The sequence below is a fragment of the Sphingomonas sp. 8AM genome (genome assembly GCF_902506455.1).
Lineage (GTDB): Bacteria > Pseudomonadota > Alphaproteobacteria > Sphingomonadales > Sphingomonadaceae > Sphingomonas.
Genome location: NZ_LR733844.1, coordinates 2059863 through 2115426 on the forward strand (window position 1 = coordinate 2059863; position 55564 = coordinate 2115426).

Annotated in this window: 55 protein-coding genes, 1 tRNA gene and 1 riboswitch; of the genes, 24 read left to right on the top strand and 32 right to left on the bottom strand. The window is 68.1% G+C overall.

The genetic code is table 11. The features are described from left to right. Positions 1–112 precede the first annotated feature (112 nt). From BACI71_RS09650 to BACI71_RS09665, 4 genes are read left to right on the top strand one after another with little or no spacing between them, the layout of a single operon-like run. Positions 113–250 carry a hypothetical protein gene (locus tag BACI71_RS09650; protein WP_184033684.1) on the top strand — a complete coding sequence of 46 codons (138 nt, stop codon included), beginning with the start codon at positions 113–115 and terminating at the stop codon, positions 248–250. Beyond that, positions 231–2000, top strand: coding sequence for a hypothetical protein (locus BACI71_RS09655; protein ID WP_159758115.1), 1770 nt, complete (start codon positions 231–233; stop codon positions 1998–2000). The genes BACI71_RS09650 and BACI71_RS09655 overlap by 20 nt, the downstream gene beginning before the upstream one ends. Continuing rightward, complete coding sequence (locus BACI71_RS09660; protein WP_159758117.1) at positions 1997–2893, top strand: tyrosine-type recombinase/integrase; 897 nt, start codon at positions 1997–1999, stop codon at positions 2891–2893. The genes BACI71_RS09655 and BACI71_RS09660 overlap by 4 nt, the downstream gene beginning before the upstream one ends. Before the next feature lie 9 nt (positions 2894–2902). Next, positions 2903–3853: an acetyl-CoA carboxylase carboxyltransferase subunit alpha gene (locus tag BACI71_RS09665; RefSeq protein ID WP_159758119.1), complete on the top strand. Its 951-nt coding sequence runs from the start codon at positions 2903–2905 to the stop codon at positions 3851–3853. An 80-nt stretch (positions 3854–3933) separates the two neighbouring features. On the opposite strand, the gene BACI71_RS09670 is transcribed toward BACI71_RS09665, so the two are convergent. Together BACI71_RS09670 and BACI71_RS09675 are read right to left on the bottom strand one after the other, a co-directional pair. Continuing rightward, entirely contained in the window at positions 3934–4098 is a 165-nt protein-coding gene (locus tag BACI71_RS09670) for a Flp family type IVb pilin (protein WP_159758121.1), read from the bottom strand. Between the two features lie 289 nt (positions 4099–4387). Then, positions 4388–4588 (bottom strand): Flp family type IVb pilin, encoded by a 201-nt coding sequence (locus tag BACI71_RS09675; RefSeq protein WP_159758123.1) that lies wholly within the window; start codon positions 4586–4588, stop codon positions 4388–4390. Positions 4589–4633: 45 nt separating this feature from the next. On the opposite strand from BACI71_RS09675, the gene BACI71_RS09680 reads away from it, so the two are divergent. From BACI71_RS09680 to BACI71_RS09695, 4 genes are all read left to right on the top strand, one after another. After that, positions 4634–5020: a (deoxy)nucleoside triphosphate pyrophosphohydrolase gene (locus BACI71_RS09680; protein ID WP_159758126.1), complete on the top strand. Its 387-nt coding sequence runs from the start codon at positions 4634–4636 to the stop codon at positions 5018–5020. Next, positions 5013–5196: riboswitch (cobalamin riboswitch) on the top strand. Its footprint overlaps the gene before it by 8 nt. 80 nt (positions 5197–5276) lie before the next feature. Continuing rightward, complete coding sequence (locus tag BACI71_RS09685; RefSeq protein WP_236552928.1) at positions 5277–6107, top strand: ABC transporter substrate-binding protein; 831 nt, start codon at positions 5277–5279, stop codon at positions 6105–6107. Next, positions 6104–7069, top strand: a complete 966-nt coding sequence (locus tag BACI71_RS09690) for a FecCD family ABC transporter permease (RefSeq protein ID WP_159758128.1) — start codon at positions 6104–6106, stop codon at positions 7067–7069. The genes BACI71_RS09685 and BACI71_RS09690 overlap by 4 nt, the downstream gene beginning before the upstream one ends. Then, positions 7066–7842: an ABC transporter ATP-binding protein gene (locus BACI71_RS09695; protein WP_159758130.1), complete on the top strand. Its 777-nt coding sequence runs from the start codon at positions 7066–7068 to the stop codon at positions 7840–7842. The genes BACI71_RS09690 and BACI71_RS09695 overlap by 4 nt, the downstream gene beginning before the upstream one ends. A 10-nt stretch (positions 7843–7852) precedes the next feature. Here the strand turns inward: BACI71_RS09695 and BACI71_RS09700 are convergent. Beyond that, positions 7853–7926, bottom strand: a tRNA-Cys gene (locus tag BACI71_RS09700). A 142-nt stretch (positions 7927–8068) separates the two neighbouring features. On the opposite strand from BACI71_RS09700, the gene BACI71_RS09705 reads away from it, so the two are divergent. From BACI71_RS09705 to BACI71_RS09720, 4 genes are all read left to right on the top strand, one after another. Then, positions 8069–8743, top strand: a complete 675-nt coding sequence (locus tag BACI71_RS09705) for a protein-L-isoaspartate O-methyltransferase family protein (RefSeq protein ID WP_159758132.1) — start codon at positions 8069–8071, stop codon at positions 8741–8743. An 11-nt stretch (positions 8744–8754) separates the two neighbouring features. Beyond that, positions 8755–10290 carry a TolC family outer membrane protein gene (locus BACI71_RS09710; protein ID WP_159758134.1) on the top strand — a complete coding sequence of 512 codons (1536 nt, stop codon included), beginning with the start codon at positions 8755–8757 and terminating at the stop codon, positions 10288–10290. Positions 10291–10320: 30 nt separating this feature from the next. After that, positions 10321–10923, top strand: a complete 603-nt coding sequence (locus BACI71_RS09715) for a DUF2497 domain-containing protein (RefSeq protein ID WP_236552929.1) — start codon at positions 10321–10323, stop codon at positions 10921–10923. Positions 10924–11192: 269 nt separating this feature from the next. Beyond that, positions 11193–13223, top strand: a complete 2031-nt coding sequence (locus BACI71_RS09720) for a S9 family peptidase (RefSeq protein ID WP_159758138.1) — start codon at positions 11193–11195, stop codon at positions 13221–13223. A gap of 118 nt (positions 13224–13341) precedes the next feature. Here the strand turns inward: BACI71_RS09720 and BACI71_RS09725 are convergent, their stop codons facing one another. Further along, entirely contained in the window at positions 13342–13683 is a 342-nt protein-coding gene (locus BACI71_RS09725) for a hypothetical protein (RefSeq protein ID WP_159758140.1), read from the bottom strand. A 144-nt stretch (positions 13684–13827) separates the two neighbouring features. Between BACI71_RS09725 and BACI71_RS09730 the strand changes: the two genes are divergently transcribed. Next, a complete protein-coding gene (locus BACI71_RS09730; RefSeq protein ID WP_159758142.1) occupies positions 13828–16491 on the top strand; it encodes a valine--tRNA ligase in 2664 nt (887 codons plus the stop codon). Between the two features lie 211 nt (positions 16492–16702). Here BACI71_RS09730 and BACI71_RS09735 read toward each other — a convergent pair whose 3' ends face one another. Both BACI71_RS09735 and BACI71_RS09740 read right to left on the bottom strand, forming a co-directional pair. Continuing rightward, entirely contained in the window at positions 16703–18457 is a 1755-nt protein-coding gene (locus BACI71_RS09735; RefSeq protein WP_201297344.1) for a histidine kinase famiy protein, read from the bottom strand. Between the two features lie 79 nt (positions 18458–18536). After that, positions 18537–19406, bottom strand: coding sequence for a 3-hydroxybutyryl-CoA dehydrogenase (locus BACI71_RS09740; protein WP_159758144.1), 870 nt, complete (start codon positions 19404–19406; stop codon positions 18537–18539). Between the two features lie 75 nt (positions 19407–19481). Here BACI71_RS09740 and BACI71_RS09745 point away from each other — a divergent pair, with 75 nt between their 5' ends. The 3 genes from BACI71_RS09745 (at position 19482) to BACI71_RS09755 (ending at position 23189) form a co-directional block, all read left to right on the top strand. Further along, positions 19482–20582: a DUF1176 domain-containing protein gene (locus BACI71_RS09745; protein ID WP_159758146.1), complete on the top strand. Its 1101-nt coding sequence runs from the start codon at positions 19482–19484 to the stop codon at positions 20580–20582. Continuing rightward, a complete protein-coding gene (locus BACI71_RS09750) occupies positions 20579–21460 on the top strand; it encodes a DUF1176 domain-containing protein (protein ID WP_159758148.1) in 882 nt (293 codons plus the stop codon). Before BACI71_RS09745 ends, BACI71_RS09750 begins: the two co-directional genes overlap by 4 nt. Before the next feature lie 232 nt (positions 21461–21692). Next, positions 21693–23189 carry a S10 family peptidase gene (locus BACI71_RS09755; RefSeq protein WP_159758150.1) on the top strand — a complete coding sequence of 499 codons (1497 nt, stop codon included), beginning with the start codon at positions 21693–21695 and terminating at the stop codon, positions 23187–23189. Between the two features lie 370 nt (positions 23190–23559). Here the strand turns inward: BACI71_RS09755 and BACI71_RS09760 are convergent, their stop codons facing one another. From BACI71_RS09760 to BACI71_RS09825, 14 genes are all read right to left on the bottom strand, one after another. Next, positions 23560–24525, bottom strand: coding sequence for an agmatine deiminase family protein (locus tag BACI71_RS09760; protein ID WP_159758152.1), 966 nt, complete (start codon positions 24523–24525; stop codon positions 23560–23562). An 11-nt stretch (positions 24526–24536) separates the two neighbouring features. After that, positions 24537–26195, bottom strand: a complete 1659-nt coding sequence (locus BACI71_RS09765; RefSeq protein ID WP_159758154.1) for a M28 family peptidase — start codon at positions 26193–26195, stop codon at positions 24537–24539. Positions 26196–26261: 66 nt separating this feature from the next. Further along, positions 26262–26471: a hypothetical protein gene (locus tag BACI71_RS09770; RefSeq protein WP_159758156.1), complete on the bottom strand. Its 210-nt coding sequence runs from the start codon at positions 26469–26471 to the stop codon at positions 26262–26264. 303 nt (positions 26472–26774) lie between these two features. Continuing rightward, positions 26775–27533 (bottom strand): FadR/GntR family transcriptional regulator, encoded by a 759-nt coding sequence (locus tag BACI71_RS09775; RefSeq protein ID WP_159758158.1) that lies wholly within the window; start codon positions 27531–27533, stop codon positions 26775–26777. Then, on the bottom strand, positions 27530–28843 hold the full coding sequence (locus BACI71_RS09780) for a glycoside hydrolase family 27 protein (RefSeq protein WP_159761074.1): 1314 nt from the start codon (positions 28841–28843) through the stop codon (positions 27530–27532). Before BACI71_RS09780 ends, BACI71_RS09775 begins: the two co-directional genes overlap by 4 nt. Positions 28844–29129: 286 nt before the next feature. Continuing rightward, positions 29130–29498, bottom strand: coding sequence for a response regulator (locus tag BACI71_RS09785; protein ID WP_159758160.1), 369 nt, complete (start codon positions 29496–29498; stop codon positions 29130–29132). An 18-nt stretch (positions 29499–29516) separates the two neighbouring features. After that, on the bottom strand, positions 29517–29768 hold the full coding sequence (locus BACI71_RS09790) for a hypothetical protein (protein WP_159758162.1): 252 nt from the start codon (positions 29766–29768) through the stop codon (positions 29517–29519). Next, positions 29768–32101 (bottom strand): chemotaxis protein CheA, encoded by a 2334-nt coding sequence (locus BACI71_RS09795; RefSeq protein WP_159758164.1) that lies wholly within the window; start codon positions 32099–32101, stop codon positions 29768–29770. Before BACI71_RS09795 ends, BACI71_RS09790 begins: the two co-directional genes overlap by 1 nt. After that, positions 32098–32496 (bottom strand): response regulator, encoded by a 399-nt coding sequence (locus BACI71_RS09800; RefSeq protein ID WP_159758166.1) that lies wholly within the window; start codon positions 32494–32496, stop codon positions 32098–32100. Before BACI71_RS09800 ends, BACI71_RS09795 begins: the two co-directional genes overlap by 4 nt. After that, positions 32489–33361, bottom strand: coding sequence for a CheR family methyltransferase (locus tag BACI71_RS09805; protein ID WP_159758168.1), 873 nt, complete (start codon positions 33359–33361; stop codon positions 32489–32491). Before BACI71_RS09805 ends, BACI71_RS09800 begins: the two co-directional genes overlap by 8 nt. Next, positions 33355–33975, bottom strand: a complete 621-nt coding sequence (locus BACI71_RS09810; protein WP_159758170.1) for a HEAT repeat domain-containing protein — start codon at positions 33973–33975, stop codon at positions 33355–33357. Before BACI71_RS09810 ends, BACI71_RS09805 begins: the two co-directional genes overlap by 7 nt. Before the next feature lie 16 nt (positions 33976–33991). Next, entirely contained in the window at positions 33992–35110 is a 1119-nt protein-coding gene (gene cheB / locus BACI71_RS09815; protein ID WP_159758172.1) for a chemotaxis-specific protein-glutamate methyltransferase CheB, read from the bottom strand. Between the two features lie 13 nt (positions 35111–35123). Beyond that, on the bottom strand, positions 35124–36716 hold the full coding sequence (locus BACI71_RS09820; RefSeq protein WP_159758174.1) for a chemotaxis protein CheW: 1593 nt from the start codon (positions 36714–36716) through the stop codon (positions 35124–35126). A 30-nt stretch (positions 36717–36746) separates the two neighbouring features. Continuing rightward, positions 36747–38393 (bottom strand): methyl-accepting chemotaxis protein, encoded by a 1647-nt coding sequence (locus tag BACI71_RS09825; RefSeq protein WP_236552931.1) that lies wholly within the window; start codon positions 38391–38393, stop codon positions 36747–36749. On the opposite strand from BACI71_RS09825, the gene BACI71_RS17910 reads away from it, so the two are divergent. Next, positions 38380–38808, top strand: coding sequence for a hypothetical protein (locus BACI71_RS17910; protein WP_236552932.1), 429 nt, complete (start codon positions 38380–38382; stop codon positions 38806–38808). The genes BACI71_RS09825 and BACI71_RS17910 overlap by 14 nt on opposite strands. 282 nt (positions 38809–39090) lie before the next feature. On the opposite strand, the gene BACI71_RS09830 is transcribed toward BACI71_RS17910, so the two are convergent. The 8 genes from BACI71_RS09830 to flgC are packed head-to-tail and all read right to left on the bottom strand — an operon-like array spanning position 39091 to position 44135. Beyond that, entirely contained in the window at positions 39091–39753 is a 663-nt protein-coding gene (locus BACI71_RS09830; protein WP_159758178.1) for a PilZ domain-containing protein, read from the bottom strand. Further along, positions 39750–40175 (bottom strand): hypothetical protein, encoded by a 426-nt coding sequence (locus BACI71_RS09835; RefSeq protein ID WP_159758180.1) that lies wholly within the window; start codon positions 40173–40175, stop codon positions 39750–39752. The genes BACI71_RS09830 and BACI71_RS09835 overlap by 4 nt, the downstream gene beginning before the upstream one ends. A gap of 20 nt (positions 40176–40195) precedes the next feature. Further along, positions 40196–41056: a flagellar motor protein MotB gene (locus BACI71_RS09840; RefSeq protein ID WP_159758182.1), complete on the bottom strand. Its 861-nt coding sequence runs from the start codon at positions 41054–41056 to the stop codon at positions 40196–40198. Between the two features lie 60 nt (positions 41057–41116). Continuing rightward, complete coding sequence (locus tag BACI71_RS09845) at positions 41117–41506, bottom strand: response regulator (protein WP_201297346.1); 390 nt, start codon at positions 41504–41506, stop codon at positions 41117–41119. Positions 41507–41541: 35 nt separating this feature from the next. Then, complete coding sequence (gene motA, locus BACI71_RS18070) at positions 41542–43074, bottom strand: flagellar motor stator protein MotA (protein ID WP_159758186.1); 1533 nt, start codon at positions 43072–43074, stop codon at positions 41542–41544. A 7-nt stretch (positions 43075–43081) separates the two neighbouring features. Further along, positions 43082–43348, bottom strand: a complete 267-nt coding sequence (locus tag BACI71_RS09855) for a flagellar biosynthetic protein FliQ (RefSeq protein WP_159758188.1) — start codon at positions 43346–43348, stop codon at positions 43082–43084. Between the two features lie 5 nt (positions 43349–43353). After that, positions 43354–43710, bottom strand: coding sequence for a flagellar hook-basal body complex protein FliE (locus BACI71_RS09860; RefSeq protein ID WP_159758190.1), 357 nt, complete (start codon positions 43708–43710; stop codon positions 43354–43356). Between the two features lie 17 nt (positions 43711–43727). Next, the gene (gene flgC, locus BACI71_RS09865) at positions 43728–44135 is read right to left on the bottom strand and encodes a flagellar basal body rod protein FlgC (protein ID WP_159758192.1); all 408 of its coding nucleotides are present in this window, start codon (positions 44133–44135) and stop codon (positions 43728–43730) included. Positions 44136–44262: 127 nt separating this feature from the next. On the opposite strand from flgC, the gene BACI71_RS09870 reads away from it, so the two are divergent. The 3 genes from BACI71_RS09870 to fliP are packed head-to-tail and all read left to right on the top strand — an operon-like array spanning position 44263 to position 45556. Continuing rightward, positions 44263–44496 (top strand): FliM/FliN family flagellar motor switch protein, encoded by a 234-nt coding sequence (locus BACI71_RS09870; RefSeq protein WP_159758194.1) that lies wholly within the window; start codon positions 44263–44265, stop codon positions 44494–44496. A 3-nt stretch (positions 44497–44499) separates the two neighbouring features. After that, on the top strand, positions 44500–44802 hold the full coding sequence (locus BACI71_RS09875) for a flagellar biosynthetic protein FliO (RefSeq protein ID WP_159758196.1): 303 nt from the start codon (positions 44500–44502) through the stop codon (positions 44800–44802). Then, positions 44795–45556, top strand: coding sequence for a flagellar type III secretion system pore protein FliP (gene fliP / locus BACI71_RS09880; RefSeq protein ID WP_159758198.1), 762 nt, complete (start codon positions 44795–44797; stop codon positions 45554–45556). Before BACI71_RS09875 ends, fliP begins: the two co-directional genes overlap by 8 nt. A 110-nt stretch (positions 45557–45666) precedes the next feature. Here the strand turns inward: fliP and BACI71_RS09885 are convergent, their stop codons facing one another. From BACI71_RS09885 to BACI71_RS18145, 4 genes are all read right to left on the bottom strand, one after another. Continuing rightward, positions 45667–48156 (bottom strand): TonB-dependent receptor domain-containing protein, encoded by a 2490-nt coding sequence (locus BACI71_RS09885; protein ID WP_159758200.1) that lies wholly within the window; start codon positions 48154–48156, stop codon positions 45667–45669. Positions 48157–48522: 366 nt separating this feature from the next. Next, complete coding sequence (locus BACI71_RS09890) at positions 48523–49359, bottom strand: TrmH family RNA methyltransferase (protein ID WP_159758202.1); 837 nt, start codon at positions 49357–49359, stop codon at positions 48523–48525. A gap of 32 nt (positions 49360–49391) precedes the next feature. Further along, positions 49392–49985: an FKBP-type peptidyl-prolyl cis-trans isomerase gene (locus BACI71_RS09895; protein WP_159758204.1), complete on the bottom strand. Its 594-nt coding sequence runs from the start codon at positions 49983–49985 to the stop codon at positions 49392–49394. A gap of 69 nt (positions 49986–50054) precedes the next feature. Beyond that, the gene (locus BACI71_RS18145; protein WP_159757575.1) at positions 50055–50261 is read right to left on the bottom strand and encodes a transposase; all 207 of its coding nucleotides are present in this window, start codon (positions 50259–50261) and stop codon (positions 50055–50057) included. 37 nt (positions 50262–50298) lie between these two features. On the opposite strand from BACI71_RS18145, the gene BACI71_RS09905 reads away from it, so the two are divergent. The 4 genes from BACI71_RS09905 (at position 50299) to BACI71_RS09920 (ending at position 55554) form a co-directional block, all read left to right on the top strand. Continuing rightward, positions 50299–51474 (top strand): PQQ-dependent sugar dehydrogenase, encoded by a 1176-nt coding sequence (locus BACI71_RS09905; RefSeq protein WP_159758208.1) that lies wholly within the window; start codon positions 50299–50301, stop codon positions 51472–51474. A gap of 121 nt (positions 51475–51595) precedes the next feature. Further along, a complete protein-coding gene (locus BACI71_RS09910; RefSeq protein WP_159758209.1) occupies positions 51596–51865 on the top strand; it encodes a hypothetical protein in 270 nt (89 codons plus the stop codon). A gap of 221 nt (positions 51866–52086) precedes the next feature. Beyond that, a complete protein-coding gene (locus BACI71_RS09915) occupies positions 52087–54522 on the top strand; it encodes a TonB-dependent receptor domain-containing protein (RefSeq protein ID WP_159758210.1) in 2436 nt (811 codons plus the stop codon). Between the two features lie 195 nt (positions 54523–54717). After that, positions 54718–55554: a hypothetical protein gene (locus tag BACI71_RS09920; RefSeq protein ID WP_159758211.1), complete on the top strand. Its 837-nt coding sequence runs from the start codon at positions 54718–54720 to the stop codon at positions 55552–55554. Positions 55555–55564: the final 10 nt, after the last annotated feature.

The following is a 55564-nucleotide window of genomic DNA, read 5'->3' on the forward strand; positions in this document are numbered from 1 at the left end:
GGCTTTGCAACATCGTCCCTGCGGCTATACAGCGCGTTCCGTCCCCGGCAACAGCAGGCACGCAGCCCGCCGGGGCGCAAGTGACAGGTCGCGTGTGCAGGTTGGGAATTACATGACCCGGTTGATTGTCTCCGTCGTCGTGCTGCTGGTGATCGTGGTGGGCGCATTGTTCTTCTTTGCGGGCCGCGCGACCGAGCAGCCGGTCACGCGTGTCGAGAAGGCGGTCGAGCTTGGCAATCTCGCCGGCTAAACGCGCCGCGCTGGCCGGCGTCGCGGCGCTCGGCCTCGCGGCGGCGGCGATCGCGCAGGACCGCCCCGAATCGCTGTTGCCGCCCGGCTTCGGCGATGCGGCCCCGGCGCAGGCGCCGGCTGCACCGCCGGGCCCGGCGGCGACCGCGCCTGCGACTGCGCCGCGCGTGCAGGCGACGACCCCTGCCGGGCCGTTGCCGCCGCTTACATCACTGCCGTTCCCGTCACCGACCGCCAGCCCGACGCCGGTGGCGACGCCGCGCTACGTGCTGCCGTCGTTCGCGCGGCGCTCGCTGGCGGCGGTCGGGGCGGATCAGGGGTTTGTGGGCGAGGCGTTCGGGAGCGCCGACGGGCGCTATGTCGAGCGGCTGATGCGCTATCTGTCGGCCCCCTTGCCGTCGCGGTGGCTGTCGATCGGCCTGCGGCGACTGCTGGTGGCGCAGATCGACACGCCGGCGCACGTCAATGGTGCCGATTTTGCCGCCGAACGGGCGTGGTTGTTGCTGCGGATGGGCGAATCGGTGTCGGCGCGGGCCGTGGCGCAGGCGGTCGACAGCGACCGCGTGACGCCGAAGCTGCGCGAGGTATGGATGCAGGCCGCGCTCGCGACCGGCGACCCGGCCGGGCTGTGCCCGCTGGCGGCGACCGCGGGGGACAGCGAGCGGGCATGGATCGTGGCGCGCGCGATCTGCGCCGGGCTGACCGGGGCAGGGCGGACGCAACCGCTGATTGCCGACATCCGCCGCCGTCGCGTGGCGAGCGGGATCGATCTGGCGCTGGCCCAGAAGGTGATGGGCGCGGGGCTCAACAGCCGGCAGGCGGTGACGATCGAATGGGCGCCGGTGGTGCAGCTGACCGCATGGCGGTTCGGGCTGGCGACCGCGACCGGGGTCGCGGTGCCCGATGAGCTTTACGCCACGGCCGGTCCGCAGGTGCGCGGCTGGCAGGCGCTGGCACCCGCCGTCCCGCTCACCGACCGCGCCGCCGTGGCGGATCGTGCCGCAGCGCTGGGCGTGTTGTCGAGCGCGGCAATGGTCGACCTCTATGCCGCGGTCGCCGAGGGCAATGACGCGCCCGCGGCTTTGTCGAATACGGCCGCGACGTTGCGCGACGCTTACGTCGGCAATGACCGCGCGACGCGGATCGCCGCGATGGTCAAACTGTGGGAAGCGGCGGAGACGCCCGCGACCCGCTATGCCCGGCTGGTGCTGACCGCACGCGCCGCGGCGCGGCTGCCGGCAAGGGCCAACGAGGCGCAGGCCGATCGGCTGATCGCATCCATGCTGTCGGCGGGGCTGGATCGCACCGCGCAGCGCTGGCAGGGCGCGGTGCCGGTGGGCAGCGATGGCTGGGCGATGCTGCTGCTCGCCGATCCGGACGCGATCACGCAACTGTCCGCATCGACGATCACCGATTACGCGCCGCAGGGCGGGCTGGCCGAGCGAAAGCGGCAATTGTTCTTCGCCGGCATGGCCGGGCTGGGGCGGCTGCCCGCGGCGGCGGTCGACGATCTCGCCGAGAAACTGGCGGTACCGATCGCCCGGCGCAACGTTTGGACCAGCGCGCTGGAGCGTGCGGCGGGCGAGGGACAGGCGGGCACGGTGCTGCTGCTGGCGGCGGTCGGGATGCAGGCCGATGGCTGGGCGCATGTGCCGCCGGCGGCGCTGTTCCATATCGTCCGGGCGTTGCGCGCGGTCGGGCTGCACGGCGAGGCGCGGATGATCGCGGCGGAGGCGATCGCGCGGCTGTGAGCGACGCCGCTGCGATCGACCGCTTCCTGGAAATGATGGCCGCGCAGGCCGGGGCGGCGCAGAACACGCTGGCCGCCTACCGTCGCGACCTGATGCTGGCGTCGGCCGCGCTCGACGGCGGGCTGGCGGTGGCCGACGGCGCGGCGCTGGAGCGGCTGGCGGATGGCTGGACGGCGCTGTCGAAGGCGACGGTAGCGCGCAAGGCGGCGGCGCTGCGGCGCTTTTTCGGGTTCCTGATCGACGAGGGCGACCGCGCCGACGATCCCTCACCGGCCTTGCCGCGACCGGGAACGCAGCGCCGGCTGCCGCGGACGCTGGATCACGGCGATGTCGACCGGCTGTTCGCGGCGATCGACGCGCGGCTGGCGCGCGATCCGGTGATCCCGACCGACCTGCGGCTCTCGGCGCTCTTCGAGTTGCTGTACGGATCGGGGCTGCGCGCGACCGAACTGGTCTCGCTGCCGCGCGGCGCGATCCATCCCGACCGGCCGTTCCTGATCCTGAAGGGCAAGGGCGGGCGCGAGCGGCTGGTGCCGATCTCGGACCGCGCGCGCGCGGCGGTGGCGGCGTGGCGCGCGCATGTCGCCACCGATCGCCCGTTCCTGTTTCCGTCGGGCGCGACGCATATCTCACGCGTGCGGCTGTTCCAGCTCGTGCGCGCGCTCGCCGCCGAGGCGGGGATCGCGCCGGAGCGGATCAGCCCGCACGTCCTGCGTCACGCCTTCGCGACGCACCTGCTGGAAGGCGGCGCGGACCTGCGCGCGCTGCAGACGATGCTGGGCCATGCCGATATCGCGACCACCGAAATCTACACGCATGTCGACAGCAGCCGGCTGGTCGAGCTGGTCAACGAGCGTCACCCGCTCGTTGACGCGTTGCGAAAGCGCGCCTAGCTGCGCCCGATGCGAATTTTCCTCGACTTCGAGAAGCCCATTGCCGAGCTGCAGGCGCGCATCGACGAACTGCGCGAGACCGGCGCCGAGGGCACCGTCGACATTTCCGCCGAGATCGCCAAGCTGCAGGCGAAGTCGGACAAGCTGCTGAAGGACACGTTCGGCAAGCTGTCGCCATGGCAGAAGACGCAGGTCGCGCGTCATCCCGAGCGGCCGCACTTCAAGCATTATGTCGCCGGGTTGTTCGACGAGTTCGTGCCGCTGGCCGGTGACCGCGCGTTCGGCGACGATCAGGCGATCCTCGGCGGCTTCGCCACGTTCCGCGGGCAGCGTGTGATGGTGCTGGGCCACGAAAAGGGCGACGATACCGCCAGCCGGCTGCGCCACAATTTCGGGATGGGCAAGCCGGAGGGCTATCGCAAGGCGATCCGGTTGCTGGAGCTGGCGGATCGTTTCGGGCTGCCGGTGGTGACGCTGGTCGATACGTCCGGCGCGTTTCCGGGCATCCAGGCCGAGGAACGCGGGCAGGCGGAGGCCATCGCGCGTTCGACCGAAGCGTGCCTCGCGCTCGGCGTGCCGATGGTGGCGGCAGTGGTCGGCGAGGGCGGCTCGGGCGGTGCGATCGCGCTGGCGAGCGGCAATCGCGTGCTGATGTTCGAACATGCGGTCTATTCGGTGATCTCCCCCGAGGGCTGCGCCTCGATCCTGTGGCGGACCGGCGACAAGGCGCCCGATGCGGCCGAGGCGATGAAGGTGACCGCGCAGGACCTGAAGGCGCTGGGCGTGATCGACGCGATCGTGCCCGAGCCGCTGGGCGGCGCGCACCGCGACCGCGACGGCGCAATCCGTGCGCTGGGCGATTGCATCGAGCGGATGCTGCGCGATCTCGCGCCACTGACCCCCGACGCGCTGCGGCAGGATCGGCGCGGGAAGTTCCTGAAGATGGGCCGGGTCGGCTAGCCGGCGGTCTGGGTGCGACAAAGCAACGGGCGGCGGGACCATCGTCCCGCCGCCCGTCTTCCATCCGTCAGCAGCGAAGATTAGTTGGCCATCTTCGTCTGGACGTTGGTGAAGGTGGTGTTCAGCTGCGTGCCGATGCCACGGATCGCGGCGATCGCGGCAACCGCGATCAGAGCGGCGATCAGGCCGTATTCGATCGCGGTCGCGCCCTTGCTGTTCTTCAGGAACGTGCGAATCTTCTGCATGTCGATCTCCAGTAACAAGCTAAATTTCTGTACCCGCCGACGTCCCGTTCAGGTCCATCAAGGGCGGTTCTAGGAGGGCAGGGTTGATAAACGCTTAAGTGAGAACATATGTTTTTGTTCAGTAACTTGGGGCAAAGCTGCACCACGCGTTTTCGGCGCGGTTGCCGGCCGCGATGCTGGCGCCGGGTGCCTTGCTCCCGCGTCCACGCACACGGAAGCAAAGGTGGCGAGGGCGGGGTTGCGCGATCAACCTGCAAGGACGGAGCGACGTCGCCCCCTGCGGTCGAGGTTAGCGCACCGCTGTCAGCGAAGTATTGATCGAGGCGAAGATGTCGGAGACCGGATGCCCGATCGCTGACATCCCGCCGACGGCGCTGAGCGCGATCAGGGCGACGATCAGCCCATATTCGACCGCGGTCGCGCCGCGCGTCTGCCCGGCGATCGCACGAAGCAGAACAGCGAGCGGACGAGAGGCGGCTGGACGTGGCATGGTCCGCAGGATAGCCAAGAGGGGTTAAGGAAGGATCGAAATCCGATGCTGGTGGTCGCCGCGGCCTTGATCGACCGGGAGGGGCGCTGCCTGATGCAGCAGCGACCGCGCGACCGACGCCATGGCGGGCTGTGGGAGTTTCCCGGCGGCAAGGTCGAGCCCGGCGAACATCCCGCCGCCGCGCTGGTCCGCGAACTGGATGAGGAACTCGCGATTCATGTCGCTGCCGACGCGCTCGATCCGCTGGGGTTTGCCACCGACATGCCGGTGACGATGCTGCTCTATCGCTGCACCGCCTGGCACGGAACGCCACGGGCGCTGGCGGCGGAGGCGCTGTGCTGGGAGCGGCCGGCAGCGCTCGCGCGGTTGCCGATGCCGCCGGTCGACGTGCCGCTGCTGGCGACGCTTGCCCGCGCCCTGTCGGACGGCTAGGCCGCTCAGGCGATCAGGAAAGGGAATCCGGTAGGCAACGATCCGGAGCTGCCCCCGCAACTGTGACCGGCGAGCCGCTCGCCCCCTGCGTGCCACTGGACCGTTCGCGATCCGGGAAGGCCGGGCGATGGTGACGACCCGGGAGCCAGGAAACCTGCCGGATCGCGGTTGTCCTTCGCGCGGACGGGGTGTGCCGGGCGATCGGGAACTTTCCCGCGCGACGACGAACAGGTCGGGTCGGCGTGAGGACAATGGAGTGAGCGACATTTATTCCCGCATCGCGCGCGGGGCAGCGATCGCGCTGGCCATGCCGGTGCTGATCGGGGCCGCGCCCGCGCGCGAACCGCGCGTGGTGTCGATCAACCCCTGCCTCGACGCGATCCTGATGACGGTCGCGGACCCGGCGCAGATCGCCGCGGTCAGCCATTATTCGCACGATCCGCGCGCCACCTCGGTTCCGCTGGCCTGGGCGCGGCGCTTCCCGGCGACCTCGGGCACTGCCGAGGAGGTGGTGGCGCTGCGCCCGGATCTGGTGGTGGCGAGCGGGCATGTCGCGCCGGCGACCGTCGCGGCGCTGACGCGGATGCACATCCGGTTGCAGCAATTCGACTTGCCCGCGTCGATCGCGGAGAGCGCGCAGCAGGTGCGCGACCTGGCCGCGGCCGTCGGGCATCCCGCACGCGGTGCGGCGCTCGCAAGGCGGATCACCGCTGCGGCGCAAGCGGCAACGGTGCCGCCGCTGTCCGCGCTGATCTTCGGGCCGGGCGGCCTCGTCCCGGGCGCGGGGACGCTGCCCGACGAGATGCTGCGCCGCGCCGGCTTCCGAAACGCCAGCGCCGGCTATGGGCTGAAGCGGTGGGACGTCCTGCCGCTGGAATACCTGCTCGCCGATCCGCCCCGCGTCGTGCTGTCGGTTGCCGCCGCGCAAGGGGCGGCAGAGCGGATGGAGCGGCACCGCGCGTTGCGGCGGCTCGGGACGCGGGTGACGATCGCCCCGTTCGCGGGACGGCTGATGAATTGCGGCGGGCCGACAATCGTCGATGCGATGGCGCGGCTGCGCGCCGTGCGCGCGCAGGTCGCGGCATGATGCCGCGCGCGACGATGCTGCTGGCAGCGGGCGTGCTGCTCGCCGCCATGCTGTCGGTGGCGGCGGGCAAGGTGTGGGTGCCGCTAGACGCCTGGACCGCCGCCGACCCGCGTTCGATCATCATCGTCGAGTTGCGGCTGCCGCGGACGATCCTTGCGCTTGCGGTGGGCGCGGCGCTTGGCATGTCCGGGGCCGCGATGCAGGGCTATTTGCGCAACCCGCTCGCCGATCCGGGGCTGTTCGGCGTGTCATCGGGGGCGGCGTTTGGCGCGGTGTGCTCGCTGTATTTCGGGTATGCGGCGCAGACGTGGCTGCTGCCCGGTTTCGCGCTGGCCGGCGCGGCCGCGACGATGGCGGCGCTGGCGCTGATTGCCGGGCGCTCGGGCAGCCTGATCCTCTTCACGCTCGCCGGGATGATCCTGACCAGCATCACCGGCTCGCTGACCGCGCTGGCGCTCAGCCTCGCGCCGACGCCGTTCGCAGCGTCGGAGATCATGACATGGCTGATGGGCGCGCTGACCGACCGGAGCTGGAACGAGGTGGCGGTGTCGGTGCCGCTGATCGTGCTGGGGATGATGGTGCTGGCGCGGACCGCGCGCTCGCTGGATGCGCTGACGCTCGGCGAGCAGGCGGCGCGCTCGATGGGCGTCGATCCGCGACGGTTGCAGCTGGCGGTGACCGTCGGGGTCGCGCTGACGGTCGGTGCCTCGGTGGCCGCGGCGGGGGTGATCGGGTTCGTCGGGCTGATCGTGCCGCACCTCGTCCGGCCGTTCGCCGGCCACCGGCCGTCGGCGACGCTGTTGCCCGCGGCGTTGGGCGGGGCGTTGCTGCTGACGGTCGCCGACAGCCTCGTGCGGCTGGCGCCGACGGTCAGCGAACTGCGACTCGGGATCGCGATGTCGATGCTCGGGGGGCCGTTCTTTCTTTACCTGTTGATTTCGATGCGGAGGCGGCTGGCATGAGCGTGCTGGCGGCCGAGGGCGTCTCGCTGGCGCTGGGCGGGAAGACGGTCCTTCATTCGGTCGACGCGGCGTTTGCGGGCGGGCGCGTCACCGCGCTGCTCGGCCCGAACGGTGCGGGGAAGAGCAGCCTGCTGGCGTGTCTCGCCGGGCTGCACGCGCCGGTGGCCGGGCGGGCGTCGCTGGACTCGGTCGACGTGCGCGCCTTGTCGGCGCAGGCGCGCGCGCGGCGGATCGGCTTCCTGCCGCAGGCGGCCGACGTGCACTGGAACATCGACGTCGCAACACTGGTGGGGCTGGGGCGGCTGCCGTGGCGCGGACGCTGGGGCGAGACGGCAGCGGACCGCGCCGCGGTCGAGGCCGCGCTGGCGGCGACCGGCATGACCGGGTTCGCGCGGCGCGGGGTCGAGCATCTGTCGGGCGGCGAGCGCGCACGCGCGTTGCTGGCGCGGGTGCTGGCCGGGCAACCCGAATGGCTGCTCGCCGATGAGCCGCTCGCCAGCCTCGACCCCGCGCATCAGCTGGAGGTCGGCGCGCAGCTGCGCGCGGTGGCGCGGGGCGGCAGCGGGGTGGTGCTGGTGGTGCACGACCTCAATCTGGCGGCGCGGCTGGCCGACGATGTCGTGCTGTTGCGCGACGGGCGGGTGGTCGCGGCGGGAGCGGCGGAGGACGTGCTGACCGCCGCGCTGGTCGGCGAGACCTATGGGCTGACGGTGGAGGCCGGCGTTACTGCGACGGGGCAGCGCTACATCGTTCCGGTGGGGCGGCCCGGTTGACGCGGGCCGCTGGAGGCGCGACCGGGAATCGAACCCGGGTGCAAGGATTTGCAGTCCTCTGCGTCACCACTCCGCCATCGCGCCTCGAGGCCGGTGAGGGCGCGCAGATGCGGGCAGGGCGGCATGATGTCAAGCCGCCGATTGCAATGTGTGTTCCGCGCGCGATACAAGCCCGTTGGCGCAACGTGTGTTGCATCGATAAAACAGCTATGCCACAGGACGGCTCATGACCCTCTCCGCCCCCGCTCTCCGGAATGACGATTTCACCGCGATGCGCCAGGCGATGGTCGCCAGCCAGTTGCGCACCACGCAGGTCAACGATCCGCGCATCGTCGCGGCAATGGCACAGGTGCCCCGCGAACGCTTCGTGCCCGCGCACGCTGCCGCGCTCGCCTATGTCGATCGCGCGGTCGATCTGGGGCAGGGCCGCGCGCTCAACACGCCGCTCGCCACCGCCAGGCTTCTGGTGCAGGCGCGGTTGCAGCCGAGCGACCGCGTGCTGCTGATCGGCGCGGCGGCAGGCTATACCGCGGCGGTGCTGGCGTCGCTGGTCGCCGAGGTCGTGGCGGTGGAATCGCTGCCCGACCTCGCCGCCCATGCGCGTGACGCGCTGGCGCAGACCCCCAACGTCACGCTGGTCGAGGGGCCGCTGGAGCATGGGCATCCGGCCGGCGCGCCCTATGACGTGCTGATCGTCGATGGCGCGATCGAGGAACTGCCATCGACGCTGACGTCGCAGGTCGTCGACGGCGGGCGGATCGTCAGCGGAATCATCGATCGCAGCGTGTTCCGGCTCGCGGCCGGGACGCATCGCGGTGTAGCTACTGCATTGGCGCCGTTCGCAGATATCGATTCGGTCCGGCTTCCCGGTTTCGCGCGTCCGCGCAGCTTCACCTTCTGAGGAACACCCCTTTGCGCCTTCGCTCGCCGTCGCTGCTGTCATCGGTTGCCATCACGCTGGTGCTGGCCGGGGCGATCCCGGCGGCGGCCGCGGCGGAGACGCTGCGCGAGGCGCTGGTGCGCGCCTATCGCGACAATCCGACACTCAACGCGCAGCGCGCGGCGCAGCGCGCCAACGACGAGAACGTACCGATCGCGCGGTCGCAGGGCCGGCCGAGCGCCTCGGCGCAGACCGGGCTGACGGACAATTTCCTCCGAGGGGGCAACAGCTTCACCACGCCGGAACGCCGGCTGGACGCGCAATTGGGCGTCACGGTGCCGCTGTATCAGGGCGGACGGGTGCGCAACGGCGTGCTGGCGGCCGAGACGCGCGTCGAGGCCGGGCAAGCGAACCTGCGCGGGACCGAGGCGACGACCTTCACCGACGTGGTCAGCGCGTACAACAACGTCATTCGCGACGAGGCGATCGTCGGGCTCAACACGCAGAACGTTCGTGTGCTGGACACCAATCTGCGCGCCAGCCGCGACCGGTTCGAGGTGGGCGACCTGACGCGCACCGACGTCGCGCAGTCCGAGGCGCGACTCAGTCTCGCACGCGCGCAGCTGCAATCGGCGCAGGCGACCTTGATCTCCAGCCGTGAGAATTACGTGCGGCTGGTCGGATCGCCACCGGGCGTGCTTGAGTCGCCACCCGTGCTGCCGGCCTTTCCGCCGTCTGCGGATGGCGCGGTCGACATCGCGATGCAGGATAATCCGAACCTGATCGCCGCCCGGCGCGTGCGCGACGCTGCGGATTACGATATTCGCGTCGCGCGCGCCAACCGTCGGCCGCAGGTCAGCGCGACGTTGGGGCAGAATTACTTCAACTTCCTCGGCTCGCTGGGGCAGGGCAGCGCCGCCGGGCTGGGCAATGTACAGACCGGCAACGCGACGAGTGCTGGGGTGACGCTCAGCTTGCCACTCTATCAGGGCGGACGTCCCGGCGCGCTGGTGCGCCAGGCGCAGGAGTTGCGCGGACAGGCGATCGAGCAGGCGACGGCGGCGGAGCGGCAGGTGATCGCCTCGGCGCGCTCGGCCTATGCGGTATGGCGATCGTCGCTTGAGGTGATCGCGTCGAGCGAGGCGGCGGTCAACGCCAACAAGTTGAGCCTTGAGGGCGTGCGCGCCGAGAACAGCGTCGGCACCCGTACCGTGCTCGACATCCTCAACGCCGAACAGGAATTGCTCAACAGCCAGGTGACGCTCGTGTCGGCGCGGCGCGACGCCTATGTCGCGGGTTTCGCGCTGCTGGCGGCAATGGGCCATGCCGAAGCGGAGGATCTGGGGCTGGACGGCGGACCGCTGTACGACCCGACGATCCATTACGCCAAGGTGCGCGGCAAGCTGAACGATTTCGATGACGGGCAACGCGCGGTTCCGGTCTCGCGCAGCACCTCCGACACGCCGGCGCAGACCGCCACCGTCACGCGTCCGCTCGATCCGCTGCTCGAAAGCAATGTTGACAGGACGCCCGCATTGACGACAGGTGTCGACACACCCCGCCCGTAATGGATCGGGCAGCGTTGTGAGGTTGACCCGATGGGGGATTTGAGCGGCGAGCCGTCGATGGAAGACATTCTCGCCTCGATCAAGCGGGTCATCAAGGAGGGCGAGGCGCCCGCGCCGCGGCGTGCCCCGATGCCTGCGGCGCGCGACGAGGATGAGCCGACCCGCGACCAGATCCTCGAGCTGAACGAGCCGCTGACGCCGCCGGCCCCGACGCCGGTGCCGCCGCCACCGGCCTCGTTCGCGCCGCCGGGCGTCGAGGCATTTGAGGAGCGGGTGGCGCCGCCGGTCGCTTCTGCGCCGGCGCCGAGCGTCACGCCGGCTCCGGCTCCCGAACCTGCGGCGGTGGCGAGCGCACCCCCGCCGACACCCGCACCTGCGCCGGTTGCTGCACCCACCCGGACGCTTGACGAGCCGTCGGTCGTCTCGGCGGCGACGGTGCAGGCCACGCGCGGTGCGCTGGGCGCACTGTCGAAGCTGATCGTGAAGCCCGAGCCCGAGAGCGACGGGACGCTGGAAGGTCTGGTGCGCGAGATGCTGCGCCCGATGCTGAGCGACTGGCTCGACCAGAATCTGCCGCATCTCGTCGAGCAGATGGTGGCGCGCGAGATCGCCAAGATCACCAAGCAGGGGTGATCGCCGGTTCCCAAGGTACAAATTTCCTCGTCATTCCGGACTTGATCCGGGATCCCGCTTCTGCGCTTCCGTCGTCGAAGGCGGGCGTGGCGATGGCTAGATCATGATAACGCCTACTTGATCCGTCATTGCTTCGCTACGCTCGCAATGCCGTATGGTATATTCGATCTCACGTCATCGCCCTCTATGGGAGGGGATCGCTGCCATCTTTGCAGGCAGCACGCGGCGCGATTGTCTCGCGTGCAACCTTCTGCTTTATCATCGCGCTTATGAAGATGCTGACTTCCGCGACCCTGCTCACGCTTGCCGCCACTGTCGCCGTTCCCGCCGCCGCGCGGCAGCTCACCATCGATGATGTCGCAGCGCTCAGCCGCGTCGGCACGCCGGCGAGGTCGAAGGACGGGCGCTGGCTGGTGTGGGCGCAACGCGAGACGGATACCGCAGCCGATCGCGGGCGTTACGATCTCTGGAAGCTCGACCTGACCCGCAAGGGCGCGCCGCCGGTGAAGCTCGCCGCTGACCCGCAGCTCGACGAGAACGACCCGCAACTGGTCGGCAACATCGTCTATTTCACCGCCGACGATGCGCTCTGGTCGGTGCCGGTGACGGGTGGCACGCCGCGGCGGCTGACCGACTTCAAGGGTGGGTTCAACGGCTTCAAGGTCGCGCCGACCGGCGACCGCGTGCTGATCTGGGCGGATCGTCGCCCCGGCGCGCCGTCGCTGGAGCCGGCGACCGACAAGAAGCTCGCCAATCCGGGCAGCGGGCGTACCTACGACCAGTTGTTCGTGCGGCATTGGGATACGTGGGCGGACGGCAATCGCTCGCAATTGTTCGTGCTGCCGCTGACCGCCGCGGGAGCGCGGGGCAACGGGCGCGCGCTGGCCCCGGCGTTGCTCGGCGATACGCCGTCCAAGCCGTTCGGCGGCGCGGAGGAGGTGAACTGGAGCCCGGACGGTCGCACCGTCTATTTCGCGCTGCGCGAGCCGGGACGGATCGAGCCGCTGTCGACGAATCTCGACATCTTTTCAGTGCCCGCCGACGCCAGCGCCGCGCCGGCTAACCTGACCGCGACCAATCAGGCCACCGATACGCAGCCGACCGTGTCACCGGACGGGCGCAAGCTGGCGTGGCTGGCGATGCGGCGCGCGGGCTATGAGGCGGATCGTTTCGTGGTGATGGTGCGCGATCTTGCCTCGGGGCAGACGGTGTCGCTGACCGAGCGTTGGGATCGCTCGCCGGGGTCGCTGCAATGGGCGCCCGACTCGCGGTCGCTCTATGTCACCGCCGACGACACCCAGGAAACGCCGCTTTTTCAGGTGGATGTCGTGCACGGGCAGGTCACCCGGCTGACCGGCGACGGGCATGTTTCCGGCGTGGCGGTCGGCCGGCAGGGGGTCGTGGTATCGATGAGCAGCCTGACCGCGCCGGACGATTTTTTCCGCGTCGGCCCGATGCTTAGCACATCGCGGCTGACGCAGGTCAACGCCGCCAAGCTCGCGAACATCGACATGCCGGAGGTCGAGCGTTTCAGCTTCAAGGGCGCGAATGGTGACACCGTCTGGGGCTATGCGGTGCGTCCTTTCGGCGCAGGGGGCAAGGTTCCGGTCGCTTTCATGGTGCATGGCGGGCCGCAGGGATCAAGCAACAACAGTTGGTCGTACCGCTGGAACCCCGCGGCGTTCGCCGGAGCAGGTTATGGGCTGGTCGCCGTCGATTTCCACGGCTCGACGGGGTATGGGCAGGCGTTCACCGACGCGATCCGCAATAATTGGGGCGGCTGGCCGCTGGAGGATCTGCAAAAGGGGCTCGCGGCCGCGACGACGAAGTTCACTTGGCTCGACGGCGACAACGCCTGCGCGCTCGGCGCGAGCTATGGCGGCTATATGATGAACTGGATCGAGGGGCGCTGGCCCGATCGCTTCAAGTGCATCGTCCAGCATGACGGCGTCTTCGACGCGCGGGCGATGGCGTACGAGACCGAAGAGCTGTGGTTCGACGAATGGGAGCACGGCGGGAAGGCCTATTTCCAGGACCCGCAGGCATTCGAGAAGTGGAACCCGGTCAATTACGTCGACAGGTGGAAGACCCCGCAACTGGTGATTACAGGCGAGAAGGACTTCCGCATTCCCTATACGCAGGGGCTGGCGGCGTTCACCGCGCTGCAACGGCGCGACATTCCGTCGCGGTTGCTGGTGTTCCCCAACGAGAACCATTGGGTGCTGAAGCCGTCCAATTCGCGGCAATGGTATCGCGAGGTGCTGGGCTGGATGGATCGCTGGACGAAGGGTGCGCGATAGGATCGATTGACGTAACCGAGCGCCCGCCTTCTCCCGTCATCCAAGTCCGGGGCGACGAAAGGGGGCGGCGGCCGACAGGCAGGCCGATCCGCCATAACGACCGGAATGTCGACCGGCCCTAAGCCGCCGACAGCCGCGGGAACAGTTCGCGCTCCTCCCACGCCAGCCGCATCCGCATCCGCTGCTGCAGCTTGAGCACCGCCTTCGTATAATCGTCCCATTCGCCGGGAATCCGCGACGGCGGCCAGGTCCGGACGTGCGCGCTATATTCGGCGAGCAGCGCCTGCATGTCGGCTGCCAGCGCCGCGGCGAGCGGTGCGCCGGGCAGCGTCCGCCCGGCCTCGTTGTCCTCGTCGACGCGGTGGCGGTGCAGCAGGTGCGAGAAGAGCACGCGCTCGCGCAGCATTTCTGCCGCGACCGCGTCGTGACCGCGCGTCAGCAGCGCGGAAAACCGCTGCATCGCCGCGCGGATTTCATCATGATCTTTCTGAAATCGCCCCATCATTCCCCAGCCCTTGCCCCGAAGGACTGGTAAAGCGCGCGGGTTAAGCAAGTGTTGGCCAGCGGCTTCTCAGCAGGGAAAGCTGTGGCTACAGACACGCACATGACCGAGCTTCCCAAGACCTTCGATCCCGCCGCCATCGAATCCAAATGGTATGCCCATTGGGAGGACAAGGGCCTGTTCCGCCCCGACCGGCCGAATGCCGAACCGTGGACGATCGTCAACCCGCCGCCCAACGTGACGGGTTCGCTGCACATCGGCCATGCGCTCGACAACACGTTGCAGGACATCCTGACGCGGCACGCGCGGCTGAAGGGCAAGGATGCGCTGTGGGTGGTCGGCACCGACCACGCCGGGATCGCGACGCAGATGGTGGTCGAGCGGCAGATGGCGCTGACCCAGCAGAAGCGCACCGATTTCTTGCGGGAAGAATTTGTCGGCAAGGTTTGGGAATGGAAGGCGGAAAGCGGCGGGCAGATCACGCGGCAGCTGCGCCGGCTCGGCTGCTCGATGGACTGGGCGAACGAGCGGTTCACGATGGACGAGGGCTTCAGCAAGGCGGTGCTGAAGGTGTTCGTCGAGCTGCACGCGCGCGGGTTGCTCTATCGCGACAAACGGCTGGTCAATTGGGACCCGGGTCTCGGCACCGCGATCAGCGACCTCGAGGTCGAGACGCGCGAGGTCCGCGGCAGCTTCTGGCATTTGCGCTATCCGCTCGCGGACGGATCGGGGCATATCGACGTCGCGACGACGCGGCCGGAGACGATGCTTGCCGATATGGCGATCGCGGTGCATCCCGAGGACGAGCGCTATCGCGCGCTGGTCGGTCAGCAGGTGCGGCTGCCGATCACCGGGCGGCTGATCCCGATCGTCGCCGACGAACACGCCGATCCGGCGCTCGGCTCGGGCGCGGTGAAGATCACGCCGGGGCATGACTTCAACGACTTCGAGGTCGGCCGCCGCGCCGGGATCGAGGCGCGCGACATGCTCAACATGCTCGATGGGCAGGCGCGCGTGGTGCAGACCGCTGACGGGCTGATCCCGGCCGAGTTCCTGGGGCTGACCACCGCCGAGGCGCGCAAGGCGGTCGTCGCGCGATTGAAGGGCAAGGGCGTGCTGATCCCGCATGTCGACAAGGAGGGCGTCGAACATGACGCCGAGGCGCGCACGATCCAGACGCCCTATGGCGACCGTTCGGGGGTGGTGATCGAGCCGTGGCTGACCGACCAATGGTATGTCGATGCCGCGACGCTGGCGAAGCCGGCGATCGAGGCGGTGCGATCGGGCAAGATCAGGATCGTGCCGAAGACGTGGGAGAAGACGTTCTTCAACTGGATGGAGAATATCCAGCCGTGGTGTGTCTCGCGGCAATTGTGGTGGGGCCATCGGATACCGGCGTGGTTTGCCGACGATGGTCGGATCTTCGTTGCGGAGAATGCCGCGGAAGCACAGGCGCAGGCGGGTGACGGGGTCGCGCTGCGGCAGGACGAGGACGTCCTCGACACGTGGTTCTCCAGCGCGCTGTGGCCGTTCGCGACGATGGGCTGGCCCGAGAACGCCGACCCGACGCTCGGCGGCCGCTATCCCAATGACGTGCTGATCTCGGGCTTCGACATCCTGTTCTTCTGGGACGCGCGGATGATGATGCAGGGCATCGAGTTCATGGGCGATGTGCCGTTCAGGACACTCTACCTGCACGGCCTCGTCCGTGCGGCGGACGGCGCGAAGATGTCGAAGTCGAAGGGCAATACCGTCGATCCGCTCGGGCTGATCGATGCTTATGGCGCCGACGCGCTGCGCTTCTTCATGGCGGCGATGGAAAGCCAGGGCCGCGACATCAAGATGGATGAGAAGCGCGTCGAGGGCTATCGCAACTTCGCGACCAAGCTGTGGAACGCCAGCCGTTTCGCACAGGCTAACGGCATCGGCGGATCGACGACGATCGAGCCGCCGGTCGCGACTTTGGCGGTCAACAAGTGGATCATCGCCGAGACGGTCGCGGCGGTGCAGGCGGTCGACCTCGCGCTCGCCGACTATCGCTTCGACGCGGCGGCGAATGCGATCTATCAGTTCGTGTGGAGCCGGTTCTGCGACTGGTATCTCGAACTCATCAAGCCTGTCTCGAGCGCAGTCGAGAGGGGCGCGATCGACGACGAGACGAAGGCGGTCGCGGGCTGGGTGCTCGACCAGATCCTGATCCTGCTCCACCCGTTCATGCCGTTCATCACCGAGGAATTGTGGCACGCGCTGGCTCCCCGCGCGCATGAGCTGATCGTCGCGCACTGGCCGATGGCCAATGCGCGTGCGCTCGATCCGGCGGCGACGACGCAGATCGGGCGCGCGATCGAGCTGGTCGAGGCGGTGCGCGGCGCGCGGGCCGAACTCAACGTCCCGCCGGGCGCGAAGATCGCGCTGCACACCGGCGCGGGCAGCGTCCCGGCGGAGATCGCGCCATATGTCGAGCGGCTGGCGCGGGTGACGCTGACGGCGGGCGAGGCGCAGGGGGCGCGTGCGCCGATCCTGTGGGGGGCGGAGACGTTCGCGCTGGCGCTGGACGGCGTGATCGACCTCGATGCCGAGCGGCAGCGATTGCAGAAGTCGCTGGCGGCGGCGGAGAAGGAGCGCGATGCGCTGGCCGGGCGGCTGGGCAATGCGAGCTTCGTCGAGCGCGCCAAGCCGGAGGCGGTCGAGAAGGCGCGCGCCGATCATGCCGAAAAGAGCGCCGATGCGGAGCGGTTTGCGGCGGCGTTGGCGCGGTTGGGTTGACGTCCCGTTCGTCGCCCCGGGCTTGACCCGGGGCCCCGCTAATCTGCCACGATCCGGTAAGAAGAAGCGGGGCCTGGATCAAGTCCGGGGCGTCGGATCGTGGGTGAAGGGCGGGCATTTGCCGTGCCGCCCGCGAAACGCCGCCTCGTCATTGCGAACGTGGCGAGGCAATGACGGAAGTAGGGGAGCGTCGGTCGACTTCGGGCGACGCTTACTCCTGAACCGCGCCGAAGTCGGAACGCGTCCGGCGTTTGCCGCCTTCGCCGCCGCGGTTGAGCGCGTGCCGCACGCGGTCGAGCAGCTCGGAGCGGCGGTAGGGCTTGCTCAGCACGTCGGTGGCGCGCGCGCGCGGGCCGCCGACCACCAGTTCCTCGTTATAGCCGGTGGTCATCAGCACCGACACTGCGGCATCGCGCTCGACGATCGCGTCGGCGAGCATCAGCCCGTTCATCCCGCCCGGCATCACCAGATCGGTGAACAGCAGGTCGAAGCGATCCTTTGGATGGACCGTCTCGAATACCTTCAGCCCTGCCTCAGCGTTGATCGCGGTCGAGACACGGTAACCGGCGCTCTCGAGAATCTCGCGTGCGATCGCCAGCACCTCGTCATTGTCCTCGACGACGAGGATATGCTCGGCTCCATCGCGCGGCGCGCTGGTGGCGGCTTCGGTCTCGGCCTGGTCGTTGTCGGCGTGGCGGCCCGGCTGCATGACCGGGAACAGCATCCGCACCACGGTGCCCTTGCCCGGCGTGCTTTCGATCTCCAGCCGCCCGCCCGACTGGCGAACGAATCCGCTGGCCATCGCCAGCCCCAGCCCGGTGCCCTTGCCGGTACTCCTGGTGGTGAAGAACGGCTCGGTTGCGCGCTCCAGCACTTCGGGGGTCATCCCGTCGCCGTCGTCCTCGACCTGTACGACGACATAATCGCCCGAGGGCAGATCGTGCGCGGCAGCATCGCCGTTGAGATGGCGGGGCAGGGTGGAGATCGTCACCAGTCCGCCGTTCGGCATCGCGTCGCGCGCGTTGTTGACGATGTTGAGCAGCGCCATCTCGAGCTGGTCGGGATCGATCACGACATGCTGCAACCCGCGACGCAGGCTGAGGTGGATGTCGACCTGCTTGCCGACCGAGCTATCGATCAGCTCGCTGAATTCGGAGACGAGATGGGTGAGGTTGAGCGGGCGCGGCTCCAGCCGGGTCTTGCGCGCGAAGGCGAGCAATTGCCGCGTCAGCTTCGCGCCGCGCTCGGCAGCGGATTGCGCCGCGGCGACATAGCGCTTCACCCGCTCGGGGTCCCTGGTGTGGGTGACCAGTTCGAGATTGCCGTTCACGACCTGCAGCAGATTGTTGAAGTCGTGCGCGAGCCCGGCGGTGAGCTGGCCGATCGACTCCATCTTCTGCGCCTGACGGTAGGATTGCTCCGAATTGCGGCGGCGCGTGACGTCGAGCTGGCTGGCGAAGAAATATTGCAGCTTGCCCTGCGTGTCATAGACCGGGCCGATGAACACCGCGTTCCAGAACGGCGTCCCGTCGCGGCGATAGTTGAGCAGCTCCAGCGCGACCGACGATCGGGTGCGGACCGCGTCGCGCATCTCCTCGACCGCATGGCGATCGGTCTGCGCGCCTTGCAGGAAGCGGCAGTTGCGCCCCAGCACCTCGTCTTCCTCATACCCCGTAAGGTCGAGGAACGCCTTGTTGGCGAAGACGACCGGATTGTCGTCCTGATTGGGGTCGGAGAGCAGCATCGGCATCCGCGTCATCTCGATCGCGGCAAAGAAGACGCCGCCGCGATCCTGAAGGTTCGGATCGGTGATCGTGCTCTCGCGCCAATGATGCAGCCCCGGGCGTTCGAGCGGCTCGCTGGCGCCGACGTCCATCGTGCCTTCGGCCGGGCGACCCGCGGCAAGCCCGGTGGGGTCGACATCGTCGTGCTGGTGCGGATCGGACGGCTGCACGTTGTCGTTCATTCCCCGGTCGTTAGGCACCTCAACCCGCCGGCGCAACAAAGGTCGCGCCGGGCGGGCGGGAACCGGAAAATAATCTGGGTCAGCGCGTCGGTACCGGCTCCGCACCGGAATAGTCGTAGAAGCCGCGACCGCTCTTCTTGCCGTACCAGCCGGCCTCGACATATTTCACCAGCAACGGGGCGGGGCGGAACTTCGGATCGCCGGTGCCCTCGAACAACACGCAGATGATGTCGAGGCAGGTGTCGAGCCCGATAAAGTCGGCGAGCGTCAGCGGCCCCATCGGGTGATTGAGCCCGAGCTGGCAGGCGAGATCGATGTCGCGGATGGTGGCGACGCCCTCGCCGAGCGCGAAGATCGCCTCGTTGAGCATCGGCATCAGCACGCGGTTGACGATGAAGCCGGGCGCATCGTTGGCGCGCACCACCGCCTTGCCGAGCCGCTGGGCATATTGCTCGATCGCGGTGACGGTCGCATCGGCGGTGGCGAGGCCGCGGATCACCTCGATCAGCCCCATCACCGGCACCGGATTGAAGAAGTGGACACCAATGAAGCGCGCCGGGTCGGGCGCGGCCTGCGCCAGCCGCGTGATCGGGATCGACGAGGTGTTCGAGGCGAGCACCGCATCGGCGCGGAGCACCGCACCGACATCGGCGAAGATGCGGCGCTTGATCTCCTCGCGCTCGGTCGCCGCCTCGATCACCAGATCGCACGGCGCGAACTCGGCGGCGCCGGCGACCGGCTCGATCCGCGCCAGAGTCGCGTCGCGCGCATCGGCATCGATCTGGCCCTTGTCGACCGCGCGCGCCAGCCGCCTGGCGATGCCGGCCTTGCCCGCCTCGGCGCGCGCCGCATCCACGTCGCTGAGCAACACGCGATAGCCCGCCGCGGCGGACACCTGCGCGATCCCCGCGCCCATCTGCCCCGCGCCGATTACGCCGACCACTTGCATCTGCCATCTCCTATTCATGTTGGCGCGCCTTTAACCTGCCGCGGCGATGATGCGCCAGCGACAGGGGGCAGGGCGATGAAAAGAGTGGCGTTTGTGGCCGTGCTGGGGCTGGGGCTGGCCGCCTGTTCGCAGCAGCCCGCCGAAGCGCCGCCGTCACCGACGTCGACTCCAGGCGTCGTTGCCACAGCCAAACCGACCGCGACGGCGGTCGGCGACGATCATGCGGTGCCGAAGCCCGGCGAGCAGAAGACGTTCCGCGACTGGACGGTGGCGTGCGACAATGTCGCGCGGTGCGCGATGGCGTCGCTGGGCACCGATGTCGATTTTCCGGCGGTGACGATGCAGGTGGCGCGTGCCGCGGGGCCGGACGGCGCGGTCGAGGTTGCGCTGGCGATGCCACAGGGTGACGGTGACCCGCCCGCGACGCTGCGGATCGATAGCCGTGCCTTCGCGGTCGGCGGCAACGGGCTGAGCGGTGCTTCGGCGGAGCGGATCGCGCGGGCGCTGGCCAATGCCACGACGATCGAGGCGCTCGACAAGCACGGCAAGCGGCTCGGCACTATTTCCGCGGCCGGAGCCTCTGCGGCGTTGCGCTATATCGACGCGCAACAGGGGCGCGTTGGCACGGTCACCGCGCTGGTGGCGCACGGTGACAAGCCGGCGGCGGCGGTGGCTGCGGCACGACCCGCCCCGCGTGTGCGCGCGGTGGCGTTCGGCGGGACTGCGGCGGCGCTGACCCCTGCGTTGTTGGCGGGGATGCGCCGGACCGCGGAATGCGATCCGTCCTTCAGCAGCCCGGAGCCGCGCGCGCATGGCCTTGCGGATGGCGCGACGCTGGTGCTGCTGCCGTGTTCGGCGGGCGCCTATAACGAGATCGATGCCTTGTTCGTCGTGCGCGATGGCAAGGCGACACCGGCGAAGGTCGACGCTCCGGCCGGGTTCGAGGAAACCGGTGCCGACTCCCGGACACCCGTGCACAGCGTCATCAACGGCGACGTGGATGGCGGCGTGTTGCGCAGCTATGCCAAGGGGCGCGGGCTCGGCGATTGCGGGGTGATGCAGTCGTTCGTGTGGGACGGCGCGCAACTGCGGCTGACCGGGCAGCGCGCGATGGGCGAATGCCGCGGCAACCCCGATTATCTGCCGGTGTGGCAGGCGCAGGTGGTGCGCGGGTGAGCGTCGCGCTGTTGCTCGCGATGCAGGCCGCGGTCGCGATCGCGCCGGTCGACGCGGGCGACTGGCGGGTGTTCTGCGACTACCGCCAGCGGTGCGTCGCCTTGTCGCAGGTGCCCGAAGGCGGCGATGTCGACGCCTATCCGCTGGTCGTGCTGCGTCGCGATGGCGCGGTGGCGGCGGTCGACGTGGCGATTCCGGCGACGGTCGCGGCGGGAGTGCGGATGACGGTGGCGGTCGACGGACGGACGGTCGCGGAGTTGATCGCGCCGGGCGGCGCCGCCGGGCTGTCGCTGCCGTTCACCGGCAAGCTCGCCAGTGCGCTGCGGCGTGGGCGCGTGCTGACGCTGGCCGGGCCGGACGGGGCGGTGCGCGCGCGGACCTCGCTGGCTGGATTGACCGCCGCCCTCGCCGCACTTTCCGACGACAACAAGGTAGCACCCGCGACGGAAGAGATCACCGTCCCGCCGGTCGACCCGCGCGCGCCGCGCATGCTGTCCCGCAAGCAGCTGGATAAGCTGGTCGGCAAGCCGGCGAAGGGTTGCCCGGCGGTGTTCGCGCGCGGCTATCGGCTGGATGCGGCGCATAGCCTGCGGGAGATTGTCGCGCCGTGCCGCGGCACCGGGGCCGCGCCGTATGTGCTGCCCGAGGCAGGTGAGGCGCAGCCTGCCGCCGATCTGCCGGTGCCCGGTGCCTGGGATCCGGCGCGACATCGCTATGCGGTGCTGCTGCCCGCGACGCCGGGGCGCGATTGCGGGGTCCGGCGCGAGTTCGTCTGGGACGGGGCGCGTTTTCGCCTCGCCGAGGAGCGCGTCGTCGCCGAATGCCGCCGCGCAACCTATGAAGTCATGACCTATCGCGCCACGGTGCGAGACCGCTAGAACGGCCTCATCATCCCTTCCTCGTCATTCCGGACGTCATCCGGGATCCCGCTTCCGATCCCGCGCGCGACGAAGAAGCCGGGCTCCGGATCACGCCCGCGGCGACGGTAAAGGGTTGACCGACGGCAATCCGGGTAAGCGGCGGATTGCACACGCCCTGCGAGGGTGTAGCATGGCAAGATCAGGCATCGGCGGACCGCCGGTGCGCCTCCTTTCGGAAGTTATCTCGCCGATGATCGCTCGCACGTTGTCGTTCGCCGCTCTGCTACTTTCCACCACGGCGCCCGCGCTGGCGCAGACCGATAAGACCACCACCACCGTCGAGAAGAAGCAGGAGGACGACAAGCAGCAGCAACCGCCGCTGCCCGCCGACAAGACGATCACGCAGACCGTGCGGATCGGCGGTCGCGCGATCACCTACAAGGCGACGGTCGGCACGGTCGCGGTGCGCGACGAAAAGGGCAAGGAGATCGGACAGGTGGTCTATACCGCCTATACCGTTCCCGGCGGCGACGCCGCGCGCCCGGTCACCTTCGCGTTCAACGGGGGGCCGGGCGCGGCGTCGGTCTACCTCAACATGGGCGCGGTCGGGCCGAAGCGCGTGCAGTTCGGCGCGCAGGGCGACTCCCCGTCCGACGCGCCGATCGCGCGCGACAATCCCAACAGCTGGCTCGACATGACCGATCTGGTCTTCATCGATCCGATCGGCACCGGCTTCAGCCGCAGCCTGGTCGATGCCGACGCGACCAAGAAGGCATTCTACGCCAACGACCCCGACATCAAATATCTGTCCAAGGTCGTGTACGACTGGCTGGTCAAGGAAGGCCGGCTGCGCTCGCCCAAGTACGTGATGGGCGAAAGCTATGGCGGCTATCGCGCGCCGCGCATCGCCTATGAGCTGCAGTCGCAGATCGGCGTCGGGATCAACGGGCTCATCATGGTCTCGCCGTATCTCGATCCGGCCTCGGGCGATGGCGCGACCGCCTTGTCGCCGCTGCCGTGGATGATCGACCTGCCGTCGATGGCCGCCGCCAACCTCGAGCGCAAGGGGCAGCTCACCCCGGCGGCGATGGCCGAGGTGGAGGCCTATACGCGCGGCGACTTCGCGCGCGACCTGCTGCTCGGGCGCGCGAATACGGAAGCGGTGCAGCGCGTTGTCAGCAACGTCACGCGGCTGACCGGGCTCGATCCCGCGCTGGTGCAGCGGATGGGCGGGCGCGTCGACAGCCGCACCTTCCTGCGTGAAGTGCACCGCAACGATGCGACGATCGGCAGCATCTATGATTCGAACGTCACCGCCTTCGATCCCTTCCCGTGGTCGCCGCGGCAGGAGTCGAACGACCCGATCCTCGACTCGCTGATCGCGCCGACCACCAGCGCGATGGTCGATTTCGTAACCCGCGAGGTCGGCTGGAAGACCGACGCGCGCTACAATGCCTTATCCTATGCGGTGAATGCGGCGTGGGATCGTGGGCAGCCGGCCGACACGCCGGTCAGCGACTTGCGCAAGGCGATCGCCAACGATCCGAAGATGCGGGTGATGATCGTGCATGGCTGGGACGACCTGTCATGCCCGTTCTTTGCCTCGCGGCTGATCGTCGACCAGATGCCGGCGTTCGGGGTGGCCGAGCGCGTGCAGTTGCGCGTCTATCCCGGCGGGCACATGTTCTACAGCCGCAGCGACAGCGGGGCGTCGTTCAAGGCCGATGCCGCGGCGATGTATCGGTGAGGTAGGTTCGGGGTAGCATCCACCGTTCGTGCTGAGCTTGTCGAAGCACGTGCCTTGTCGCACGCCATTCGACAGTCTCAGGGCGAACGGTCGGGGTGGTTCGAGCGGCTCATACCCCGATCGTGCCCCTGACTTGATCCGGCCCGCTTTCTCGCCACGGTGACGCTTACGTTCGCCGTCATTGCGAGCGCAGCAAAGCAATCCAGAGCCGGACCAGAACGCCCTGGATTGCTTCGCTGCGCTCGCAATGACGCGCCGTTTCGCGCATTTCCGCATGAAGCCCGGGGCGATGGCGAAGCCGCCGTCTTTACGTCGCAGGCCGATCCCGGCCTTGCGCGGGCTCTTTGTCCGCGCATCGCCGCTTGCGCGGCTAGGCCGGGATTTGCTGGCTGATGCAGTGAAAGCTGCCGCCGCCGGTCAGGATCGCGTCGGCACGCAGGCCCACCACCTCACGGTCGGGGAACAGCGCACGGATCGCGTCGACCCCGGCGTCGTCATATTCGCTGCCATAGATTGGCACGACCACCGCGACATTGCCGATGTAGAAGTTCATGTAGCTGGCCGGCACGACCTGCTCGTCGCGCAGCACGCGGCCCGGCGACGGCACCTCGACCACCTCGACGCCCATCCCGCGCGCGCGGATCGCGGCGTCCTGGAAGACCTGCCAGTTCGGATCGTTTTCCTCCGCGCGCGGCAGCGCCAGCCGGTTCGGCGCCACGAACCGTGCGAGATTGTCGACATGCCCGTCGGTGTGATCGTTGAGCAGGCCGTTGCCGAGCCACAGCACCCGCGTCAGCCCGAGGTCGTCGGCGAGACGTTGCTCGATCTGTGTCTTGCCCAGCCGCGGATTGCGGTTCGGATTGAGCAGGCATTGCTCGGTCGTCACCACCAGCCCGGTGCCGTCGCCATCGATGGCGCCACCTTCGAGGATCCAGTCGCACGGCAGCACCGTCAGCCCGCGTGCCCGCCCGAGCCGCGTGCCGATGTCGTCGTCGCCCTCAAGCTCGTATTTGCCGCCCCAGCCGTTGAAACCGAAGTCGCGCGCCTTGCCGTCGCCGCCGAGGATCGGCGCGGTGTCGCGCAGCCAGATGTCACCGAACGGCTCGATCACCACTTCCGCGAACGGCGCCCGCTCGCGCGCGTCGCCGGCGGCTTCCTCGTCGGCGGCGACCAGCAGCACCTGCTCGCCGCGGCCATCCGCATGCACCGCGCGCGCAAACGCGGTCACTTCGGCGCGGGCCTCGTCAAGATCGTCCTGCCACAATTCGGGATGGCTCGGGTAACCGATCCAGACGGCGGCGTGCGGAGCCCATTCGGGCGGCGGGGTCTTGGTCATCGTCGTCCCTCTTACTTGGCGGTCGCCGCGGCGCGGCTCTTGTCGCGGATCGCGCGGAATTCGTCGCCGGCCACCCAATTGGGCCAGGCGCTGCTCTCCGCCAGCGCACGGCCGATTCCATAATAGAGCTGCACGTCCTTCACCGTACCCGTCCAGTTCCAGTTGGGATCATATTCGTCCTTGGGGCCGTGGTAGCGATGTTCCTCATAATCCTTCGCCGCCGCCGCGCCCGCTGCCTTGCCGCCCGCGACGAGATCGTCACCGGCGTCGAAATAGATCATCGGCACGCCGCGCTTGGCGAGGCTGAAATGATCGGAGCGATAGTAGAAGCCCTTCTCCGGCGTCGGCTCATTGCTGGCGACGCGGTTCTGCGTCTTGAGCGCGGCATTCAGATAGGCGTCCAGTTCCGACTTGCCCTTGCCGACCACCACGACGTTCTTCGCCGGGCCGGCCAGCGAGAGCGCGTCCATGTTGACGCCGCCGACCGTCTGGCTGAGCGGATAGACGGGATTGGCCGCATAATATTCGGAGCCGAGCAGCCCGCTTTCCTCGCCCGTGACCGCCACGAACAGCTGGCTGCGCGGGGTCGGGCCGGCCTTTACGTTTGCCTCGGCCAGCGCGACCAGCGCGGCGGTGCCGGTGGCGTTGTCGATCGCGCCGTTGCAGATGTCGTCACCGTCCGGCGCCGCCTCGCAATGGCCGAGGTGATCCCAGTGCGCGGAATAGAGGACGTAATCGTTCGGCCGCGTCGTGCCGGGCAGGATGCCGATCACGTTGCGTGACTGGTGGCGGCGGACGTTCTCGTCGAACGACACCGACGCGCGAACGCCGTTCAGCGGACGCGCGCGGAAACCCTTGCGCGCCGCGGCGGCGGTGAGCGCGTCGAAGTCCAGCCCCTCGCGCTCGAACAATTTGCGCGCCTGCGCCTCCTGCATCCAGCCGATCGCGGCGCTGTCGCCGGCGTGGTTGTCGGCGGCATCGGCGACCTGCTGCGAGCCGGTCCAGCTCGATTGCACGACGTTCCACCCGTAAGCGGCCGGCTCGGTCTGATGGACGATGATCGCCGCCGCCGCGCCCTGTCGCGCGGCTTCCTCGTATTTGTAGGTCCAGCGGCCGTAATAGGTCATCGCGCGCCCACCGAACGGACCGACCAGATCGGGGGTGCGCCAGTCGGGATCGTTGACGAGGATCAGCACCGTCTTGCCGCGCACGTCGACGCCGGCATAATCGTTCCAGCCCTTTTCCGGCGCGTTGATGCCGTAGCCGACGAACACGACGGGCGCATCCTTCACCTCGACCCGCGGTGTGATCCGCCACGTGCCGACCACCATGTCCGGTCCGTAGTTCAGGCTGAGCGGCGCACCCGCGCCGGTGAACACCAGCGGCGAGACATTCTTCGCGGTCAGCTCGACCAGCGGCACGTCCTGATACCAGCTGCCCTTGTTGCCCGGCTTCAGCCCGGCGGCGGCGAAGCGCCTGGCGAGATAGGCAACGGTCTTTTCCTCACCCGCGGTGCCCGGCGCGCGGCCCTCATAGGCGTCCGACGACAGCTCCTTCGTCACGTCCTTGAGCGTCTGCTCGGAGATCGGCGCGACCGGCGCGACGATCGTCTGCGCCGGGGCGGTGGCGGCAAGCGCGAGAAGAGGCAAGGCGGCGAAACGCAGACGCATGGCGGGGACTCCGGGAACAAGGCCCGCGCCTTCTGCCAAGCGCCGCGTCCGCTGTCCACGCGTCGCTCACCCGCTGGTGAGCACGCAGTAGATGAGCAGGGGCAGGCCGAAGAACAGGATGGTGAGCAATAGCCCTGCCGCGAGTCCACCACCGGCGGTCGGGGATGCTGGCAGATCGGAAAGTGGCGTGCGCATGCGACCGTCGCGGTCGGTGGCAGTGACGGGATTGTCGGCGGGCAGCGGCGCGATATCGCGCGGCATCAGCTTGCTGGTCATGGCAGGGGTTCCGCTGGCTCGAAGCACGGACGACCGAAAGGCGGCCGCGCAGGTCTTGGCGAGATGGTCCCGAGCCCGTGCGGCGCGCCACCGGACCCGGGCTAACCGCGTGCGGCGAGCTGCCCTGCGTGGTCGCGAAAGCGCTGATGGAAAACAGCTGCGTTCATACTGGAAATATGGGGATTTTCCGCGGCAAGTCAATCTGGCGCGGGTGGTGAAAGGCACCCGGTCCGATCCCCGGTCGTCGCCCCGGATCAAGTCCGGGATGACGGGATGAGGCACATCATCCGCGATATCGAGGCGTTAAACGATCGCGCCGCCGCCCATGCCGAACCACGTATCGTCGAGCGCGTTCTGCACCAGCGTCTTCATCCGCTGGCTGGCGGTTTCGCCGTCGCCTTCGACGATCGCCTCGTAGACGAGCCGATGTTCGGGCACCGGGTCGCGCGGCAGCGCGCGCTTGCGTTGCTTGAAGCGCGTCGACCATTCGACCCCGGCGGCAATGCCGGAGCTGAGCGCGATCAGCGCGTCATTGTCCGAGGCGTTGAGGATCGTCTCGTGGAACCGCCGGTCGGCGGCGAGCCCTTGCTCGTCGGCCAGCGTGAGCCGGTCCATGTCGAGCAGCGCCGCGTCCATGATCGTCAGATCCTCGTCGCTGCGCCGCTCCGCCGCCAGCCGCGCCGCAAACGGCTCGATCACCGCGCGCAGTTCGAAAAGGCTGCGCAGCAGCCGCAGATCGGGCGTGCCCGAGAACGCCCAGGCGAGCACGTCGGGGTCGAGCATGTTCCAGCGCCCGCGCGGCAGGATGCGTGTGCCGGTCTTGGGCTTGCTTTCGACCAGCCCCTTGGCGATCAGCGCCTGTACTGCCTCGCGATACGCGCCGCGCGATACGCCCAGCTCGCTGGCGTGGACGACCTCGCCGGGCAACACCTCGCCGGGCTGATAGTCGCCGGCGAGCACTGCGCGGCCCAGCGCCTGAAGAACTGCGCCGCGGATACGCCTTCCCGAGCCGCGCGGCTCCTGCGCCGGAGCGAGGGCGGGCGGGGTGATCCGCGACGTCATGCGGTCAGGCGATAGAGGCCTGCCCCGTGCGCGGGCAGCTGCTGCACGAGGCGTCCGCTGACGCGCCCCAGCGCCGCGCCGCTCCACAGGTCGGTGACGCGCGCAGTGCCGGGCCATTGGAGCTGATTCAGCGCGATGCCGACCTCCTTCGGCTGGTCGCCGGTGTTGAACAGCGCGACGTAGCGGTCGCCGGGCGCGTCCTCGGGCCGGGCCGACCAGATGCGCGTGCCGTCCGCGACAAAATGCGGCTGGTTGTCGGTCGACGCCTGGTTGACCGCCAGCACGGCGCGGTTGGTCAGCAACGCCAGCGTCGGCGCGTCGAGGTGGCGCAGGTCGCCACCCATGATGAGCGGCGAGCGGGCGATCGACCACAAGGTCATCAATGTGCGCTGTTCGTCGCGGGTGAATTTGGTGTCGCGCTGGCCGAGCGCGAGCCGGCCGAGCGGCAGCATGTCGGCATCCGGCCACGCACCGGGCCGGCGCCACGGATTCCAGTTCTCGAGCCGCGTGAACTGCGCCTCCAGCATCCCCCAATCGTCCCAGAAATCGTCGGAGATGCGCCACATCTGCGCGTACTCACGGACGTGAGCGCCGCGCACGACCGGCGTCTCGCCGGGTGACAGGCTGAGCATCATCGGCCGGCCAGTGGCAAGGATCGCCTTGTGCGCGCCCTCGATTTCCGGCGCGTGCGCGTCATAGGGGCGGCTCATGTCGTCCATCTTGACGAAGTCGACGCCCCAACCGGCGTAAAGCGCAAAGACGCTGTCGTAATAGGCTTGCGCGCCCGGTTTGGTCATGTCGACGCCGTACATGTCGGGGTTCCACGCGCAGATGCTGCTCCGGTCCGCGACATCCGCCGCGCGATACGTCGTCCCGAGGATCGGCAGGTTCTTCTCGACCGCGAGCCGCGGAATGCCGCGCATCAGATGGATGCCGAACTTCATTCCCATGGCATGCACGTCGCGCGCGAGCCTGGTGAAGCCCGAACCGTCGGCGCTCGACGGAAAGCGGTTGGGGGCGGGGATTAATCGGCCATAGCCGTCCAGTGCCGGGGTCGGCCTGGCATTGTAGGTGTAGCTCGACGCCGCGGGCTCGTACCACTGGATGTCGACGGTGAAGACGTCATATCCGAACGGCAGCAGCTTGGCCCGCATGATCGCCGCCGTTTCGCGCGCCTGTGCCTCGGTGATCGTGGTGGCGAAGCTGTTCCAGCTGTTCCAGCCCATCGGCGGGCGGGGTGCGAGCACCGCTGCCCCCGCGGCGACCGATGTCGTCTTGCGCTGCGCCGATGCCGCCTTCGGTGCGGTCATCGCCGACACGCCCGCAGCCGTTGCGCCGACCAGCGCCTGACGCCGGTTGATCCCTGTCGTGGTCACGTTTCGCGCTCTCCCTGCATCCCTGTCCCGCCTCCCTAATTGTCATGCGTAACCACGTGAAGGGATTTGCGACCCAGCACGGTCGACGCCTGGCAGTTCGGCGCGAAGCGGGAAACACGACCGAACGTCGGGGACAAGCCTGATGCGCTGGCCTCCCCGCGGTAATCGCAGGCGAAATCCGTGCAGCTCGGTCAATCGCATGCAAGCGGTGCGGGGTCGATCAGGGAACCAGCTTCTTCACCAACGCCAGCAACTTCGCCGCGTCGAACGGCTTGACGAGCCAGCCGGTCGCGCCTGCCGATTTCGCCGTCTGTCGCAGGCCGTCCTGCGATTCCGTGGTGAGCAGCACGATCGGGGTGAAGGCCATGCCGGGCAGCTTGCGGACTTCCCTGACCAGCTCGATGCCGCTCATCCCGTCCATATTGAGATCGGTAAGGATCATGCGGGGCATGACGCCGTCGTTCAGCAGCGCCAGTGCTGCCTCGGCGCTGGCGGCTTCCTTGATGTCGAGCCCGGTCGGGCGCAGTGCGATCGAGACGCTCATCAGCATGGAGGGGGAGTCGTCGACGATCAGGATCGTGTCTGTCACGGTCGGTCCTTCGGAATATCAAGCGGGAATGAGATCGGGGGCCACGGCGGCGCCGATCAGGGCGGCCAGCAATGGGTCGGAGGGCAGGCTGGTGACGCAGGGGCGCATCGCCAGTATCACCTGCAGCAGCGCGCCATGCATGCTGCTGCATTTGGCGAGCGCGACCTTGCCGCGCGGGTGGCGGCGCAGGAACTCGGCCAGCGCCAGCGCTTCCTCGACCGCGCAACGGCCCTCGAAATGCGCGTGGCTGCGCGCATAGCGGATCGCCATCAGAACAGCTCCTTCAGATCGAGCACGAGCAGCACGCGGCCGTCGCCGAGCAAGGTGGTGCCGCAATAGCCGCCGACTTCCGCCAGCAGCCCGGTCATCGGTTTCAGGATCACGTCCATCCCCTCGCGGAAGTCGTCGATGACCAGCCCGATGGTGCGACCTTCGACGCGGCACACCAGCACCGCCTCGCCGCGTCCGGGATCGACCGCCGCGGCGCGCCCGCCGAGCAACGCGGTCATGCGGATCAGCGGAACGACCTCGTCGCGCAACACGAAGACCTCGCGATGCTTGATGCGCTGGATCACGGCGGGGTCGAGCCGCGTCGTCTGGACGACATGGTCGATCGGGATACCGTACAGGCTGCCGCCGATCTCGACGACCATGATCCGGGTCACCGCCATGCTGAGCGGGAGCGACAGGCGGGTGACCGTGCCGTTGCCGAACTGCGAGCTGACCGACACGCGGCCGCCGAGCTTCTGCACGGTGCTGAGCACCACATCCATCCCGACGCCGCGTCCGGACAGATCGGAGATTTCCGCTGCGGTGGAGAAACCGGGGCGGTAGATGAGGTTGATCGCCTCCTGATCGGACAGGCCGTCGGCCTGTTCGCGGGTGACCACGCCTTTGTCGACCGCGACGCTGCGGATGCGCGCCGGGTCGATGCCCCGACCATCGTCGGCGATCTCGATCACCACGCAATCATTGTCCTGCCACGCGCGCAGCCGCAGCGTCGCCAGCGGCGGCTTGCCGGCGGCGATGCGCGTCGCCGGCTCCTCGATGCCATGGTCGAGCGAGTTGCGGACGATGTGGAGCAGCGGATCGCCCAGCGCCTCGACGATCGTCTTGTCGGCGGCGGTGTCGGTACCCTCCATGACCAGTTCGACCTGCTTGTCGAGCCGGCGCGCTATGTCGCGGACGAGGCGCGGGAAGCGATCGAAGACCTCGGCGACCGGCAGCATGCGGATCTGCATGATCGCGCCCTGCATCTCCTGCGTCAGCCGATCGAGCGTCGCGAACTGTTCCTTGATCTCACGCCCCATCTCGCGCGAGCCATGGATCTCCTCGGCTCGACGCGCGAGGAATGGCAGCGCGTTCTTCTGGACGACCAGCTCGCCGATCAGGTTCATCAACAAGTCGATCTTGCCTTGATCGACCTTGAGCGTCTTGCTGGGCGCGCGCGGTTCGCCAGCCGGGGCCGGCGGCGTCACGGCGGACGGCGGAACAATCGGCGCCACGGGCAGCAACGGCACCACCGGCGCAGCGGGCAGCTCGGCGGTGGCCGTGGCGACCGCGGGACCGTCCTCCAGCGCAGCGAGAAAGGCCGCGACCGGCGCGCAATCCTCGCCGGCGGTCGCCGCGGCCAGCGCCGCTTCCCAGCGGTCACGCAGGTCGTCCTGTCGCAGGCTGCGCAGCAGGTTGCCGATCAGCGCACCGGTCGAACGCAAACGGACCGCGTCGTAACCGCTTGCGATCACGCGCAACTGCGTGCGGACGATGTGGCGACCGGCCTCGCCGAGCAAAGCCGGGGGTTCGCTGGCGGCGGGTGGCGGCGTGACGTCGACCGCCGGCTCGGCCAGCGTGCGCAGCTCGACCGCGTCCAGTTCGTAGGTCATCGTCTGCTCGACCGCCTCGCGCGAGGCGGCGGTCAGCGCGGTGAAGACGAGATTGCAGCGATAAGGATCGAAATCGGTGGCCGGGTCGCCCCACGGCTCACGCGGCGCGACTGCGACGGCGAGCAGATCGGGGACGTCGCGGATCGCGGCGAGCGGATCGGTGCCGGAGTAGAAACAGCCCTCCTCGGGGGTGTAGCGCACCGCCAGCAGCGGCTCGCCGCCGCGGGCGCGGGCGAGCAGCGCCTCGCGCTCCGATGCGGCGAAGCCGCTGAGCCACTCGGCCGGCACGGGCGCCAGTGCCGCGTCGGCGGGGATCGCGGTGCCGACCGGCGCGCCGCCCAGCCGCGCGCGCAAGGCGCTGGCGTGCTGGGTCGCGAGCCGGTCGGCGTCACCGGCCAGCTCCCCGTCGCGGTCGAGCTGATCGATGAAGGCCCCGACCTGATCGAGACTGTCGAGCAACAGGTCGACCATGCCGGAGTCGAGCGTCATCGCACCGGTGCGGACCTGCTGGAGCACATCCTCACCGGCATGGACCAGCCGCGTCAACGCGGGCGTGTCGAACAGCCCCGACGAGCCCTTGAGCGTGTGGACGGCGCGGAATACCTCGTTGATTGCGGTCGCGTCGGCAGGGTCGCGCTCCAGCGCCAGCAATCCGGTGGCGGCGGTCTGCAACAACTCGCGCGCTTCCTGCACGAACCGTTCGAGCAGCACGGCTTTCATCGCACCGTTTCCACACCGGTCAGCATCTGCGCGGTCTCGGTCAGCTGCAGCGGTTCGGCGGGCTTGACCATGTAGAGGTTGGCACCCGCCGAATAAGCGCGATCGGCGTCGCGTTCGCCGGCCTCGGTGCTGATCGTGATGATCGGGATTTCGTGCAGCGCCGGATCGACGCGCACCTGCGCGATCATCTCGTAACCGTCCATCTTGGGCATGTTGACGTCGACGATCAGCAGGTCGAACGCGCCCATCAACGCGCGTTCGAGCCCCTCGACGCCGTTCACCGCCTCCTCGACCGCGAAGCCGGCGGTTTCGAGCACGTCGCGATAATAGAGGCGCGTGGTCATGCCGTCGTCGACCACCAGGACGCGCTTGCCGTTCGCAGGGGGCTTAGTCATTGTCCACGGGCCTTTGATAGAGGATGGTGGCGCCGAACTTGCGGGGCCGGAACATCGAGGAGATGCGGCTCATGCTCTCGGAGTGGCCAAGGCAGATGTAGCCGCCGGGGCGCAGGCTTTCGTAAAGTGCCTCCACCGCCTGTCGCCGTGACGTGTCGTCGAAATAGATCAGCATGTTGCGGCAGAAGATCACGTCGAGATGGCGGAAGCGGCGCATCGCCAGCGGCTCGGTGACGTTGACCACCGAGAAATCGATCGAGCCGCGTAATTCCGCACAGATGCGAAAATTCTCACCGATCGCGGTGAAGTACCGGTTTCGGAGCGCCGGGCTCAGACGGTGGAGCGCCCGCGCGGAATAGAGACCCTGCCGCGCCTCGGCGATGACGCGGCTGTCGATGTCGGACGCGAGGATTTCGACCGAATATTCGTCCGCCTGCGACCAGTTTTCGAGGATCTGCATCGCGATCGAATAAGGCTCCTCGCCGGTCGAGCACGGCATTGACCACAGCCGGATCGGATCGGAAGGACGGCGGGTGCGCGCGATCTCCGGCAGCAGGTGCTGCACCAGCGCGTCGAACTGATAATCCTCGCGGTAAAAATAGGTCTCGTTGACCGTCATGGCGTTGACGAGGCTCTGCATCTCCTCGCCAGACGCCTGGAAGCGGACCATCGTGAAATAGTCGCGGAAGCTCTCGCTCCGGGTCGAGGCCATTCGCTCCTGCAACCGGCGCTCGACGAAATAGCTCTTGTTCGCGCCGAACAGGATACCGGTCTTGCGATAGAAGAAATCGCAGAAACGCGCGTAATCCTCCGGCGGGATCGTCGGCGCGGAGGTGGGTGCGCTGGTGGAGGTGGCGCTCAACATCCGCGGATCCTGCGTACCGCGATCCGCACCGCAAAGGCGACGAAGCTGTTGCCGGGAAAGCGCGCCGGCACCGCTTCCAGCGCGTCGGCAGTCGACGGGGCGCCGATCTCCGCCAGCCCGTCGATCGCGGCAGCGCAGACGTTGACATGGTCGTCGGCCAGCGCGGTGAGCAGCCATTCGGCGGCGCGCGGATGCGGGAGCACGCCGAGCATGTTGCCCGCGAAGATCCGCACATCGCTGTCCGGATCGGCGAGCAGCGCCTCGACATGCGGTGCGACCTCGTCGGGCATTTCGGCCAGCGCCTCGATCGCGGCATTGCGTAGCGGCGCCTCGTCGGTGCGCAGCAGTGGCAGCAGGGCCGCGGCGATCGCGGGCGAGCGATGGCGGATCAGCGCGGCGAGGATCGCCTCGCGCACGCTGGCCGAGGTCTCGACTGCCAGCCGCCGGCAGAGCGCAGCCTGGCCCGCGACGCTGTCTTCCAGCGCGTGGACTGCGGCGCGTCGTTCGCCGGCGGTCGGCGCGGCGAGCAGCACGTCGCCGTCCGCGGGTGCGACCGCGTCGCGCGTGGCCGGGCCGGCGTCTTCAGCATGAAAGTTGCTCCTGATGAGCGGCATGAGCGTTCCTTTCGTGTCAGCCGGTGCGCCGGAGCGAGGCCGGGTTGAGCCAGCGTGCGATCTGGCCGGGGATGGCGCCGGTCGGCAGCACCGCGGTCGCGCCGCCGCAGCGGATGAGTTCGTGCGGCATTCCGAACACCGCGCAGCTGTCCTCGTGCTGCGCGATCGTGCGCGCGCCCTGCCGCTTGAGCGCTGCCATCGCCGCCGCGCCGTCGTCGCCCATGCCGGTCAGCTGGACGCACACCAGTCGCTCGGCCGCGACCTGCTCGGCGGCGCTTTCGACCAGCCGCGTCACGCTGGGGTGCCAGGAATGCGCCTCGCTGGCGGGCACGGCGGCCAGACACAGCCGTCCCGCGCGGCGCACGACCAGCATGTCGGCGTCGCCCCGCGCGATATAGATGTTGCCCGGCGCGATCGGGGTTTGCGTCGCGACCTCCGACACCGCGAGCGCACACAATTTGTCGAGCCGCCGCGCGAAGACGCCGGTGAAGCTGCGCGGCATGTGCTGCGCGACGAGCACCGGCCACGGCAGGTCGGCGGGCAGCGCCGGGAGGATCTGCTCCAGGGTCAACGGGCCACCGGTCGACACGCCGACGAGCACCAGCCCGGGTGGATCGCCCGACCCTTCGCTCGCGCCTGCCGGCGCGGGAGCCGGCGGCGCGGGCGGTGCCAGGCGGACCGCGCGCAGACGGGCCGCCGGCGCGGGCGTGGGCAGGGGCCGGCGCGCCCCACGCCGGCCCGACTTTGCGGCGACACGGATTTTTCGAATCAGCTCTTCCGCAACCTGTTCGAGCGACAGCGAGATCGTGCCGCCGGGCTTCTGCACATAATCGAGCGCGCCGAGGCTGAGCGCCTGCAACGTCGCCTCCGCGCCCGCCTCGGTGATCGACGACACCATGATGACCGGGCGGGGGCTGCCGACCATGATCCGCGCCAGACAGGTGATCCCGTCCATCTGCGGCATGTTGACGTCGAGGGTGACGACATGCGGGTCGAAGCGGTCGACCAGCGTCAGCGCCTCTTCGCCGTTGCGGGCGGACTGGACCTCCAACCCCTTCTCGTTCTCGAGAAGCTGGACGAGATGCCGACGCATCAGCGCGGAATCATCGACCACCAAGACACGTACCGCAGACATTCCCGTCGTTCCTTCAGGCCGCCCATCGCTCTTCGAGGTGAGAAAGGGCCTCGTCTTCGTCCGGTTCGACCAGACAGTTCATGTCGAGCAGCAGGATCATGCGACGCTGTTCGTGGAGGTTCGCCACGCCCTGCACCACGCGACCGCGCTCGCCTGACAGTTCGGGGGCGGGGGAGATGGCGGCGGTGGCGATGCGCCGCACTTCGGACACGCTGTCGACGATGAAGCCGGTGTCGCGCCCGTCGATCGTGAACACCATGATCCGCTGACGATCCGAGCGCTCGACCTCGTCGAGCCCAAATCGCCGCCGCTGGTCGATCACCGGCAGCACGGTGCCGCGCAGGTTGATGACGCCCTCGACGAAATCCGGTGCGCGCGGGACGCGGGTGAGCTGGTCCGGCACGCGGACGATCTCCCGCACCGCCTCGACCGGCACGCCATATTCCTCGTCCATCAGCCGGAAGACCACGAACTGCGCGTCGTCGACGATCTCGATCGCCATGAAACCATCCTCCTGTGTCGTTGTAGCGGCCGCGGCCTCGTCGCCGTGGAGACCGCGCAGCACGTCGAGATCGAACATACCGTTCGCCCCCAGCACCGAGACGAGCCGGCGTCCCTCGTCCAGACGGCAGATGGCGCGGATGTCACCGTGCCCGCCGGACTGGCCGAGCGTGGCGGGAACCGGCTCGACCAGCGCGCGGTTCACGCGCAGCACCGCCTTGACCATGTCCATCACCACGCCGACCGAGATGCGGTCGTGCGCGCCATCGGCGACCGACACGACCACCACCTTGTTGGCCTCGGACAGCGCCTGATCGTCGAACCCGAACAGCGCGCGTAACGACACGAGCGGCAGGATGCGGCTGCGCAGCGTCGTGACGCCCAGCACGTGCCCCGGCGCGCCGGGCACCGGCGTGATCGCCGCGGGCAGCTGGACGATCTCCTGCACCTCGCCGATCGGAAAGGCATATTCCTGCCCGTCGACCATGAAGCTGACGAGCTGTTCCTCGTCGGCAACCTCCGGCTGCCCGGCAACGTCGCGCTCCGTCGCCAGCGGTACCACCTCGCCCTGGCCGCCCGCGACCCGCGCGGCGGCGGCGGCGAAATCGCGGCCGATCGTGCGCGCCACGTCGATGATCATCACGATCGTCTTGCCATCGGCATCCTTGATCATGCCGGTCAGCAGATCGGTGTCGATCGTCGCCTTGACGCGGTCGACCGGCTCGACGCGGTCGGCATCGACGGTCACGACATTGGCCATCCGGTCGACCATCAACCCGACCGGCTGCCCTTGATCGAGCACGACGACGCGGCTGGCATCGTCGACCTCGACCGCGGGCAGGTTGAACAGGCGGCGCAGGTCGAGGACCGGCAGCACCGTCCCGCGCAGGTTCGCCAGCCCCAGCAACGCCGGGGGGCTGAGCGGCATCCGCACGACATCGGGCACGCGGATGATCTCCTTCACCTCCGCAAGCGGTACTGCGAACATTTCGCCGGCGCTGTGGAAGATCACGAACTGGCGACTGGTATCGTGTTCGTGTTCCTCCGGGGTCCGGGAGACGGCCGGTGGATCGGCCGCCTCGACGGAAAGCTTGGTCTTGGCCATGCGCTCACTCCTGGCGCTGGAGGAAAAGGATCAGGCGGCCTGCAACTCGTCGGCCAGCGAGGCGATTTCCTCGATCGCCGCCGCCAGTTGCTCGGCACCCTGCGCCTGCTCGCGCGCGGCGCCGCTCGCCTCGTTCGACGAATGGGTGGCCTGTTGCGCGGCCGAAGAGATTTGCTCGATCGCGACCTGTGTTTCCTGGAGCAGGCGCGCGATGTCCTGGGCCGCGCTGGCGATCGCGCCGTTGCCGCCGACTACCTCGCCGACATCCTTCGCGATCTGGTCCAGCCCGGCGGCGATGACGCGGTTCTTCTCGACCTCCGCAGCGGCGGCGTCGGCGATCTCCTGAAGATCGCCGCGTACCCGGGCGATCGTGTCCTGGATCTCCTTGACCGTGTCCTTGATGCGATCGGCATTCTCCGCGGAATCGCGCGCGAGGTTGCGGATGTCGGTCGACACGACCGCGAAGCCCTTGCCGAACTCGCCGGCGCGCGCGGCCTCGACCGAGCCGCTGACCGCCAGCATGTTGGTCTGGATCGACACGGTGGTGATCGCGTCGACGATCTTGTCGATACGCCGGCTGACCTGTTCGAGCGCGGCGATCTGGTCGCGGCTGGCGCGGCCGGCGTCGACCGACTGCGCGACGCCGCTCATCAGCGCCTCGACCAGATTCTTGTTCTCGACCAGCATCACCGCAATCGCGTTACCCTTTTCGACCGCGATCGACGCGAGCCGCGCCGCGGCGCGCGCATTACCCTCGATCTGACCGACCGCCGCGGCGGACTGCTGCGTCGCGGCCGAGGCCTGCTGCGCGCCACGGTTGATCTGCTCCAGCGCGGTCGAGATCTGCGTCGAGGCGCGATTGATCTCCTCGACCGCGCTCGACAATTCCTCGGCGGCCGACGCGACTTCTTCCGCGCTCTTGTTGATGTTGGTGCTGTTCTTCAGCTCTTCGGCGATCTCGGCCAGCTCCTGCGCGGCCTGTTCGCACTGCTGGAGCGCGGAGGATTGCTGCTCGATCGTGGTGTTCGATTCCTGACAGGCGGCGCCCTGTTCCTCGGCGGCGGTGGCGATCACCTCCGCACCCTTCAGCGCCTCGTTGGCGGCGACGGTGGCGGTGTCGGCGCCGAGTGCGATCTCCTCGCAGCCCTTCATGATCTCGAGCATTTCGAGGCGGACCTGTTCGAGCTGGGTGGTCACGACCGCGCCCTTCTCCACCTCGGTGCGCGCCGTGGTCGCCGACTGGTCGATGCCCTGCGCGACTTGCTTCACGTCCTGCTGCACCTGGACGATCAGTTCCTGGATGTCGCGTGCCGACTTCTCGCTGGTTTCCGCCAGCGTACGGACCTCGTCGGCGACGACCGCGAAGCCCTTGCCGTGCTGGCCGGCGCGCGCCGCCTCGATCGCGGCGTTGAGCGCGAGGAGGTTGGTCTGGTCCGCGATGCGGGCGACCGCCTTGACGACCTCGCCGATCCCGGCGGCCTGCCGGTCGAGTTCCTCGACCATCCTGACCGAGCTTTCCTGACGCTCCGATGCCCGCGAGATCGCGTTGATCGAGTTCGAGACGTCGGTGGCGGTGTTGCCGAGCAGATCGGACAATGCCTGCGTCAGCTTCAGCGAGCTGTCGGCGCGGTCCCGGGCATCGCGCAGGAGTCCGTCGGTCTGAGTGATCGACTTCATCGTTTGTTGCGCGGCGCTGGACGCCTGTTCGGCGCCGACGCTGATCTGGTCGGATGCCTTGCGAAGTTCTTCCGCGGCTGACGACGCCTCGGCGATCCCGCTGGACAATTGCGTGGTCGCGGACGCAATGCGCTCGGCGGCCTTCTGCTGCCGGGCAAAGGTTCGCGCCTTGCGCTTCTCGGCCTCCGCCGTGACCCGTACTGCCCGTGAAGTCGTAATGATTTCCGCGGCTTGTTCGCTTTGTGCTTTGCCGACAGCCGTCCGCTTAGCCAGTGCCATGGTTTGTTTCCCATCCCGCCATCTTGAATATGCGGATTGGATGTCTCCTACATCTCTTGCGGAAAGTTTAATCGTGATTCTACTAAGCTGGATTGTACAAAAGGAACAACCCTTTTCTGGCGGAAGTAAAATGTAGCAAAATCCGTGTGTTTCGTCATAAACAAGCATCGCTTGCAGGTGATTAACGGTATTTTACATCACCAGATACTGCAGATTAAATTTCGGTAATTCAGGTGGTTGCATCGAAAAATAGGAATGGGCCACTTTTATTACGACCGTGATCACTTCGCAGCGAATTGATTATCGCCGATCATCGTCAAGGGGAGCGCAAGCATCGGTGACCGGGCAAGGAGGGTGCCTGGGCAGGCGGACGAATGCTGCCGCGGCGCTCATCGCGTTTTAGCGGCGCCGCAGGCGCTCAGGCCCGTGCGTAGCGCAGCGCGGGGTCGTCGAGCCACGCGGCGAGCGTGTCGAAGCCGAGCGGCGTGTTGAAGGCCACGCCCAGGTCGTGATCACGACACCAGCAGATGTGCGCCGCGAGCGGGGCGGAAAGTCCCGGCAGCGACAGTCGCACCGCGGTGCCGGGCGGCAGGTCGATCGTGGTGCTGAGTCCCGCACCGCCTTGCGAGACATTGTGGAGCGCGGCGTCGATCCGTTGATCGCCGACGAACAGGTCGGCGGGGCACGAGCAGCCGAACCGCGGCGCGCGGGGGCGGAAGCCGTCACCGTCGCGGCCGTCGTGCGTCACCGTGGCGAGCCATTGCTCGACGTCGTCGAGCGGGTAGTTCAGCGCCAGCCCGACGCGTTGGCGCACACGCCAGCGGATGCGCCCCGACACCGACTGACCGTTGCGCAGGTCGACGCGCAACCAGTCGCTGGAGGACAGCGCCATCGCGCATTCCAGCATCATGCCGTAACGGGATACCTTGCGGATCCGGCACGGCCCGTCGGCGTGCGGCCCCGTGAGATGACCGATCAGCAACACGGTCCGGTGCCGTTCCAGCCAGATCGTGCGGCCGGGAGAAACGCGCGGAAACGCGAGCACCTGCGCGATGGTGCTGCGATCCGGTACCGGGATCACGCCGGAGACACCCGGATGATCACGACCCTTTTGATCGCCGCGCGACCGAAGACGCCGATGGCGGCCTGCTGCATCATCCGGCGCACCGCATCGAGGCGCGGGATCTGGCCGTCGGGGGTACGAGCGAGCGGAGTCTGGAACGCGCGCATGTTCACCGCGTCGAGCAACAACGGCATCCGCTTGCGTACGTCGGTCTCGGCGGCTCTGGTCACCTCGACCTGGCTGCTGACGTCGACATAGCCGGCCAGCCGCCCGTCGGCGAAGACGAGCGGAATCGGGATCGTGCTCGCAGAAACGAACGTCGTTTCCTGTTGCGCCGCGGCGTCGCGCTGCGCCGACCACGCCTGCGCGCTGAAGGCACCCGCAGCGCCAAGCGCCAGCTCGGCCGGGAGCAGCGCAAGCATCCGGTAGGTGTCGGTCATCGGGTCACTCCGGGTGCGGGTCAGAATTTGAAGCTCGTGTCGCGCGGCAGCACCGACGGCTCGGCCAGCGCGACGATCGTGATGCGGCGGTTTTCCGGCCGGGCCGGCTGCGCGGGGTAGATCGGCTCGGTCCCGGCCTTCGCCACCACTTCGCTGAAGCGCGACGCCGGCATCCCCGCCGCGACCATCGCGCCGCGCGCCGCAAGCGCGCGCTCGCCCGACAGCCGCCAATTGGCATCGCTGTCGCCGCCCAGCGCGTCGGTATGCCCTTCGATCGCGATCTGCGCGTTCGAGCGCGCCAGTTGCCTTGCCACGCGCGTCAGCAGCGTGCGCGCATAATCGTTCAACTCGGCGGTCGGTCCGCGGAACATCGGGTGGTTGGCGGTGTCGACCAGATTGATGCGCAGGCCAGTCCGCTCGGGGCGCATCCGGATGTTGCGGGCGAGTTGGGGGGTGGCTTGCAGCGCGACCAGCATCTCGTCCGCGAAGACGCGCAGCGCGGCGTCCGGGATGTCGGCGGTGCCGCCGCGCGCCGGCCCTTCGAGGCCGTCGGACGCCGACGGCGGGCCGACCGGTTCGCGCGCGTCGGTCTGGTTCTGTTGCCCGCGCCCGGACTGCCCCTCCTGCAAGCCGACCGCGCCCTGCGCCGATGATGGCGCAATCGTGTTGATCGTCGGCGCGAAATACTCGGCGAGGCCTTTCAGCTGGCTCTTGTTGGCATTCGACAGCAGCCATAACAGCATGAAGAACGCCATCATTGCCGTGACGAAGTCCGCATAGGCGACCTTCCACGCGCCGCCGTGATGCACCGGTTGGTGCCGCTTGTTACGGGCACGACGCGGTCGAACGATGGCGTCGACGGCATCAAGAGTGTTGGGCATCAGGGTTCGCTCTCAAATTCGGACGATCATCACGGCGCCGCTCGGCGCCTGGCGGCGCGCTCAGCTCAGTTCGCCGAACACCCGCTCGATCTTTTCCTTGAGCGCCGCGGGCGCAAAGGGTTTGACGACATAATTGTTGACGCCCGCCGCCGCGGCTTCCTGCACCACGCCGCGATCGGCGGAGCCGGTCAGCATGATGAAAGCGGTTTTGCCCAACACCGGATCGGCGCGCACGGCCTTGAGGAACTCGAGCCCGGTCATCCCGGGCATGTTATAGTCGGAAAGGATCAGATGAACGCGGTCGGCGCGGATCGCCTCCAGCGCCTCGGCCGCCTCGGCCTTGTCGCGGATGTCGCGAAAACCGAGATCCTGCAGGGCGTGGCGAACCATGGCGCGCATACTGGCCTGGTCGTCAACCACCATCACCCTGATCGCTGAAGCCGCGGGCATGAACATGTCTCCGAAAGAGTAAAAGGATGAGGTCGTCAGGCGGCCTTGGCCTGTGTCGCGACCAGCTCGTCGCGCGCGACGTCGAGCGCCTGTTCGAGCTCGCCGAAGCTGGGTGCGTAGCCGGACGGCGTCATGCGCCGGGCCAGTTCGACCGCGACCTGCACCGGCATCCGCTGCGCATAGGCGACGATCGCGGTCTTCACGAGCGTATAGGGCTTTTGCTCGGCATCGAGCGTCTGCTGGAGCTTGGAAGCGATCGGCCCGACGAAGCCATAAGCGAGCAGCACACCGAGGAAGGTGCCGACCAGGGCGCTGCCGATCATCGCGCCGAGGATCTGCGTCGGCTGGTCGATCGAGCCCATCGTGTTGATCACCCCGAGCACCGCCGCAACGATGCCGAGCGCGGGCAGGCCGTCGGCCATCAGCTGGATCGCATGCTGGGGCACCATCACCTCGGCGTGGTGGCGCTCGATATCGTTCTCCATCGCCTCGGCGATCTGATACGGATCCTCGAGATTGACCGTCATCATCCGCAGATAGTCGCAGATGAAGTGGATCAGCGCCGTATCGGCGCACAGCCGCGGATAGGGCGCGAACAAGGGGCTCTGTTCGGGCGCGTCGATATGCTTTTCGATCGCCATGCCGCCGCCGTTGCGAAAGGTGGTCAGCAGCGCGAAGAGCAGCGCGAGCAGGTCGCGATAATCCCCTTCGTTCCAGCGCGGCCCGCGGAAGATATGGGCGACGCCCGCCAGCGCGCGCTTCACCACCGGGACCGAATTGCCCAGGATAAAGGCACCGATCGCCGCGCCCACGATCGTCAGGATTTCATGCGGAAGCGCTTCCCCGATAACCGACAGATTGCCACCGGCGATCAGAAACCCGCCGAAGACGCAAAGCAGGGTAACCACCATGCCTATGTTGAGCGGTTGCGCGACGAAGAAGATCTGGAGGCTCGGCGTCAGCCGCGCGGCGAGCCCGAGCGCGCTGTTGAATACCAGCGCATACACGATCAACGGCGCGGCCATGGTGAGCGCCAGTTCGAGCGCGCGCGCGGCGGCGAGCACCGCGACCCGCGCGAGGTCAGCCGTCGGGACGGTGCCGCCGACCGGAAACTGGTCGTAGGAATGGATGATCGCGCCGATCCACAGATGATGAACGCCCATCGCCATGCACACCACGAGGCTGGCGACGGTCAGGAAGCGCCCGAGCAGCGGCGTCTGTCCGCCGAGCAAAGCGTCCGGTACCAGCACCGACGAGAGACCGACCTGCATGCTGATCAGCGATCCCGCCGTGGCGGCGGCGCTGAACACCATCCGCACGATCAGCCCGATCGCCGCGCCGGTAACGAATTCGGACAGCGTGGTGGCGATCAGTGCGCCGTCGGCGGCGGGCGCCACGACCCGTGCGCCGAGCAGTCCCGACAGCCCGAGCGTCAGCCCCAGCGCCATCATCAACCGGATCTGGACCGGGATGCCCTCCTCCGAGAAGATCGGCAGCGCCATGACGATCGCGCCGACCCGCGCGAACAGGATCAGCAGCACCGTGACATGAAGCGGCAGGTCGGCCATGCCTCGCTCAGCCGCCGGTGATGATCATGTCGGCGACACGGGCCATGAACGCCGCCATCGCCTTGCCGATCATCGGCAGACTGGCGAGCAGAACCCCGCCGATGACCAGCAATTTGGGAACGAAGGTGATCGTCGTCTCCTGCAATTGCGTCAGCGCCTGAAACAGGCTGACCGCGACGCCGACGATCAGCGCGGCGAGCAGCATCGGTCCCGCCAGGGTCAGCACCAGCAGCATCGCGGCCCGGCCCATTTCGGCGGCGTGGAACGCGTCCATGCCGCTCAGATCTGCATTCGCATGATCTCGGAATAGGCATTCACCATCCGGTCGCGCACCGCGACGATCGTGTTCAGCGCGGACCCGGCGGCGCCGACCGCGGTGACGACGTCGATCAGGTCGCCTTTGCCCGTCACCTGCTTGGCGCTCTCGGCTTCGGCGGTCCGCAGCGTGGCGGCGGTGTCGCCGACCATCGTCTGGACGATGTTGCCGAAGCTTCCTGCGACGAACGTGCCCGGCGCGGTTGCCGATGTCGCGACGGGGGCGACCGTTTCCTCGGCCGGACCCAAGTGATCGACGCCGGGCAGCGAGGTGAGTGTGCGGCCATAGGCGTTGATCGCGTCAAGTGCACCAATCGACATGATGAGAGTTCTCCTGCTTACTTGATGAGATCGAGCGTGCGCGACGTCATCGCGCGCGCCGCCTCGATGGCGTTGAGATTGGCCTGATAGGATCGCTGCGCTGCGCGCATGTCGGCCATTTCGATCAGCCCGTTGACGTTGGGGGTCTGGACGTAGCCCGCGCCGTCTGCGGCGGGATTGCCGGGCTGGTAGACCTTGCCGAACTCGGACTTGTCGGTGGTGATCGACGCGACCTGCACCTTGGTCGCGCCGATCGTGCGATCGAGGTGCGAGCGGAACGTTGCCACCTTGCGGCGATAGGGGTCGCCGCCGGCAGTGCGCGCGACACTGTCGGCGTTGGCGAGATTTTCGGCAATGACGCGCATCCGCAGCGCCTGCGCGTGAAGCCCGGAGGCCGAGACGTCGACCGACGCGTGAAGATCCATGTCGTCCTCGTGTGACCGGCGACCGACCAAGCGTGGCCGCCTCCTGCCCATTTATAGGCGTGAATTTCACACGGCGGGTCGGGGAGAGCCGATTTGCTTTCCTATAAAGTTACCGAAGGAGTGCTGCATGTCCGTGCTAGAAGGCATACCCGTCGAACTGTCCGTCGTTCTCGGCTCCACGCAATTGCCCGTGCATCAGGTGCTGAAGCTCAGCCGTGGTGCCGTGATCCCGCTGGACTGCAATCAGGATGATCCGACCCTCGTCTATGTCGACGACGAGCTTGTCGCCCGCGGTCGCGTGCTGGTGGAGGACGAGCGGATGTCGCTGGAGATCATCGAAATCCTCCCGAAGAGCGCCTGACGGGTGGACATATTCTCGGTGTTGCGCGCGATCGGTGCGCTCAGTCTGGTGCTCGGCCTGCTCGGCGGGGCGCTGTGGATCGTCCGCCGGTACGACATTCATCTACCGACGCAATTATTCGCCGCGCGCAGCGGCGAGCGGCGGCTGGTGCTGGTCGAGCGGCTCGCACTGGACGGTCGCCGGGCGGTGATGCTGATCCGCTGCGACGATCGCGAACATGCGGTGCTGGTCGCGCCGGAAGGTGTCGTGACGCTGCACCGGACCCGCCGCGTCGATGATCTGCCGATGGAGGCGAACGATGCGTAAGCGCATGCTGTGGGCGCTCGGCGCCGCCTTGCTCGTGGCGCTGCCGGTGCCGGCGCTCGCGCAGACGCTCGGGCAGGCCGCCGATCAGGCGCAAGGGGCTGCGACCGGGCTCGCCCAGGGCTCGATCTCCGGACGCGCGTTGCAGATCCTGCTGACGTTGACGGTGCTCAGTCTGGCGCCGGGTATCCTGATGACGGTGACGTCGTTCACGCGGATCGTCGTCGCTTTGTCGATGCTGCGGTCGGGGCTTGGCGCGCCGGGCGTGCCACCGAACCCGGTCCTCATCAGCCTTGCACTGTTCCTGTCGTTCTTCGTCATGGCGCCGACGTTCGAGGCCGCGTGGCGGGATGGCGTCACGCCCTATAACAACGGCACGATCACCGAGGCGCACGCGATGGAGCGCACCGCGCAGCCCTTCAAGACCTTCATGCTCAACCATGTCCGCCGCGACGACCTGCACCTGTTCGTCACCCTGTCGCACAAGCCGCCGACATCGCGTGCCGAGCTGCCGATCACGACGATCATGCCGGCGTTCATGATCTCGGAGTTGCGCCGTTCGTTCGAGATCGGCTTTCTGCTGCTGCTGCCTTTTCTCGTCATCGACCTCGCGGTCGCGGCGGTGCTGATGGCGATGGGCATGATGATGTTGCCGCCGACGACGATTTCACTGCCGTTGAAGATCATCTTCTTCGTGCTGGTCGACGGCTGGGCGATGGTGGCGGGCTCACTGGTCCGCAGTTTCGGCACCAGCTGAGGCTCAGCTATCAAACACTGATCCGAAGCCGCGCTTCTTCCTGCTGGTGGGCAAGAAGAAGCGGGCGCTCGGATCAGGTCCGGGGCGCCGGCGGCGGACCCCCGCGCCGGTCAGAAGTCGAACCGCACCGAGGCGGCGATCGTCCGCCCGTTGATCGAGCGCGCGCGCACCAGCTGGTTCGACGGGATCGCGGCATCCTCAGCCTCGGTGATGCCCTTCACGTTGAAGATGTTGTTGGCGTTCAGGTTGAAGCTGATGTTGTCCGCCGCGCGCACCAGCACGAAGCCGTTGACCTGCGTATAGGCGGGCATCTTCAGCTGGTTCACCGGCTGCGTATAGCTGGAGGTCGTGCCGATCACGTTCGCGCCGAAGCTGACGCGCCCGAAATCGAGCTGCGGGGTCGCCTGATAGACGAACGCCGCCTGCCGCTGCGGCCGGTTGCCGTTCAGCGTCGCATCGGTCGCGTCGCTGGTGATCTTCGCATCGGTATAGGTGCTCGCGGCGGTCAGCGAGAACGGCCCGCGGCGGAAGCGGCCTTCCAGCTCGACGCCGGTCGCATCGTAACGGCGGCTGGTGAACTGCTGCTGCGACAGCAGATAGTTGGTTTCCTGCGTCTTGGCGTTGAACACCGTCGCGTAGAAGGCGACCGCGCCGCTGGAGAATTTCAGCCCGCCCTCGGCCTGCTTGACGAAGTCGTACGGCTTGGAGCCGTCGACCAGCCCGCCGGTCGTGGTGTCGATCGTCGGCCCGAACAGCAAACGGTCGGCATTGACGCGCCCGCCGCGGCTGTAGCGCGCGAAGGCGGCCAGCGTATCGCTCAGCCGGTAGTTCACGCCCGCCGAATAGGACAGATAGCTATAGTCATAGTCGATGCCGGTGCGGTTGTTCGGGATGAATCCGACCGTCTGCTCCGCGACCGAGATGACGCCGTCGCCGTTGATGTCCTGCGCGCGTGTCGTCACCGCACCGGGCAGGTCGCCCGCGATGCTGCCCTTGGCCGAGCCGAAATCGTAGCGCAGGCTGCCGTCGATGTTCAGCCGCCCGACCTCGAAGCCGAGCTGCGCGAACGGCGCATTGGTGGTATAGCGCATGTCGTAGCTGCGGCGGCAGCAATTGCCGAAGAACGACGCCGAATAGAGCGTGCCCCCGGCGGTCTGCGACACGCCCGCGGCGTTGCGGATGTCGACCAGCACCGAGCGACCGTCCCCCTGCACGGTCTGGAAGAACGACGTCCACAGCCAGTCGGTCTTCACGTCCTGCCGCGAATTGTAGATGCCCGCCGCGATCGACAGCGCGCCGCCGCCAAGCTCGACCTTGCCGTTCAGCCGCAGGTCGTTGGTGATGTTGTTCAGGCTCTTCAGGTCGACGTCGAACAGCACGACGCTGGCGAGCAGGCCGTTGCCGCTGACCGTGCCCGGGTTCGCGATCCGCTGCCCCGACAGCGGGCCGCTGGCGTAATAGAGCTTCGCGCCCGCGCCGGCGAAGCCGTTGGCGGTGGTCTGCGCATCCCCAACCGCGGCGGGGAAGGGCGAGACGAAGTCGCCGCTGATGTCCGAATAGCGGAACCGCTCGGTGACGTTCCAGCCGTCGGCGATCTCATACTGGCCCTCGAACCCGACCGACTTGACGACCGGGTGCATCCCGTCGCCGATGTTGCGGCGGACCGGATTGTTGTTGCCGTCCAGCGTTTGCACCGAGCCGATGTAGCGGCTGTGCAGCGTGTCCTCGTTGATCGAGAAGCCCGGGATGTTCTGGTACGTCGGGTCGCCGTCGCTGCCGGTCACGCGCACCGGGTTGGGCAGGTAGGCGATGCTGCGATCGTCGAGATATTTGCCGTAGACCCGGACGTAGCCGCGGTCGAATTCGCGCGTGATATTGGCCTTGATCTGCCCGCCGCGCATCGCGTCATAGCCGACGTCGCGCGGACCGTCACCGAGCCGGTAAAAACCGCTCAATTCGTAGCGGGTCTTGGCATCGATGTGTCCGCCATACGCAAAGTCGGCCCTATATTCGCGATAGTCGATGCCCGAGGAGAGCTGGAACGAGCCCCCGTCCTGCTCGCCGGTCTTCGAAATGAAGTTGATGATGCCGCCCGGCGAATTGCTGGCGAACGTCGACGCCGATCCGCCGCGCACCGACTCAATCCGCGCCAGCGACAGATCGTTGCGGATGAAGATGTCGGCATTGCCGAAGATGATGTCGCCGAACTCGAGGACCGGCAGCCCGTCTTCCTGCAATTGCAGGAACTTCGACCCGCCCGACGCAACGGGGAGGCCGCGCACCGAGATGTTGGCATTGCCCTCGCCGCCCGATGCCTCGACGCGGACGCCGGGCAGGTTGCGCAAAATCTCGGCGGTGTTGCGCGGCGGGATCTTGGTGGTCAGATCGGCATCGAGCGAGCTGACCGACACCGACGTATCAAGCCGGTTGCGCCCCTGTGCGACGCCGGTGACGACGATGTCCTCGGGAGCGGCGGCTTCGGGGGCGACGGCGGACGGCGCCGCCGGATCGACCGCCTGGAGCGATGTCGATTGAGCATGGGCAGCACCGGCGATCAGCAACGCGGGGACGGAAACGAGCAGGCGAAAGCGCGGCGACATGGAAAACCTCTCCTGAGCGGCAGCCTCTATGGGCGATGACGGGTATGTAGCTTTTTCACAAACGATTGCAAAGAAGTTTCTGCAATCGTTTGTGAAAGCTGCGCCCGCGTTTTGCGCGATGGCGATTTGCGCCAACTTCGCAAACAAGCGAGCCGGCGATTGGCTCTGGAGAGGAGCGGTGGGTCGAGGTCTATGGACGCCGCGAACTGATGCTCGTCGATCGGCCGTGGCTTTGATTGTTGCGGCACTGTTCCGAGATCGGCGCGCGCGAGTGTTTGGCGCGCGGTGTTCCGCTTCTTTGCCCTAGCGTATCCGAGGCGCGCACTGATGCGCCGCCGATCTCAATGCGTGAAGAAAGCTGGGCTTTCAGTGCGATGATGACGGTGTCGGCATACCTTGGGGCCCCGACTTCTGCATTGCGATATGGTGCAACACGATGCCCGACGTGGTCGCGACATTCAGTGAGTCGAAGTCGCCGGCCATGGCGATGCGCAGGCTCTGCGTCCGTTCGATGAGCGCGCGCGAGAGGCCGGGCCCTTCGGCGCCGAGCAGCATGGCGTTGCGGCGCGCCGGAAGCCAGTGCGCTAGCAACGTCGTACCCGCGGGACTGAGCGAGACCGCGGCAAAGGCATGACGATCAAGAAGGGCCAGCAGATCGTCCTCGCGGCCCAACCGAACCGTCGGGACGAGTAGCGTGGCACCCACCGAAACGCGGATCGCCTTGCGATAAAGCGGATCGCAGCAGTCGCTATCGAGTAACACCGCCGCGACCCCGAAGGCGGCGGCATTGCGGAAGATGCCGCCCATATTGTCGTGGTTTGCGATCCCGGAGAGCACCAGCACATCCGCAGCGTCGTGCAAGCCGGAAAGCAGCGCGTCGGCGTCTGGTGCCTCGACCCGGCGACCGATCGCCAGGATGCCGCGATGCATCGCGAAGCCGGCGATAGCATCGAGCACGTTCTGTGCGGCGACGAACACCGGCACGTCCGCGGGCACGCACGCGAGCAGCGCGTGAAGCCCGTCGACGCGCTTCGAGGCGATCAGCAGCGACAGTGGGCGATGCAGCGGACTGCCGATGAGCTTTTCGACCACGACCTTGCCCTCGGCGACGAACAGACCGGCGCGCCCGACCAGATCGCGTTCGCGGACGTCGCGATAGTGTTCGATCCGGGGATCGTCGGGATCGTCAATCTCGATGAGCATCGGCGATGCTTTGTATGTACGTGCGCGCGCAGTCAGGGCTTGGCGGGCGCATCCTGCGCGGCGGGATCGGCACCCTGCGCGCGGTTCATGCTCTCCACTTCGGCCGCCGTCTTGAAGTCGAGCAACTCGACCTGGAATACCAGATCGGCATTGGCGGGGATCGGTCCCGACGCGCGTGCACCATAGCCCAGGGCCGCGGGGATGCAGAAACGCGCGATGCCGGTCCGCGACATCGTCTGCAAGCCCTGCGAAAAGCCCGGGATGACGCCATCGACGGGCAGGGGAGATCGCATGCCCTGATCGAACACCGCGCCGGTCGCCGCGAGATAGCCGATGTAGTTGACCAGCGCGACGTCGCCCGTCGCCGGCCTTGCACCGGTGCCGGCGCGCAACACCGTCGATCCCAGACCCGAAGGCGCAACCGTCGCGCACTGGCGCTGCCCGGCAGGCAGCACCGGGTTCAGCGGCAAGGGGATGATGCTGTTGTCCGCCTTCACGGGCGCGGGTGCGGATGACGGCGCCTTTTGCCGACGGATGGGTGCGGCAGTAGCGGGCAGCGGAACGGCAAGCACCGGCAGCAGCGCGACGAGGAGCAGGCGGGACGGGACGCAGGAAAGAAACGACATGGGCGACGCTATAGGCAAGGTCGGCGCAGCACGCCACGACGATCCGCAGCCTCTAGGTCGGATCGACATTCAGCGTAGCCAGATCATGGCGGCGGCGAGATGTACGAAGCCGGTGAAGTGGACGGTGCGGCGATCATAACGTGTGGCGAAGCGGCGGAAGTGTTTGAGGCGGCCGAAGCATCGTTCGATCTGGTTGCGATGCCTGTAGATGCCTGCATCATGCGGGATGGCGACCTTGCGGTTGCGCTTGGACGGGATGACGGCCGCAGCGTTCATGTNCGGCTTGACCTTGGCGACGGTGGCGCTGCCGTAATTGACCGCCGCGCCGGTCAATTACGGCAGCGCCACCGTCGCCAAGGTCAAGCCGTTCAAGGCCACCCCGGTCGCCACGTTCGACTCGCCCTGGGCGCTTGCCTTCCTTCCCGACCGGCGGATGCTGGTCACCGAGAAGCCCGGCCATTTGTGGCTGGTCACTGCCACCGGGCAGAAGCAGCAGGTCAGCGGCGTCCCGACCGTCCATTTCGAGGGTCAGGGCGGATTGCTGTTCGTCGCGGTCTCGCCGACCTATGCGCAGAACGCTCAGGTCTATCTCACCTATGCCGAGCCTGGCGAGGGCGGCGACGGCCTCGCGCTTGCGCGCGCTACGCTCGATGCCAGCGGCGCGCAGCCCGCCCTCAAGAACATCGAGGTCATCTGGCGTCAGCTGCCGCGCGGCAAGGGCGGGCAGTTTGGCGGCTATATCGCCTTCTCGCCGGACGGGCGCTACCTGTTCCTGACCTCGGGCGAGCGGCAGCGCTTCACCCCCGCACAGGACCCCGATCAGGCGCTCGGCAAGATCCTGCGGCTCACGCTCGACGGCAAGCCGGCCCCGGGCAATCCGGGTGCAGGCAAGACCGGATCGACGACGATCGGCATCATCGACCCGCCCGAGAACACCGGTGCGGCCGCCAAGGCACCGGTCCGCAAGGCGACGATGCCCGGCCCGAACCTGACCCCCGCCGAAACGTGGAGCAGCGGGCACCGCAATCCCTACGGCCTCGCCTTCGATGCGAAGGGACAGCTGTGGGAAACCGAGATGGGACCGCAGGGCGGCGACGAGCTGAACCTGATCGAGCCCGGCCGCAACTACGGCTGGCCGCTGGTGTCGTACGGCAAGAATTACGACGACACGCCGATCCCGTCGCACAAGGGCAATACCACGTTCGAGCAGCCCGCTCTCTATTGGGACCCGATCATCGCGCCCGCCGGGTTGACCTTCTATGATGGCAGCATGTTCCCGCAGTGGCGGGGTTCAGCCTTCATCGGCGGGCTCGCCTCGACCGCGCTGCTCCGTATCGCTTTCGACGGCAACGTACCGCGCGAGGCCGAGCGCTGGGACATGGGCGCCCGCATCCGCGCGGTGAGGACCGGACCGGACGGCGCGCTGTGGCTGCTTGAGGACGGCGACGGCGGGCGGTTGCTGCGGCTCACCGCGGATCGCGCCGGCTGACCGGTGGCGATCAGCGGTCGCCGGCATCATGCCGGCGGTGCAGCGTTCGCCATCTGGAACAATACAGCCCCCATCACGCTTGTACGCGGTTGAGGTGTCACCTCCAACGAAGGGGATTTTCATGAAGAAGGTTTTTGCGATCGCGTTGCTGGCTGGTGTGGCCTCGCTCGGCGCCTGCAATTCGAGCCCGCGCGAGCAGGCCGCCGACAACATCGAGGCGAATGCCGAGGCAGTCGCGGACAATCTTGAAGACGCTGCGGACAACGTCAGCAACGACGCCGCCGAAGACCGGCTCGAGAACAAGGCGGACGCGGTGCGTGATCTCGGCGATAAGAAGGCCGACGACATGCGCACGCACGACGCCGACACCAACCTGAAGAACGGCATCTAGCCTTCGCGGACAGCGCAGGCTGCTCCCAAGCGCGGCCTGCACTGGAGGGGCGTCCCGGCCGGGGCGCCCCTTTCGCACTCTTCGTGAGGTCACGCGCGCCCGCCGACCGGTTTTCCAGCCATGCTCACCTTTTCCTTAACCGCTATCAACTAGCGAGCCCGAACCTAATCGTTTGAATTGCTCGGGGTTTTTTAGTGACATCGTTCTTTATTGCTGCTGCCATGGCGTCGACATCGCTGTCGACCGCCACTGTTACCGACGCGCCCGTCGACACCGCCGTCGCCAAGGCGAACGACGACACCGTGACCACCGGCGTCGCCAGGGGCCGCGACCGGCTGGACAGCGCCACGTCGACCAGCAACCTCAGGGAAGCCGATCTCGCAAAGCTCGCGCCGCGCTCGATCGGCGACCTGCTGCGTGACATTCCCGGCATCCGTTCCGAGGCCGCGACCGGCGAGGGGCTCGCCAGCGTCTCGATCCGCGGGCTGCCGCTCGCCTCATCGGGAATCAAGTTCGTCCAGTTGCAGGAAGACGGCCTGCCGGTGCTCGAATTCGGCGACATCCAGGGCCTCGGCCCCGACAGCCTGATCCGCGCCGACCTCAACCTGTCGCAGGTCGAGGTGATTCGCGGCGGCTCGGCCTCTACCTTCGCGTCCAATTCACCCGGCGGGCTCATCAACTTCATCTCGAAAACCGGCGAGACCGAGGGCGGCGCGATCGCGCTGACAGGCGGGCTCGACTATGACCAGTATCGCGCCGATTTCGACATCGGCGGCAAGCTGGGCGACACCGCGCGCTTCCACGTCGGCGGCTTCTTCCGGCAGGGCGGAGGCCCGCGCCGCACCGGCTATGATGCGCAGCGCGGCGGGCAGGTGAAGCTCAACGTCACCAAAACCTTCATGGGCGGCTATATTCGCCTGTACGGCAAGTATCTCGACGATCGCTCGCCCTTCTACGACACCGTTCCTGTGCAGGCGACCGGCGACAATGCGTCGCCGAAGGTCCGCGAGATCGCCAGTTTCGACGCCAACCGCGACATGCTGCTGTCGCGCTACATCCGCAGCAACCTCGTGCTCGACGGCGACAACAATCCGGTCGTCCACGATCTCGCCGAGGGCGTCACCACCAGGGTGAAGTCGGTCGGGCTCGAAAGCCAGATCGACGTGGCGGGCTGGGCCGTCACCGAGCGGTTCCGCTTCTCGGACGTGTCGGGTTCGTTCGTCACGCCGTTCACCTCGGCCTATCTGCCCGCCACGCAGGGTGCGGCGCTGCTCGGCGGCGCGGGTGCGCGGCTGACCTATGCCAACGGGCCGCTCGCCGGTCAGGCGATCGCCGATCCCGCCAGCCTCAACGGCAACGGCCTGCTCGCCGCGCTCAACATCCTCGACCTGCGCATCAAGTCGATGGACAATGTCACCAACGACCTTCGCGCCAGCCGCGTCTGGTCGGTAGGCGACGGGGACCTGACCACCACCGCCGGTTTCTACGCCGCGCGCCAGTCGATCGCGCGCGACGCGCTCTGGTCGACGATGATCTCCGACGTGCGCGGCGACGGTCGCGCCGCGCTGGTCGACGTGACCACGGCGGGCGGCCGCACGCTGACCCAGAACGGCGTCTATGCCTATAATCTCGCGCTGGCGGGCGGCACGCGCCGCCGCAGCGTCGATCTCGACTATGCGGTCAACGCGCCCTTCGCTTCGGCCAATTACCACATCGGCCGCGTCGCGATCGGCGCCAGCGTCCGCTACGACTTCGGCACCGCCCGCGGGCAGCTGTTCGGCTCGGATCTCGGCGGCGGGCGCGTCGGCACCGTCACGCGCGACATCGATGGCAATGGCGTGATCTCCTCGCCGGAAACACGCGTCGGCGTCACCCCGCTGACCACCCCCGCCCCGCTCGACTACAGCTACCATTACCTGTCCTACTCGAGCGGCATCAACTTCCGCATTGCCGAGCCGCTGGCGGTGTTCGCGCGCTACAGCCGCGGCGCCCGCGCCAATGCCGATCGCATCCTGTTCAGCCCGATCGTCAACACGGCCGACGGCAGCCTGACCACGAAAAGCGCAGCGTTCGATCCGGTCAAACAGGCCGAGGTCGGCGTGAAATACCGTCGGGCCGGACTGACGCTCAACCTGACCGGTTTCTGGGCGAAGGCGCAGGACACCAACGTCGACGTCGTCACCAGCCAGATCATCCAGCGTGAGTATCGCGCCACCGGTCTGGAGTTCGAGGGCGGCGTGCGTCGCGGGCCATTCGCGCTCACGGCGGGGGCGACCTATACCGATGCCGAGATCACCCGCGACGCGGTCAACCCGGCGGTGGTTGGCAACACGCCGCGCCATCAGGCAAAGCTGATCTTCCAGGCGACGCCGCAGCTCAGCACCGATCGCTTCAGCATCGGCGCGGTGTTCATCGGCACGTCCGGCAGCTATTCTCAGGACACCAACATCCTGAAGACGCCGGGCTTCGTCACTACCAACGCCTTTGCGCAGCTGCGGGTCGCGGAACGGCTGATGGTGGGCGTCAACGCGAACAACCTGTTCGACACGCTGGCGATCACCACGTTCGACGAGGCCGCAATTCCGGCCTCGGGGATCCTGCGCGCGCGTCCGCTCAACGGCCGCACCGTGTCGGCAACGGTCCGCTTCGACTTCTGACGCGTGGCGCCGCGGCCGTCGCCGGACGGTCGCGGCACCCCCCGATTGCCGCCGCGGCGTAAGACTTAGGTCGAACCCGCTTATGGTTCAGATGCTTGGCTATCATCTGCTTAACCACTTCTGCCGCTGAACAGCCCTCGCGCCCACAAGGGGCAGGCGAGGACTTCGATGACGCGACGTGGAACAGGGTGGTGGATGACGGTCGTGGCGGCGTTGACCGTCGCGCACGCCGCCGCCGCCACGCCGGCTGGCACCACGATCACGAACACTGCCCGCCTGACGTTTACCGCCGGTACTGCGCCACCGGTCACGCTCGACAGCAACACCGTCACGATCGCGGTCGACGCACTGGTCGAGGCCGCGATCACCGCCGAGCGTCCGACCGCGCCGGTCGCGACCGCGCCGCAGCCGCTCGCCTTCACCGTCACCAACCCCGGTAACGCGACCACCAGCTACCGTCTGCGCGCCGCCGCCGACCGCGACGGCATCACGGTGGCGACGATCGCCGCCGACAGCGATGACGACGGCCGCTACGATCCCGCGATCGACCGCGTCACGACCACCGTCACGCTCGCGGCGGGCGCACAGCAGCGCATCTTCGTGCTCGCCGCCGGTGTCCTCGTACCCGGTGCGGCGATCACCGTCACCGCCACCGCCGACACGCCTGCCGCCGCCACCGTCGGCGCAACCGGCGGGCAGGCAAGCGCGACGACGCGCCTCGTCGCTCTTCCCAGCCCCGCCGCCCGCCTCGACAAGGCGCAATCGGTCGCCGCGCCTGGCGGCGGCACGCGCGCGATCGCCGGCGCGGTGGTCACCTACACGCTCACCGCCCGCTTCGCGCGCGACTGCGCCGCCGCCGAGGTCAGCGATGCCGTCCCCGACGGGATGCGCTTCGTGCCGGGCAGCATCACGCTCGACGACCAGCCGCTCGCCGACACCGGCCGGCTGGACGGCACCACCGTCCGCATCGCGCTCGGCGACATGTCCGCCGGGGCGATCCGCCAGATCCGCTTCAACGCCATCATCCTGTGAGGAACATGCT

Bases quoted from the DNA above. Each gene is read 5' to 3' on its own strand.
- BACI71_RS09730 (WP_159758142.1), top strand. From the start codon at position 13,828: ATGACCGAGCTTCCCAAGACCTTCGATCCCGCCGCCATCGAATCCAAA.
- BACI71_RS09720 (WP_159758138.1), top strand. From the start codon at position 11,193: ATGAAGATGCTGACTTCCGCGACCCTGCTCACGCTTGCCGCCACTGTC.
- BACI71_RS09870 (WP_159758194.1), top strand. From the start codon at position 44,263: ATGTCCGTGCTAGAAGGCATACCCGTCGAACTGTCCGTCGTTCTCGGC.
- BACI71_RS09770 (WP_159758156.1), bottom strand. From the start codon at position 26,471: ATGACCAGCAAGCTGATGCCGCGCGATATCGCGCCGCTGCCCGCCGAC.
- BACI71_RS09890 (WP_159758202.1), bottom strand. From the start codon at position 49,359: ATGCTCATCGAGATTGACGATCCCGACGATCCCCGGATCGAACACTAT.
- BACI71_RS09665 (WP_159758119.1), top strand. From the start codon at position 2,903: ATGCGAATTTTCCTCGACTTCGAGAAGCCCATTGCCGAGCTGCAGGCG.
- BACI71_RS09920 (WP_159758211.1), top strand. From the start codon at position 54,718: ATGACGGTCGTGGCGGCGTTGACCGTCGCGCACGCCGCCGCCGCCACG.
- BACI71_RS09675 (WP_159758123.1), bottom strand. From the start codon at position 4,588: ATGCCACGTCCAGCCGCCTCTCGTCCGCTCGCTGTTCTGCTTCGTGCG.
- BACI71_RS09860 (WP_159758190.1), bottom strand. From the start codon at position 43,710: ATGTCGATTGGTGCACTTGACGCGATCAACGCCTATGGCCGCACACTC.
- BACI71_RS09670 (WP_159758121.1), bottom strand. From the start codon at position 4,098: ATGCAGAAGATTCGCACGTTCCTGAAGAACAGCAAGGGCGCGACCGCG.
- BACI71_RS09825 (WP_236552931.1), bottom strand. From the start codon at position 38,393: ATGAAGTCGATCACTCAGACCGACGGACTCCTGCGCGATGCCCGGGAC.
- BACI71_RS09855 (WP_159758188.1), bottom strand. From the start codon at position 43,348: ATGGACGCGTTCCACGCCGCCGAAATGGGCCGGGCCGCGATGCTGCTG.
- BACI71_RS09740 (WP_159758144.1), bottom strand. From the start codon at position 19,406: ATGCAAGTGGTCGGCGTAATCGGCGCGGGGCAGATGGGCGCGGGGATC.
- BACI71_RS09765 (WP_159758154.1), bottom strand. From the start codon at position 26,195: ATGCGTCTGCGTTTCGCCGCCTTGCCTCTTCTCGCGCTTGCCGCCACC.
- BACI71_RS09835 (WP_159758180.1), bottom strand. From the start codon at position 40,175: ATGACCGACACCTACCGGATGCTTGCGCTGCTCCCGGCCGAGCTGGCG.
- BACI71_RS09790 (WP_159758162.1), bottom strand. From the start codon at position 29,768: ATGGCGATCCGCTATGCGCGCAGCCACGCGCATTTCGAGGGCCGTTGC.
- BACI71_RS09745 (WP_159758146.1), top strand. From the start codon at position 19,482: ATGAAAAGAGTGGCGTTTGTGGCCGTGCTGGGGCTGGGGCTGGCCGCC.
- BACI71_RS09820 (WP_159758174.1), bottom strand. From the start codon at position 36,716: ATGGCCAAGACCAAGCTTTCCGTCGAGGCGGCCGATCCACCGGCCGTC.
- BACI71_RS09840 (WP_159758182.1), bottom strand. From the start codon at position 41,056: ATGCCCAACACTCTTGATGCCGTCGACGCCATCGTTCGACCGCGTCGT.
- BACI71_RS09885 (WP_159758200.1), bottom strand. From the start codon at position 48,156: ATGTCGCCGCGCTTTCGCCTGCTCGTTTCCGTCCCCGCGTTGCTGATC.
- BACI71_RS09910 (WP_159758209.1), top strand. From the start codon at position 51,596: ATGAAGAAGGTTTTTGCGATCGCGTTGCTGGCTGGTGTGGCCTCGCTC.
- BACI71_RS09705 (WP_159758132.1), top strand. From the start codon at position 8,069: ATGACCCTCTCCGCCCCCGCTCTCCGGAATGACGATTTCACCGCGATG.
- cheB (WP_159758172.1), bottom strand. From the start codon at position 35,110: ATGTCTGCGGTACGTGTCTTGGTGGTCGATGATTCCGCGCTGATGCGT.
- BACI71_RS09760 (WP_159758152.1), bottom strand. From the start codon at position 24,525: ATGACCAAGACCCCGCCGCCCGAATGGGCTCCGCACGCCGCCGTCTGG.
- BACI71_RS09690 (WP_159758128.1), top strand. From the start codon at position 6,104: ATGATGCCGCGCGCGACGATGCTGCTGGCAGCGGGCGTGCTGCTCGCC.
- BACI71_RS09810 (WP_159758170.1), bottom strand. From the start codon at position 33,975: ATGCCGCTCATCAGGAGCAACTTTCATGCTGAAGACGCCGGCCCGGCC.
- flgC (WP_159758192.1), bottom strand. From the start codon at position 44,135: ATGGATCTTCACGCGTCGGTCGACGTCTCGGCCTCCGGGCTTCACGCG.
- BACI71_RS09755 (WP_159758150.1), top strand. From the start codon at position 21,693: ATGATCGCTCGCACGTTGTCGTTCGCCGCTCTGCTACTTTCCACCACG.
- BACI71_RS09915 (WP_159758210.1), top strand. From the start codon at position 52,087: ATGGCGTCGACATCGCTGTCGACCGCCACTGTTACCGACGCGCCCGTC.
- BACI71_RS09780 (WP_159761074.1), bottom strand. From the start codon at position 28,843: ATGACCGCACCGAAGGCGGCATCGGCGCAGCGCAAGACGACATCGGTC.
- BACI71_RS09725 (WP_159758140.1), bottom strand. From the start codon at position 13,683: ATGCAGCGGTTTTCCGCGCTGCTGACGCGCGGTCACGACGCGGTCGCG.
- motA (WP_159758186.1), bottom strand. From the start codon at position 43,074: ATGGCCGACCTGCCGCTTCATGTCACGGTGCTGCTGATCCTGTTCGCG.
- BACI71_RS09695 (WP_159758130.1), top strand. From the start codon at position 7,066: ATGAGCGTGCTGGCGGCCGAGGGCGTCTCGCTGGCGCTGGGCGGGAAG.
- BACI71_RS09805 (WP_159758168.1), bottom strand. From the start codon at position 33,361: ATGTTGAGCGCCACCTCCACCAGCGCACCCACCTCCGCGCCGACGATC.
- BACI71_RS09775 (WP_159758158.1), bottom strand. From the start codon at position 27,533: ATGACGTCGCGGATCACCCCGCCCGCCCTCGCTCCGGCGCAGGAGCCG.
- BACI71_RS09800 (WP_159758166.1), bottom strand. From the start codon at position 32,496: ATGACTAAGCCCCCTGCGAACGGCAAGCGCGTCCTGGTGGTCGACGAC.
- BACI71_RS09795 (WP_159758164.1), bottom strand. From the start codon at position 32,101: ATGAAAGCCGTGCTGCTCGAACGGTTCGTGCAGGAAGCGCGCGAGTTG.
- BACI71_RS18145 (WP_159757575.1), bottom strand. From the start codon at position 50,261: ATGAACGCTGCGGCCGTCATCCCGTCCAAGCGCAACCGCAAGGTCGCC.
- BACI71_RS09715 (WP_236552929.1), top strand. From the start codon at position 10,321: ATGGGGGATTTGAGCGGCGAGCCGTCGATGGAAGACATTCTCGCCTCG.
- fliP (WP_159758198.1), top strand. From the start codon at position 44,795: ATGCGTAAGCGCATGCTGTGGGCGCTCGGCGCCGCCTTGCTCGTGGCG.
- BACI71_RS09680 (WP_159758126.1), top strand. From the start codon at position 4,634: ATGCTGGTGGTCGCCGCGGCCTTGATCGACCGGGAGGGGCGCTGCCTG.
- BACI71_RS09735 (WP_201297344.1), bottom strand. From the start codon at position 18,457: ATGAACGACAACGTGCAGCCGTCCGATCCGCACCAGCACGACGATGTC.
- BACI71_RS09845 (WP_201297346.1), bottom strand. From the start codon at position 41,506: ATGCCCGCGGCTTCAGCGATCAGGGTGATGGTGGTTGACGACCAGGCC.
- BACI71_RS09895 (WP_159758204.1), bottom strand. From the start codon at position 49,985: ATGTCGTTTCTTTCCTGCGTCCCGTCCCGCCTGCTCCTCGTCGCGCTG.
- BACI71_RS09650 (WP_184033684.1), top strand. From the start codon at position 113: ATGACCCGGTTGATTGTCTCCGTCGTCGTGCTGCTGGTGATCGTGGTG.